Origin of the sequence: Fusicatenibacter sp., from assembly GCF_050872605.1 — a bacterium.
Lineage (GTDB): Bacteria > Bacillota > Clostridia > Lachnospirales > Lachnospiraceae > Fusicatenibacter.
Genome location: NZ_JBNMHD010000014.1, coordinates 1 through 57671 on the forward strand (window position 1 = coordinate 1; position 57671 = coordinate 57671).

A 57671-nucleotide genomic window follows, 5' to 3' on the forward strand; every position below is an offset into this window, starting at 1 on the left:
AAGCGGAATCAGCCGAAAGAGTGTAAGCCGAAAGTTCTGTGATGAACTGCTGATAGAAAAAGTAAAGGATATTTTGTATGAAAAAGGTGGATAGAATATGCTGTATAAAAGGAAAAAGAAATAGGTAAAACGGTTCCAAACTGAAAAGGGGAAATTTTGTGCATAATGGTTCTGTCTGTGAGAAAAAAGGAAAAGTGAATACAGAAAAGGGGCTACTTATAAATATGCGTTACTAAAAGCGAAATCCCTGGCCTGATCCGGTTTTGTTTGTATTTCTAATTTCGATATGCTAAAATAAAAGACATGTCATACGATAAAAAAAGTAAAAGAGGAAATAAGAGTATGTCAGATATGATATTATTTGATCTGGACGGAACCCTGACCGATTCCGGTCCTGGAATTACAAGATGCGTACAGTATGCGCTGGCATCCTTTGGCATCGAAGAGCCGGATCTGGAAAAACTGAACTGTTACGTGGGGCCGCCGCTTCTGGAATCTTTCATGAATTTTGCAGGCCTTGGCTGCGAAGAAGCACAGCAGGCCATCACAAAATACCGGGAGCGGTACGAGGCAGAGGGCATTTTTGAAAATGAAGTATACGAGGGAATCCCGGAGGTTCTGGCGTATCTGAAAGAGCAGGGAAAAATTCTGGCGGTAGCATCGTCCAAACCGGAAAAATACGTGGAGCAGATCCTGGAGCATTTCGAAATCAGAAAGTATTTTACCGTAGTAACCGGTTCAGAAATGAACGAAACCAGAACCGACAAAGGAGAAGTCATCGCAGAGACGCTGCGCCGACTCGGAGCAGAAGACAGCCGTTCCGACGTGGTGATGGTTGGTGACAGAAGCTACGATGTAATCGGGGCAAGAGAAAACGGACTGCTCTGTGTCGGCGTATCGTACGGGTACGGCGGAAGAGAAGAACTCGAGGCAGCAGGTGCCGCAAAGGTGTGTGATACACCGGAAGAACTGAAACTGCTGGCGGAGGATCCGAAAGAAGAGAAGAAAAGACGCGACCGCATCAAAAAAATGAAGCCGGAGCGTATCCCGTGGCTGACAAGAGGAGAAAGTGGAACAGGAATCTTTGCGCCGAAAGAGAAAAAAGCAGAGAATATAAAAGAAAAAAGGACAGCGAAAACAGAGCCAAAAACGGAGGAAATCGTAATTCCTATCCAGCGGAAGCTATGGCGTCTTTTAAAACCGCTTCTGACGTACGAACTGTTTCTGATCGGAGCAACCGTACTTCTGGCGCTGATCCTGATGACGTTTACGACCGGTGGTTATCTGGAAGAGCGTATGCACGCGACATCCGTTCTTGCATCAGCAATCGGCAGTCTGGCGGCGGTCCCGGTTCTCTGGAAACAGTACAAAAAAGATGAAGGTATGTTCCCGAAACCGGAAAAACGGTGGAGTGCGGCAGAGGCAGCCGCCTGTATTCTGCTGGTTATGACCTTCGGCCATCTCCTGAACACTGTCATGAACGTGACCGGCTTTACCAGAATCTTTTCCGGCTATCAGGACATGGCATCAAAGATTTATGAAGGACAGAACCCGCTGCTTCTGATCCTGTCCGTCGGTGTGCTGAGCGCGGCCGCCGAGGAAATTGTTTTCCGCGGCATGATTTACCGCAGGGCAAAAGATTTCTGGGGAACCGGCTGGGGCATCGCAGCATCATGTCTGCTGTTCGGTGCATATCACGGCAATGTGACACAATTTGTCTACGCAGCCATAGTGAGTGTACTTCTGATTCTCATTTATGAGCGTTGCGGGACACTCCTTGCTCCGATTCTGGCACACATGGCAGAAAACATCTGGGGACTTTACCGGAGCCAGTTTATATCCTGGATGACAGAAAAAGCGCCGGCAGGAGCATGGATGTTCATCTTTTTCGAAGCCGTAATCTGCGCCGGAACGTTCTGGTATCTGTTTTTAACACCAGTAGACAAGAAGTCCCCCGCTTCTAAAGTGGTGGGATGAATTGTTAAAAGAAACATAACGGCAGTGGCGGGCGGAGAGAAATCGGTATCCTCCACTGACATGAGGCAGGTCACAGTCGAACTATTTTCGACATGTCAGACTCCGTGAAAATACCGACTGTGAGTTGAAACAAAGGATAAACAGGGAAAAACGCGAAAATAACAGAAAAAAACCACAGAATCCGCGAAAAAAATGCTTGTCATGAAAAAAACTCTGTGATACAATCTTACTGTTGCACAATAAGCACCCATGCGGTACCAAGGATGGTGCCTGTTTTTTGAAAAACAGGTTCCAAGGTGAAAAAACATGGGGAAGAATAAAACCATAAGGAGATAAAACAATGAGCGTAATTTCAATGAAACAGTTACTGGAAGCCGGTGTTCATTTCGGACATCAGACAAGAAGATGGAATCCTAAAATGGCTCCGTACATCTACACAGAGCGTAATGGTATCTACATCATCGACCTGCAGAAATCTGTAGGAATGGTAGATGACGCATACAAAGCTGTTGCAGACATCGCAGCAGACGGCGGCACAATCCTTTTCGTAGGAACCAAAAAACAGGCTCAGGACGCTATCGCTGTTGAGGCAGAGCGCTGCGGAATGTACTATGTAAACGAGAGATGGCTCGGCGGTATGCTGACCAACTTCAAAACCATCCAGAGCCGTATTGCAAGACTGAAAGCAATCGAGACCATGGAGCAGGATGGCACCTTCGAAGTTCTTCCGAAAAAAGAAGTCATTGAGTTAAAGAAAGAGCTTGCAAAACTGCAGAAAAACCTTGGCGGTATCAAAGAAATGAAGAGACTGCCGGACGCTATCTTCGTAGTAGATCCGAAAAAAGAGAGAATCTGCGTACAGGAAGCTCATACACTGGGAATTCCGCTGATCGGTATCTGCGATACCAACTGCGATCCGGAAGAGCTTGACTATGTAATTCCGGGTAATGACGACGCTATCCGTGCCGTAAAACTGATTGTTTCCAAAATGGCAGACGCAGTTATCGAGGCAAAACAGGGCGAGGCTGAGGAAGCTGCATACGAAGAAGCAGCAGAGACAGACGCTGAATAATTTACGCGAAGTAATGAACTGGGGGGAACTTGAAATTCAGGTTCCCTTCGGTGAATCTCACAATAGCAGACCGGCATGAAGATGCAGTCTGCTGAATCACGTATACGGAGGAATAAAACAATGGCTATTACAGCAGCAATGGTAAAAGAGTTAAGAGAAGTAAGCGGCGCTGGTATGATGGACTGCAAGAAAGCTCTTACAGCTACCGAAGGTGATATGGACAAAGCAATGGAGTTCCTGAGAGAAAAAGGACTTGCTACTGCTCAGAAAAAAGCTGGCAGAATCGCAGCTGAAGGTATCGTTATGCTGAACGTATCCGAGGATGGAAAGAAAGCTGTCGCTGTAGAAGTAAACGCTGAGACAGACTTCGTTGCAAAGAACGAGAAATTCCGTGGCTATGTAGCACAGGTTGCAGAGCAGGCTATGGATACAACTGCAGCAGACGTAGAAGGATTCCTGGCTGAGCCTTGGAAATTCGACACCAACGAGACCGTTGGCGAAGAGCTGGCTCATCAGATCGCTACCATCGGCGAGAACATGAACATCCGTCGTTTCCAGCAGGTAAAAGAGGAGAACGGTTTCGTTGCTTCTTATACTCATATGGGCGGTAAAATCGGTGTTCTGGTTGACGTTGAGACAGATGTTGTAAACGACGACCTCAAAGAGATGGCTAAAAACGTTGCAATGCAGATTGCAGCTCTTCGTCCGCAGTACACAAGCCGCGACGAAGTAAGCGCGGACTACATCGCACATGAGAAAGAAATCCTCATGGCTCAGATCCAGAACGACCCGAAAGAGTCCCAGAAACCGGAAAAAGTTATCCAGGGAATGATCCAGGGCCGTATCAACAAAGAGCTCAAAGAGATCTGCCTGCTTGACCAGGTATACGTAAAAGCAGAAGACGGAAAACAGTCCGTAGCTCAGTACGTAGCACAGGTTGCAAAAGCAAACAACGCAACTGTAGCAGTAAAAGGCTTCGTTCGTTTCGAGACCGGTGAAGGAATCGAGAAGAAAGAAGAGAACTTCGCTGAGGAAGTTGCTAAACAGATGAATGCATAATTCAACTGTAAGTTTACAAAAATAATATAAGAATATAGAGCCCTCATAAATAGTGCAGATAATACACGATTTATGAGGGTTTTTAGATTGTCTGAAATTATAATACTGCAATTTTTGCAATACACACAACAATCCTGCCAATTAGGTTTTGAAGGAAGTTACCTTATAATCATGACGAAAGAAACAGCTATATCGTTTGAAACCAGAGGATTCTGGAAAATTTTATGGAATGAGGTAATGGACATGGAATGCAGAAAATATGATCTGCTTACGCTGGGTGAGGTGCTTTTGCGGCTTTCGCCTCTGGCAAATGAAAGAATGATATTGGGCGTCTGGCAAGAAATGAAATTCACGGACAGTTTCCGGAAGAAATGTTTACTTCTGCCAGATGCTTTCACACCTGCGGAATTACATTGGCACTGGATGAAAAAGTGAGAGAAACAGCAGTTACTCTCATGAGAAAATTTAAAGAGCATGGAACGCTGATTTCTTTTGACGTAAAATTCAGAGGAAATTTATGGTCGGTATGAAAACATTGAAGTGGTGGACAGGATTGAAAGCGGAGATGCCTATATTGCAGATGCTTTGTATGGAATTTTGAAATATCCAGAATATCTGTCACAGGCAGTATCTATCGGAAACGCAGTAAGCGCCCTGAAGAATACCGTCCCCGGAGATTTTCCGGCAATGGATCTCTCCGAGATTCGTGAACTGATTCAGGAACATAAAGCGAATGGTCCGGTAATGGAGATGAAACGTCAAAAATTTAGATAAATAAGAATTGTAAAAGGATAACAGCCATTGCAGAGAATAGAGATATTGTCTGCAATGGCTGTTTTTATAGAAACCGAATGAAAAATAAGTTGATTTGGAAAGTGGATTTTTATATAATGAGGAAATGGTGTCGGACCAATATTTTATGGAACGTTAAAAATAAGAAAAGAGGAACAAATTTGAAAAAACAAGACAAAAGAAACTGGCCGAAAGCAGCGATTCAGATTCTTTTTTTCCTGCTGCTCCCGGGCCTGTTTGAGGCGCAGTTTTCTGCGGTTGGGACAATTGTTTCCGCAGTTTATCAGGGAACAGTTTCGTGGGAACGGATCAGGTATTCGGTATGGATGCTGCAGGCGACGGTTCCGGTGGTGATTATTGTGGGAAGGTTTTTTTGCGGATATTTCTGCAGCTTCGGGGCTGTGCAGGATTTTCTGTGGTTTGCAGGGAATAAGCTGAAATCGCAGTTTCGAAAAGCAGGTGCGAAAAACCTGCATTCAAATTCAAAGAAGAGTGGAAGAAATGTTCCAACAGGCTGGATCAAATATGGTGTACTACTGTTCTGGGCAGTCTTTGTATGGAGCGGTATATTAAAATGGAACATCGCAGGGCCGTGGCAGGTGTTTGGGCAGTACAGTTCCATCGGACACTGGCCGGGCGTGAAGCCTCTGTTTTCAATTGGCGGGGCGCTGCTTCTGGTGATTTTCGTTGGATCTGTTTTGATCCAGCGCTTTTTCTGCCGGTATCTCTGTCCCATGGGAGCCATCTACAGCCTGATTTCCAGATGTGCTCTGTTAAAAATTGTAAAACCGTGGAGCAAATGCGGAAACTGCCGTCTCTGTACTGCAAAATGTACCATGGGAATTGATCTGGCAGAGAAAGAGCAGACGGCAGGCGGCGCGTGTATTGGATGCGGAGTATGTGTAAACGGATGTCCGAAGAATAATGCACACTGGAAGTACCGATACAGCGTGTGGATCGGTGCCGGGGTGACCTGCCTTACGATTGCAGCATCGCAGTTTCTGATCCGGAGCGAGAGCAGTTCCATTGGTAAGACAGCAGGTGATGCGGCTGTTGATACGGCAGAACAGAACCCGAGCAGCAGATTCCAGGACGGCACCTATTCCGGAAGCGGAGAAGGCTATCGCGGAACTGTGACCGTTTCCGTGAAAGTAGAACAGGGAGCCATAACCGGACTGACGATAGAAAACGCCGAGGATGATCAGACATATCTGGACAGAGCCAAGTCAGGAATCTTTTCAGAAATTCTGGAAAAACAGAGTGCAGAGGAGATCGATACCGTTTCCGGCGCCACCTACAGCAGCAAAGGGTTGATTGAGGCCGCTCAAAATGCGTTAAAAGAAGCCGACCAGGAAAAAACGGATGAACCAGACGAAAATACGGCGTCCATATCAGCTGCGGGAGACGAGAATTCCAAGAATGAAACACAGGAAAATACAGCATCTGAATCGACGGATACAACGGAAGAAAAACAGGCATTCCTGGACGCCGGCCGTTTCCATGACCTGAAAGACGGCATCTACACGGGTACCGCCGATGCCTTCCGCGGGGATGTCGAAGTGCAGGTAACGGTAGAAAACCAGAAAGTGACCGACATCTCCATCCTTTCCTACTGCGACACCGAGGAATACTTTTTCCGTGCAGCGCCTTATGTGATTGAACAGATGAAAGAAGAACAAAGTCTCAACATCGACGCCTTGAGCGGCGCCACCTACAGCAGCAACGGCATCATCCACGCCACTGCCAATGCCCTCGAAATTCCGGAGGACGAATATGCACCGCGCCCCGGCCGTGATCTGAAAAATAAACAGAAAGACCATGGTCACATTGTACAGCATACCATCGAGAACCGGGAGCAGTATGAAGAAAAAGTAAAAGAATACGAAGACGTACAGAATTAAAAAAATCTCAGAATAAGCACTGTAAATACATCCATCTGTATTTACAGTGCTTTTCTGCTGTAACAGAACCCCGTCTGACTGCATCAAAAATATAAAAAATTTTACAATTATTTGATATAGACCTTATCAGAACAGGATAGCAGTTAAAATACAAATGTGCTACAATCGTGATTGTAGTAAAAAATATTCTGAAAGAAATGGCAGGAACAGCAAAAATACAGCGGTTAGGCTGGAGTCTGGAATGGATGCAGTCAAAAGACTGTAGTCTGAAAAAGAGGAGAACAAACGATTGACATACAAGGAAATTATAAAAAACAAAGAAATTAACGCATATCTGAAAAAAGGAAACGAAAACCTGGGACAGCTGGGATATACGGATCATTCGCAGAAACACTGTATGCAGGTTGCCCATCAGGCAGGAAAAATTCTGAAAAAGCTGGGCTATTCGGAACATGAGATTGAACTCGCTCAAATTGCAGGTTATATGCATGATATTGGAAATGTGATTAACAGATCACATCATGCAGAGTACGGTGCACTTCTTGCAAATGAACTTTTAAAAGAAACGGATATGACGTTGGAAGACAGAGTAACCATCGTTTCTGCAATTGGAAACCACGATGAATCAACGGGAAGTCCGGAGGATGTGATCTCAGCTGCCTTGATCGTCGCAGATAAAACAGATGTCAGAAGAAGCCGTGTAAGACAAAAGGAACAATCTGCTTTCGATATTCATGACAGAGTAAATTATGCGGTTACAGATTCCAAGCTGAAAGTGGATGAGAAAAAATCAGAGATCGCATTGAATCTCCAGATTGATGAAAAAATCTGTTCGATGTATGACTATTTTGAGATCTTTCTCGGAAGAATGATGCTGTGCAGAAAATCGGCAGAAATACTGGGAACTACGTTTAAACTGACGGTCAATGGACGAAAAGTTTTGTGAAAAGAAAAGCGGAATCTTTGAAAGAACGCGCAGAAGAAGGAGAATTAAAATACATGAAAAAGCAGCAGTTAAAACCAGAACCCTATATGATGAATCGTGAATTATCCTGGCTGAAATTCAATGAAAGAGTCTTAAACGAAGCCGGAAACCCGGCCGTCCCGCTTGCCGAGCGTCTGACGTTTGCTTCGATCTACCAGTCAAACCTGGATGAGTTCTACCGTGTCCGGGTCGGCACATTGATGGATCAGATGGAATCCAAAGAAGTGGTCCGGGAAAATAAAACGAATATGACGAGTGAACAGCAGGTAAAAGCGATTCTGCAGGAGACAAGAGACCTGGATCAGAAAAAAGCGGCGATCTATGAGCAGCTGATGGGAGAATTGGAGCCGAAGGGAATCCGCCTCATCAACTTCAATAAGCTGTCCGCTGAAGAGGGAAAACTGCTGGAAACGTATTTTGATAATGAGATCGCGCCGTATCTGTCTGCCAACATTGTGAGCAAACAGCAGCCGTTCCCGTTCCTGAAAAACAAAGATATCTATGCGGTCGCACTCCTTGAGACGAAGGGCGGAAAGACCCGTACTGCGATCATCCCATGCAGCAACAACGTATTCCGCCGTCTGATCGATATCCCGACCAGAAAGGGAACCTTTATGCTCTCCGAGGAGCTGATTCTGCACTTCCTTCCGAAGATGTTCAAAAATTATATTGTAAAAGAAAAATCCCTGATCCGTGTAACGCGGAATGCCGATATCGATACCGAGACGATTTACGATGAGGATCTGGATTATCGTGATGCAATGGAAAACCTGATCAAACAGAGAAAACGTATGAGCCCGGTCCGCATGGAGATGTCCCGTGAGCTGAACAAGAAGCTGACTTCATCGCTCTGTAAGGAAATCAAGGTGGACAAAGACCATGTATTCCTGTCCAGAGTGCCGCTGGATCTGTCATTTGTCTTTGCACTGCAGGGATATCTGCGCAGTCTGGAGCAGAACGGAACGGCCGACACTAAGCAACTGTTCTATCAGCGCCGCGCCCCGCGTATGACACCGCAGCTGGATTCGAAAGCGCCGCTGATTCCGCAGGTTATGAAAAAAGATGTTCTGCTTTCCTATCCATTTGAGAGCATCAAACCGTTTATCAGCCTGCTCGACGAGGCGGCAAAAGATGAGAGCGTTGTTTCGATTAAGATGACACTGTACCGTCTGGCTGACAAGAGCCAGATTGTTGATGCACTGGTCGAAGCAGCAGAAAATGGAAAAGAGGTTGTTGTCCTTGTTGAGCTGCGCGCCCGCTTCGATGAGGAGAGCAATATCGAGTATTCCCGTATCCTGGAGGAGGCCGGCTGCCGCGTGATTTACGGCCTGAACGGCTTTAAAGTCCACTCCAAGCTGTGCCTGATTTCCAGAAAAACAGAGGACGGCGTATCGTATGTGACCCAGATCGGAACCGGAAACTATAACGAAAAAACATCCGCACTCTACACCGACCTGTCTCTGATCACCGGAAACCAGGCGATCGGAAAAGAGGCGGCAGAGGTGTTTGCAGCGCTCTTAAAGGGCGAGACCGTGGAAAAGACTGACCTTCTTCTGGTTGCACCGAAATGTCTGCAGAACCGGGTGATTGAGATGATAGACGAAGAAATTGCACATGCAAAACAGGGCGAAGAGAGCTATATCGGCATCAAGATCAACTCCCTGACAGATAAGGCAATCATCACCAAGCTGGTGGAGGCTTCCCAGGCGGGCGTGAAGATCGAAATGATTGTCCGTGGTATCTGCTGTCTGATTCCGGGAATCGAGGGATACACGGAAAACATCAAGGTTGTCAGCATTGTCGGCCGCTTCCTTGAGCATTCCAGAATTTACCGGTTTGGAACGAAAGAGCGCGAGAAGGTCTATCTTGCATCCGCCGATTTCATGACAAGAAATACCATCCGCCGCGTCGAGGTTGCCGCTCCGGTTCTGGATGAGACCTTAAAAGAGCGTCTGGACTGGATGTTTGAGACGATGATGAAGGACAACGAAAAGGGAAAATGTCTGAATGCCAGCGGAAAATATGTGGACTGGGAATCGAACGGTACGAAACTCAATTCGCAGGAGCTGTTTTACGCGATGGCGTACAGCAATGCGGAGAAAGCGCAGACAAAGGCATAAAAACAGACAGGGATTTTATTCTGTGAAACGGCAAAACCGGAGAACAGCCAGGCAGAAAAGCGGGCGCTCTCCGGTTTTTCATCGGCGCTTGGATGGGAAAAAATCCCGCAATTGTAAAAAATACTTTGAATATCAAGAAATCTATGCTACACTGATACTATACGGCACTGGATGGAATTTTGCTTCTTTTTTACAAAAAGAGGTTATCAGATTTGATCTGTGTCTGCTAGAATTGCCGTATTGTCAAAAAAGAGAAAGCGGGGATATAGTATGGTTGGATTGTTTCGTGTACTCAACAGGACGAAAGTATTCCGGAATCTGACGGAACAGGAGTTTGCATGGGTATTGTATGATGTAGGAAATTCGGCGTTTATTATGATCGCCTGTTCCCTGATTCCGATCTGGTTCAAGAGCCTGGCGATCGGTATGGGGCCGGGGAAGATCAGTTCGGATCAGGCGACGGCGTATTATTCGATTGCGATCGCGATCGTGACAGTGGTTGTAGCGCTGATCGGTCCGGTCTGCGGTGTGCTGGCGGATCATAAGGACAAGAAAAAGATCTTCTTCACCACGACGGCCGGCCTTGGCATCGCGGGCTGTGTGCTGAATGGCTTTGCGACGAGCTGGGTGCTGTTTCTGGTGATTTATATTCTGACGAGAGTCTGCTACAACGCATCGCTGACCATTTATGATTCGATGCTGAACGATGTAACGACCGAGGAGCGCATGGACGAGGTTTCCTCCTATGGTTATGCGTGGGGTTACTTAGGATCCTGCATTCCGTTCCTGATTGCGCTGATTGCCTACGTGCTGGGACCGGACATGGTCGGTTTGCTGCCGGATTCTGTTTCAAAAATTATCGGTTTTGGCGTGACGGCACTCTGGTGGCTGATTGTAACGCTGCCGCTGCTGAAAGGATACAGGCAGAAAAATTACGTGGAGACGAAAGCAGTAACCGTCGGCCAGACGTTTGGGAAAATTTTCGGAACGCTGAAGAAAATTGCCGTTTCCGACCGGAAAGTCTTTTTCTTCCTGATCGGATTCTTCCTCTACATTGACGGCGTCGGAACGATCATCGACAACTGCATCAACATCGGAACCGACCTTAACCTGAATACGGTCGGACAGGTCATCTTCCTTCTGGCGACACAGGTTGTCGCCTTTGGCGGATCGCTGTTTTTCGCGAAGCTGTCGCGGAAGAAAGATACCGTATCACTGATCCTGATCTGTATCGCCGGTTATTTCTGCATCTGCCTCTATGCGCTGACACTGCGGACGCTCGTGCACTTTGCAATTCTGGCGTTCGGCGTTGGATGCTTCCAGGGATCGATTCAGTCGCTGTCGCGGTCGTATTATTCAAAGATTATTCCGGCGGAGAACTCCGGGGAATACTTCGGTATCTACGATATTTTCGCCAAAGGCGCATCGTTCCTCGGTTCTGCAGTTATTGCAGCTGTAAAACTGGCAGGCGGAACAATCAACGTGGCGGTTGCATGCCTGGCGATTTTCTTTGCACTGGGATTTGTTTTCCTGAAAATTGCAGACCGGCAGCCGATGGCTGGGGAGAGATAAAACAGAACATAGCATAAAAAATCTCAAGGCAGGAGAGAAATCCGCTTTGAGATTTTTTGCGTTTCACTCCGGGGTTCCGCAATGAGAGGTTTTGTGGTACAATAAGCAGTGAGCCGGGCCGCAGGGGATGAGGGGGCCTGAAAAATATGAATCATATAGACAGGATGAAACAAAATGGAAAAAACCAAAAAACTGGCGGTCGGCATTCTCGCGCATGTCGATGCGGGAAAAACGACGCTGGCAGAGGGAATTTTATATAAAACAGGCCAGATCCGGAAAGCCGGAAGGGTCGATCACAAGGACGCCTTTCTGGACACGGAGGAGCTGGAAAAAGCAAGGGGCATCACCATCTTTTCCAAACAGGCCGTGCTGAAGCTGAATGAGACGGAGGTCACACTCCTTGACACACCGGGCCATGTGGATTTCTCAGCGGAGATGGAGCGCACCTTACAGGTCATGGACTACGCGGTTCTTCTGATCAGCGGTGCGGACGGCGTGCAGGGTCATGTGGAGACCCTGTGGCGGCTGCTCGCGCGGTATGAGATCCCGGTCTTTCTCTTTATCAACAAGATGGATCAGCCGGGCACGGATGCGGAAAAACTGCTGGAAGAACTGCAGAGCCGCCTCTCGGAGCACTGCCTGAATTTTTCGCAGGATCTCCAGAACGCAGAATTGCTGGAAGAACTCGCCATGTGTGATGAGGACGTGCTGGAGCAGTATCTGGAAACGGGAAGCGTGGAAGAAGACCAGATCCGCACGATGATCGCAGAGCGGAAGGTCTTTCCGTGCTGCTTTGGCTCTGCACTCAAGATGGAGGGTGTGACGGAATTTCTGAAAATTCTGGACCGGTTTACAAAAACGCCGGAGTACGGCGGGGATTTTGGCGCGCGCGTCTTTAAGATTTCAAGGGATACGGCAGGAAACCGTCTGACGCATCTGAAAATCACGGGCGGCGTGCTGAAGGTGAAGCAGATGCTCGGCGAAGAAAAGGCAGACCAGATCCGCATTTATTCCGGTGCGGGCTATACGATGGTACAGGAAGCACCGGCGGGGACGATCTGTGCCGTAACGGGACTGAACAGCACCTTCTCCGGTCAGGGCATCGGCAATGAAACCGAGGCGGAAAAACCGGTGCTGGAGCCGGTGCTGACGTACCGCATCGAGCTTCCGCCGGACTGCGATGTCCATCAGATGCTTGGAAAACTGCGCCAGTTAGAAGAAGAAATCCCGGAGCTCCACATTGTCTGGAATGAGCGCCTCGCGGAAATCCATGCGCAGGTCATGGGTGAGGTGCAGATCGAGATCTTAAAGAGTCTGATCCACGAGCGTTTCGGCGAATGGGTGGAATTCGGAGCCGGAAATATTGTATACAAAGAGACGATCCGCAGTACCGTGGAGGGTGTCGGCCATTTCGAGCCGCTGCGCCACTATGCAGAAGTCCATTTGCTGCTGGAACCGGCAGAACCGGGCAGCGGACTGCAGATTGGAACCGTCTGCAGCGAGGACACCCTGGACCGCAACTGGCAGCGTCTGATCCTCACACATCTGCTGGAGCGGAAGCATCCCGGCGTGCTGACCGGGTCGGAAATTACAGATATGAAAATCACATTGGTCAAGGGTCGTGCGCATATCAAGCACACCGAGGGCGGCGACTTCCGCCAGGCGACGTACCGTGCGGTGCGGCAGGGACTGAAAAAAGCAGAATCCGTTCTGCTGGAGCCGGTCTATGCGTTCCGGCTGGAAATTCCGTCGGAATCGACAGGACGGGCGCTGAACGATATTCAGCGGATGTACGGCAGCTTTGAACCGCCGGAAATGGAAGGCGATATGACGGTGATCACCGGAACCGCACCGGTTGTGACGATGCGGGATTATCAGAAAGAAGTGACTGCTTACAGCCGGGGACGCGGAAGAGTGTTCTGCACCTTAAAAGGATATGAGCCGTGCCACAACGCGGAGGAAGTGATCGCCTCCATCGGCTACGATTCCGAGGCGGATGTGGAAAATCCGACGGGTTCCGTGTTCTGTGCCCACGGGGCAGGCTTTGTCGTTCCATGGAATGAAGTGGAAGACTATATGCATCTGGAATATACACTGGAAAATCCGGAAGCAGAAAGTGATCCGGCGGAAGCAGCGGCAGACCGGAGCGGCGGAACATCCTCTGTGCAGAAAGCAAAAAAAGCATCCGACCGCGTGCCGATGGCAGCTTCCATGCAGGAGGCAAAGGAGCTGGAAGAAATCTTTATGAGGACATACGGCAAAGTGGAGCGGAAACGCGCCGGTTTCGAGCGGCGGACACGTCCGGTCACCTCGTCGTCCGGCATCGGGGATCCCAAATATGCAAAACCAAACCGTCCGAAGGAGCCGCAGGAGGAATATCTGCTGGTGGACGGCTACAACATTATTTTTGCCTGGGATGATTTAAATGAGCTGGCGAAGTACAACATTGAGAGTGCCAGAGGAAAACTGATGGACATTCTGTCGAATTATCAGGGATATAAAAAAATGACGCTGATTCTCGTCTTTGATGCCTACAAAGTAAAAGGCAACCAGGGTGAGGTCGGCATGTACCATAATATTCATGTCGTTTATACGAAAGAGGCGGAGACGGCTGACCAGTACATCGAGAAAACGGTCCACAGAATCGGCCACAACGGTAAAGTAACGGTGGCTTCCTCGGACGGTCTCGAGCAGATCATCATTATGGGAGCGGGCGCGCATCGTCTCTCTGCACGGGATCTGCGCACTGAGATTGAACATACAAACGGCCAGATCCGGGAAAACTATCTGGAAAAAGAACAGAAAACGAAGTCGTACCTGCTGGAGAACGCCTCCGGAGAACTGGGAGACTTTTTGAAAGAGCTGGAAGAAGAGCGAAAAAAAGAGAGTAAAAAGAGCAAAGGAAAGGCTTAAGATGAATTACGCAATCATACTATCGGGGGGAATCGGAACGAGAATGCAGATGGGGGATTTTCCGAAGCAGTATCTGGAAGTGGAAAAGAAACCGATTCTGCTGTATACGCTGGAGCAGTTTCAGAAAAGCAGTGCCGTTGAGAAAATCGTCATCGTGGCGGCAGATGCCTGGAGAGAGAAGATCCGCGGATGGATGGAAGAAGACGGGATTACGAAGTTTCTCGCCTTTGCGGATGCCGGGGATACGCGGCAGGAATCCATTCATAATGGCCTTACCGTCTGCATGGAGGATTCCGTATCGGAGAACGACGGTGTGATCATCCACGATGGCGTGCGGCCTCTGGTGAGTGAACAGCTGATTGGCGACTGCCTTGCGGCGCTCGCCGATCATGAGGGCTGTATGCCGGTGCTGCCGATGAAGGACACGATCTATCAGAGCAGCGACGGAACGAAAATTGACCATCTGCTGGAGCGCAGCACGCTGTTTGCCGGTCAGGCGCCGGAAGCCTTCCGTCTGCATCCGTATGCGAAAATCAACCGGGAAGCATCGAAAGAGGAGCTGTCCCTTACAAGGGGAACGAGTGAAATCGCCTACCGCCATGGGCTGGATGTGGCAATGATCCCGGGGGATGAACGGAACTTTAAGATTACGACGCGGAGCGACCTGGAGCGTTTCTGTACGATTGTGGAAGGAGAAACGAAATGAGAGCATACGAGCTGCACGGAATCAATGATTTAAGAAGGGAAGACATCGAAAAACCGGAAATCCCATCCGGCTGGGTTCTGGTGCAGGTAAAGGCATCGGGAATCTGCAGCTCCGATATTCCGCGGATTTTCACAAACGGAACGTATCATTTTCCAACGATTCCAGGCCATGAATTTTCGGGCGTGGTTGCCGCATGCGGCGAGGGCGTACCGGAGGACCGGATCGGAAAACGGGTCGGCATTTTTCCGCTGATCCCGTGCCGCACCTGCCCGCAGTGCCGGCAGAAAAAATATGAGATGTGCGAACACTACGATTACCTTGGATCGCGCCGGGACGGCGGCTTTGCGGAATACGTGGCCGTGCCGGACTGGAACCTGATGGAGCTGCCGGAAAACGTCAGCTTCCGCGAGGCAGCAATGCTGGAGCCGCTCTCTGTGGCGCTTCATGCGGTGAAACGAAGCGGTGTGAAGCCGGGCGATACCGCAGCAGTGATCGGAACGGGCATGATCGGTTTTGCAGCGGCAGCGTGGGCGAAAGCGCTCGGCGCCGAGACCGTTTTTGTGATTGGACGGGGCGAAGCAAAACGTGCGATCGCAGAACAGATCCCGGGCATCACATATGTGACGGAAGAGGAGAGCAAAGCGATTCAGGCGGATGTTGTAGTAGAAGCGGTCGGAACGCCGCAGGCCGTTTCCAGTGCAGTTCTTCTTGCCAGACCGGGCGGAAGCATCGTGCTGATGGGAAATCCATCGGGCGATCTTGCGATGGAAAAGAACGTGTACTGGCGCATCCTGCGCAAACAGCTGAACCTGACGGGAACGTGGAATTCTTCTTATGAAAAAGATGAAGCCTGCGACTGGACGGAGGCACTCGATGCGCTTTCGAAGAAGAAAATCCCGGCACAGGCGCTGATCACGCACTGTTTCCCGTCCGAAAAGCTGATGGATGGACTGGAACTGATGAAAAATCACAAAGAGCCATACTGCAAAGTAATGGTTTCATGGGAGTAGAAAAATATGAGAAAAAGTCAGATATCGGCATCTATGATGTGCTCAAACCTTGTGGATCTGCAGGCGACGATCGATGTATTTGAAAAAGAAAAAGTCGAATATCTCCATATCGATGTGATGGACGGCGAGTTCGTTCCGAACTTCGGCCTTGGCGTCGACTACATCCGCGGACTGCGGGAACTGACGAGTATTCCGCTCGATCTTCATCTGATGATCAAAGACCCGGAGTACAAGCTGCCGTGGATCGGCATTCACAAAGAGGACATCGTGACGATTCATTATGAGAGCACTTTCCAGGTGCAGCGCGCGCTCGATTACCTCGTGCCGTACGGCTGCAAGCGGTTCCTTGCGATCAACCCGGCGACACCGATCGGGCAGATCGAGGAAGTGCTTGATTATATCGACGGCGTCAATCTTCTGATGGTGAATCCGGGCTTTGCCGGACAGAAAATTGTGCCGAGTACGCTGCGCAAAGCGGAAAAGCTGCAGAAATTTCTGCAGGAGATGCACCGGGAGGATATCATTTTAGAAGTGGACGGAAACATTACGAAGGAGCACGGCGCGACGCTGCGTTCCTGTGGAGCCAGCATTTTTGTGGCGGGAACTTCGAGCATTTTCTGCACCGATGTATCGCACTTCGGAGAAAAAATCCGGGAATTCCGGAAAGCAGTGGAATAAGAAAAAGAACTGCCTTTCCGGGATGCACGGTTTGAAAAACAGACGAATACTGTAAAGTGAGCGAATGACGGAGCGTGTCATATGGTAGAATTATTTCTGCTTGCTGCGGCGCTCTCGGCCGATAACTTTGCAGTAAGCATCGGATATGGAAGCAGCAATACGAGAATTTCACCCGGCATGACGGCGCTGCTGAATCTGTTCTGCAGTGCTGCCCTGGTTGCTTCCGCACAGTTTGGAAAAAGATTTCTGCAGTCCGCAGGACCGGAATGGGGAACCAGGGTGGGGGCGGGCTGCTTTTTTCTTATGGGAACGCTGAAAATTTTCGAAGAACTGAGAAAACGCAGAAGAAAAAAGCAGGGAAAAACAGAAGCAAGACCGGAACATCTGGAAAAACAGCTCCACCCGCTGGAATTTGGCCTGCTGGCGGTTTCGATGTCGGTGGATGGAATTGTCTCCGGCGTCTTTGCCGCGGATCTTCCGGTGACAGGAGGACAGATCTTTTTTGCCTCCTTCGCGGTCGGAATGGCGGCGATGTATGCCGGAACTGCCATCGGAAAAAAGACGGGGCAGAAAAACGGCGGAAACGGAGCATTGTTCGGAGGAATTCTGTTCTATTTACTGGCGTTTTTAAAGCTCACATAGAATTACATGTAAGAAAGAAAAACCAGCAGATCCCGGCGTAAAATTGACAAGCCCGTGCAGATATGCTATAAAAGTAGGAGGTTTGCTGCTGGAAAATTAAAAAAACAGATGCAGCAGACAAAGTAAGAGAGGAAAATACATGATTTCAGTAGTAATCCCTTCGTACAACGGTGCAGAAACACTGTTTCAGGCAATCGACTCAGTCCTTTGTCAGACAACAAAAACCCCGCTGGAAATCCTGGTGATCGACGACAATTCCACGGACGATACGATGGAAAAGATGGGGCGTTACGGAGAAAATGACCGGGTACGGTATATCCGGAATGAGACAAACAAAGGAGCGTCCGCATCCAGAAACCGCGGTGTACAGCTCGCAAAGGGCGATTACATTGCCTTTCTGGACGCGGATGATTACTGGGATCCCGAAAAACTGGAAAAGCAGGAAAAAGCCCTTGCAAAGACCGGTGATGTGCTCTGCTGTACGGGCCGGGAGCTGATTTACGATCAGGAACCGGAAAAGCAGAAGATCTTTTCTGTCCCGGAGCGGATCACCTACAAAATGCTGCTGCGCGGCAACGTGATCGGCTGCTCGTCGGTACTGGCCAAAAGAAGCGTTCTGCTGGAATTCCCGATGGAAAAGGACGAGTGCCACGAGGATTATCTGGACTGGCTGCGGATCCTGAAAAAATACGGGACAGCCTGCGGTGTGGATGAGCCTTTGCTGAAATACCGGCTGTCCAGCACAGGAAAATCGGGGAATAAACTGCATTCTGCAGGAATGACTTACCGTGTTTACCGCGAGATGGGAATGGGAACGTTCCGCTCCCTGTACTGTTTTGCGTGCTATGCCGTAAACGGTGTGCGGAAGTATTACGGTAAGGGCAAAAAGAGAGGAAGAGATTGATGAACTATAAAAACAGGGAACAGTACAAACATCTGATGCGTGTCCTGGCGGTCGCGGCGATTGTGCTTCTGGAATGCGCTGTTTTTTCTGTGTTCTGGGACAGATACTATGCGAGCCACCTGTGGCTGGAGCCGTTCTGGGATAAGGGAAATCAGATTATCGTCGTGATCTACGGCATTTTTCTTCTGGTTTTCATGTACATTTACGGCGGCATGAAGATCGGCTACATGAAGGGAAGCAGCATCATCTATTCCCAGATGATGACGGCATTCTGTGCCAATGCGCTGATGTATCTGCAGATTATCCTGCTGTGGCGCCACCTGCCGTACATTCTGCCGATGGTCGGCATGACACTCGTGGACTTTGCGCTGGCAGGCATTGTATCCTGGCTTTTTGAGAAGACGTTTGCGCGTCTCTTTCCGCCAAGAGAGGTGCTTCTGATTTACGGTGAATACCCGATGGAAAGCCTGGAGCTGAAGATGAACCAGCGGCCGGACAAGTATATTGTAGCACATAAGGTGAGCGCGGAAGTGGGAGAGAAAGAGCTCTGCCGCCAGATTGACGCATACGGCCAGGAGGGCGTGATCCTGGGCGATCTTCATTCGGAGCTGCGCAACCGTCTGCTGAAATATTGCTATGCGAAAGAAATCCGTGTCTATCTGACGCCGAAGCTGTCGGATATTATGGTACGGAAAGCGGAAGCGCTCCATATTTTCGATACACCGCTTCTGCTCGCGCGAAACAGTGGTCTTTCGTTTGATCAGAGATTCTGCAAGCGCCTGCTGGATCTGCTCGTATCGACGATTCTTCTTGTGATCACGTCGCCGATTATGCTGATCGCAGCGCTCTGCATCAAGCTGTATGACCATGGCCCGGTGTTCTTTAAACAGAAACGTCTCACGATCGGCGGAAAAGAATTCTATGTTTACAAATTCCGAAGCATGATTGTGGATGCCGAAAAAGACGGCGTAGCCCGCCTAGCAACGAAGAACGACAGCCGCATTACGCCGGTCGGAAAGGTGATCCGCGCGACGAGAATTGATGAGCTGCCGCAGCTTCTGAACATTTTCAAGGGCGATATGAGCGTCGTCGGACCGCGCCCGGAGCGGCCGGAGATTGCAAAGAAATATGAGGAATCGATTCCGGAATTTGCTTACCGTCTGAAAGTAAAGGCAGGCCTTACCGGCTACGCCCAGATTTACGGAAAGTACAACACGACCGCATACGACAAGTTGAAGCTGGATCTGATGTACATAGAGAGCTATTCGATTTTAGAGGATCTGAAGCTGATTCTTGCAACCTTTAAGATTGTCTTCACAAAGGAGAGCACAGAAGGGCTCGAGGAAGGACAGAAGATCAGCCTGAACGCAAAGGAAGAGGAGAAAAAAGATGTTTAATACCGAGGACGAGGTTTTACGCGGACTGCAGGAGAAAAACCTGGAAATGGCCGTTATGTTTTACCACTGGTGCCAGAAAAACCATCTGACATGCTATCTCTGCGGCGGCGGCTGTATCGGCGCGATCCGCCACGGCGGTTTCATTCCGTGGGACGATGATCTCGACTTTTTCATGCCGCGCAAGGACTATGAGAAGTTTTTAAAGATCTGGGATACGCAGGAGGAGAGTAAAATCTACAAGCTCGAGTACCCGAAAGAGGGCTTCTGCAATGCGCACACGTTTGCGAACATCCGCGACAGCCGCACTACACAGGTGAAAAAGGAGCAGGTCGATATGGATCTCTGCCATGGCGTTGCGCTTGATATTCTCCCGATCGAGGGCTATGCACCGGGAAACCTTGCGCGGAAATGGCAGGTCATCGAGGGGAAGATTTTCCAGCTTTTCTGCACACAGGTCATCCCGACGAAAGAGCGCCACGGTGCATTTATGCATTATCTTGGAACCGTTCTGCTGGCGCTGGCTCCGACGCAGAAGATGCGGTACCGGATCTGGAAGCAGGCAGAGAACTATATTACAAAATTTGATATCGACAGCCCACGGGTGGACGGCATCACCGAGATGTGCGCACCGCAGGCGATTCTCCGGAAATATCCGAAAAAGATTTTTGCATCGGCGATTGAGGTTCCGTTCGAGAACGAGCGCCTGCCGATTCCGGTCGGATACGACACATATCTGCGCATGGCGTTCGGCGATTATATGAAACTGCCGCCGAAGGAACAGCAGAAAGGCCACCACGATGCGGCGTTTCTGGATCTCGATCATCCGTATGAGCAGTATAAGGGGATACACTACTGCTGTAAGAAATAAAGAAAGAGGATAAAACAATGCCGGAAATTTCAATCATTACCCCGGTGTATCAGGCAGAAAAATTTTTAAAAAAATGTGTGGATTCCATTCTCTCCCAGTCTTTTTCGGACTGGGAGCTGCTTCTTGTAGATGATGGAAGCACCGACAAGAGCAGTGAAATCTGCCGGACATACGCAGAACAGGATGCGCGGATCCGTTATCACCAAAAAGAGAACGGCGGCGTCAGTTCGGCGCGGAATGCGGGCGTTGCGCTTGCAGAGGGGCGTTATATCACGTTTGTGGACAGCGACGATTTCGCAGCGGAGGATCTTCTGGAAACACTGTATCGTCTGGCGGAAAAGTATGATGCCGAAATGAGTATCTGCCGCGGATACGATCTCTATGAAGGAAGGCCGGTGCCGGATCTGAAACAGGAGGGAATCGAATCTGTGACCGACAGCGAGGAGGGACTGCGCCGGGTGATGAAGGCGCGCGTGTTCGGCGTGATGCCGTGGGGCAAGCTGTATCGGAGAGAGATTTTCGAGGGCGTTGTCTATCCGGAGAAAACAATCGCCGAGGATGCATACGTCATCGTTCCGTTAATGGAGCACTGCCGGAAGGTGGCCTTTTCCACAGCACAGAAATACTATTACGTGCACCGGCGCGAAAGTCTCACGACAAGCGGTTTTCGCTGGTCAGATCTGGGTTCGGTGGAAGTGTGGGATCATAACCGGAGTGTCGTGGAAGAACGCCACCCGGCGCTGAAAAAAGAAGCAGGTGTGCGCTGCTGCTGGGCGCGGTTTTTCGTGCTGGACAAGCTGATGCTGTTGGAAACCATGGACGCGGAGAAAAAGGCGCTTGCGAAGAGGCTGGCAAAAGAGCTTAAAAAGCATCCGCTTCTGGTACTGGAAGGCGATCACTTCACGAACGGGCGGAAAATCGCCTATCTGACCCTGTTTCTGGGAACCGGAATTTACCGGCAGTGCGTTCGTGCACTGTTCCGGAAAAGAAATTTATAAAAAATGCGGCAGAAACGAATGAGATTTTCGTTTCTGCCGCATTTTTATATGGATTTTTCTAGCTTTCTTTTTTGGAAAGCAGAACACCGTTTTTATCAAACACATACGTTGTTCCGTCAATTTTTTTCGTCCCGGTGACGCATCCGCCCCAGCTCTGGAAATAATATGTTTTTCCGTCAATTTCTGCCCAGCCGGTCTGCATGGAAGCATCATCGTTGAAGTAATACCAGTTGTTTTTATAATAGAACCACTGCGATTTTCTCGCACCGCCCCAGCTGTAGGTAAAGTACCAGACACCGTCCCGGATCACCCATTGGTTTGTCGGCATGACACCGTTTTCATCAACAAAATAAAGATTGTTGTCATACGTAAAGGCTTCATCCGTTTTCCGTGTACAGTCCTCATTAATATAATAGTATTTATTCTGAAGCAGCAGCCAGCCTTCGTGTACGGCACCGCCCCAGCTTCTGAGATAATAATAGTTTCCATTCCATTTCAGCCACTGGTTCTGATACATTTTTCCGCTCTTATTTACAAAGTAGAGATTGTTGTCATACAGGAAACTTTCGTTCTGCTTCAGGGAACCGTCCGCATTCATAAAATACCAGGCGCCATCGATCTGATACCAGCCATTGGTTAGGCAGGAATATTTCTGTACATAATACCAGGCACCGTCATGGTACAGCCAGGTGCTGCCGGAAATACCGCCCCAGGAAAGAAATTTGACGCGGTAACCGTTTAAGGTAAGTGTCGTATTGCGTGCGGCACCTCCCCATGTGTAAAAATAGTACATCGTTTTGGTCTCCGGATCAGCGTGCCATCCGGACGAATACATAATACCGGTATCCTTGGCGAGATAGTACCAGTTGTTGCTGATAAACTGCCATCCGGTCTGCATCTCACCGCTGCCGGAAAAATAATAGTAATCTCCGTCAAGCAGAAGCCAGCCTGTTGCCATAACGCCGTCCGCACCGAGGTAATACGTTTTGTGGTCGAGGGTGAGCCAGCCGGTATACGGTGTTTCATCATCGTTGTAGTAATACCATTTTCCATCCCGTTTTACCCAGCCGATGACGTGGCGTTCGTTTGTGATCACGCCGTTTTCATCAGCGGTATATTCGATGCCCGTTTCTGTGTCGCGCCAGGAAGTGGAGCATACGAGAAAATGGCTGCTGTCTGCATAATATTTCTGTCCGCCGCGGGTGAAAAATCCGCTGTACGGGATGCCGTCATGATAAGCAACGAGCTTGGAAGAACGGCCGCGGTAAATTTCATAGGTATTATCCACGTTGGAAGTGACCGCGGAACCGGAAAAGTCAGCAATGACTGCCGGAAGATCGCCGGAATATTCTGTCGTGGAAAATACGCGCAGCCCCAGAGAGGTCAGGGTCTCGACGGTATCGTTATCCATAATACGGAAGTCACCGGTCTGGATAAAATATTCCGGGTTGACGGCAGCAAGATAGTCTGCATCGACAGCATTCGGATATCCGTGATGATTGGAAGTCATCAGATCAATGCTGTACAGCCCGTAGTTCGAAACAATCCGGCTGGCATCGCCCTCGACGTCGTCGATATCGCTCGTCAGAAAAGCGCGGTGGCCGTTTGCGGAGGCAATTACACCAAGACAGAACTGGTTGGCGTCCTCTTTTGGACTTGTGAGATAATCTTCCTCGTAGTTGACAATCTGGATCTGGAAATTTCCAAAAGCAAAATCAGGAGATCCTTCTTCTGCGGAGGCGGCACCGGGATTCAGATGCTGGATCAGGGTCACGCCTTCAGTCTCTTCTGCAGCAGTAAGAAGCTGGTCGTAGACATAAAGATTGTCCCAGAGACGCGCAGTATTATAGATATAACTGTCATCATACGGGAGCAGATAAACCCGGTCGGGGGAATACAGCCGCACGATGGTATCGCCGGTTCCAATATGGTCGCTGTGCGGATGTGTTGCAACATAAAACTGCAGATTATCGGAGGTGACACCGAGAGAGTCCAGGTAGGAGAGTACCTCATCGTCGTAGCCGGTCGACGTTGTGATGCCGCTGCGCAGCGGATAACGCGGATCAGATCCGTCAGGGTAATCCCAGTCCTCGCCGGAGTCTACCATGCCGAAAATTTTCTGGCCATTATCGTCTACACTTTCCAGAACGATGGCATTGGAGCCGCTGTCGAGTGTCAGAATGTGAATTTTTGCTGTAGTATCAGCCGCATGTGTGTTTTCCGGGGTGAGAAAAAGAAAAGCAGCGGCAAGGGATGCCGCGCCGATGGAAAACACGGATCTGCGGGTATGCCGGGAAAAAGGCATATCAATGGCTCCTTTCGTAACATATATCATTAAAAAAAGTAAAACAGCCGGGCGGAAAATAAGCACCCGACATCACGATTATACAAAATTTCAGGGAAAAGTCAATGTTTATTAGAATTTCGATTACTTGACGCAGACAGGGCATCATGTTAGAATGAGTGGGATTGGGAATGTAAGGAAAAGAAAGGAACCAAACATGATTACCTTATTAAAAATTCCGGCACTGTTTCTGGGAATGCTCGCAGTGTTCTGCTGCCTGGGTTCTTTTTTTATCAGAGAAAACAGGTATGAGAGCGGACATCTGGGGGAAACTGTGCTGTTTGGCTTTATTGCATATTACTTCTTATTTGAACTGATTTCTGTGCCGATGATGGTGCTCGGTGCAAAGCTGCATTTGCTCGCATGGGGATGGGCTGCTGTTGTGGCTGTCCTTGTAATTGCTTCCATCTGTCTTCATCTGGGAATGTGGAGAGAGTGGGGAAAAAGAAGCGGCGGTTTCCGGAGAGGAAAGACGGCGGCTTTTTATGTGATGCTGGTACTGATCGGAATCCAGCTGTATTTTGTGGCTGCACTGCAGGAAAACGGCAGTGCGGATGCAGCGTATTATGTGGGAAGTGTGACAACGAACCTTGCGACAGATTCTATCAGCAGCTTTGACCCATATACAGGAAAAGCACTGGATTTTTTTAACATCCGTTATGTGTTCAGCATGTATCCGGCAGCAAATGCAGTACTGTGCCGTTTAACGGGCCTTCATCCGCTCGTGGTGACGAAGGTGATTCTCTGTATGATGACGGTAGTTTTAAGTTATCTCGTCTATGCACAGATCGGAAAGGCGCTGTTAAAAGAAAAACAGATGGTATGGGTGCTCCTGTGCTTTATCAGCGTTGTGAATCTGAATTTTCATACGATCTTTTCGAATGCGTCGTTCCTGCTGACGAGGGGATACGAGGGAAAGGCCGTATTGTGCAATATCATCCTCCCGTTTCTGTTTTATCTTGGCCTGTGCATGTATCAGGAGAAGAATGGAAAGAGAGTCTGGCTGCTGTTTTTCATGACAGGCGTCGCTGCGATTGACCTTACGATGTCATCCATGATGACCGTACCGGTGGCCATGAGTGCTGTGATTCTGCCGAATCTTGTGCGGAAAAAACGCTGGGGACAGATCGGGCTCTATCTGCTTGCTGTGCTGCCGTGTGTGCTGGTGCTTGGGGTCTATCTCCTTGGTGTGCGCGGTATCCTGCAGATTCCGGTTGTGCGGTAGAAAGGAGAAAATGTGGGCGGAATAAATCTGAATGAGAGCGGCCTCGATTTTGTGAGACAGGTCTTTGTGACGTTTGGAGGAAACACAACCGTACTGACGCTGTTTCTGCTGTCGGTGCTGTATCTCGCTTTAAAAGGAAAAAAGGAAGAGCGGTATGTGTTCGTAACAACCGCTGTTTTTCTGGCCTTTACGGTATACAATCCATTTGCGGTGAAATATATCCTGGGAAAACTTGGAATGGTCAATGTTTATTACCGGTTTTTCTGGATTCTGCCGATGGTACTGACCATCGGATATGCCTGCACGAAAGTTGTGAGCGGGCAGAAAAAAGGCTGGAGACGGTATCTGACCGCGGCTGCGCTGGCAGCGGTCATCTGTTTTGGCGGAAATTCCGTACTGGCTGGCGGACTGCCTCAGGTACCGGATAACCAGTACAAGATGCCGGATGATCTTCTGGCCGTCTGTACGGTGCTGCACGAAGAAGCGGGAGAGGGAACCGTAAGAGTTGTCTTTGAACCGGATTTCAACCTGATCGTGCGGCAGTATGATGCTTCGTTTGAACTGGTTCTGGACCGCGATATGGTTCTGACCTATCAGGGCTCCAATACGGTATCAACCGATGCGCTGACCGAGCAGGAAATTGAAGACGAAACAAAGATCCTTCAGATTATCACACAGACGGATCTGTCGCTGGATCAGAAAGAATTTTACAGAAGTCTTACGGAAATGAATGCAGAGTATATTGTACTTTCGAGCAGTTCAGCGGCAGTATCCTATGTGGAAACAGCGGGGTGCATTCCGGTAAGAGAAGTAGAAGGGCATATTATTTTCCGCGTGGAAGAAAAGTAAGAAGGAGGACTTGTTTTTGAATAAGGCAAAAGATTATATTCAGCTGCACTTAAATATCCTGCTGTTTTCCCTGACGAGTGTATTCTCGAAAGCCGCATCGGTTCAGCTGAATCGCGGAGGAATCAAAAATCCGCTGTTATACGTATTTTTATTTCTCATGGTTGCAAACTGCGGCGTTTACGCCATTGCATGGCAGAAGGTGATTAAGAAATTTTCTCTGTCCACGGCATATGCAAACCGCAGTGTCTATCTGATATGGTCCCAGATCTGGGCAGTGATTATTTTCCATGAGAATCTGACCGTAAAAAATATCATCGGCCTTCTGATTGTGCTGGTGGGAGTGATGGTGGTGCAGCGATATGAATAAATATATGATTTTAATGCTGATCTGTACAATGTTTTCCGCAATATCCCAGATTCTGCTGAAACAGAGCGCCAACGAGGAGCATGCATCTGCACTTCGTGAGTACCTGAACTGGCGCGTTATTACAGCGTATGTGATTTTCGGCAGTGTACTTCTTTTAAATACGTATGCCTATACACAGGTGGATTTAAAATACGGTCCGGTACTGGATACCTTTACGTATGTGTTTGTATTGCTGCTGTCCTTTGGCGTTTTAAAAGAAAAGGTTTCGAAAGGAAAGCTGATCGGAAACCTGATTATTATTTTAGGTGTGCTGGTGTATACATTGCCGTAAAGAAATTTGGATTGTACCACGGAAAAGAATGTGCTATAATCATAGAATGTTCTTGACCATGACATAAGGTCATCCTTTATAATAAAGACAGAAACCCAAAAGAAAAGTTCATAAAAAGAGTTTCAGAAAAAGAAAGAGAGGAACAAAAAATGGGAAAAATTAATGTAGAAACATGCGAAATCGAAGGATTAAAAGTTATCACACCAACCGTATTCGGGGATGAGCGCGGTTATTTTATGGAAACCTACAATTACAATGATTATAAAGCAACAGGAATTGATCAGGAGTTTGTACAGGACAACCAGTCCAGCTCCAAAAAAGGCGTTTTAAGAGGCCTTCATTTCCAGATTAACTATCCGCAGGATAAGCTGGTCCGCGTGGTCAGCGGTGAAGTATTTGACGTGGCTGTAGACCTTCGTCCGGGCTCTGAAACCTACGGAAAATGGTTCGGCGTTCTGCTTTCTGCTGAGAACAAAAAACAGTTCTTTATTCCGAAAAACTTTGCGCATGGCTTTATCGTACTGTCTGATTCCGCAGAGTTCGCTTACAAATGCACCGACTTCTATCATCCAAACGATGAGGGCGGCCTGGCATGGAACGACCCGGAGATTGGTGTAGAATGGCCGATGCCGGAAGGAATGACCGTAGAAGATCTGATCATCTCAGAGAAGGATCAGAAGTGGGGCGGAATCAAAGAGTTAAAGAAGTAAAACAGGAGAAATGACGAATGTCGAAGAAAAAAACAATACTGCTGGCAGTGTGTGCCGTTCTGGTTGTGCTGCTGAATGTGGTAATACTGACGCACAAAGCACCAACGGATGGACCGGTGGAACTTCAGATGAAGGTTCAGTCGGATCTTACCGACCAGATTAAGGTATATTTCACCCCGAACGATTTTTACAACGAAGAGATGACGGATGATTACACGTATGTGAATCAGTATCCGAACGGTACGATGGATGAAGAAAAAGAAGTTTCCCTTACCATCGACAGTTCTGCAAAGAAGCTCCGTATAGACTTCGGCGTGCAGCCGGGAACCTTTATGGTACGCGATGTGAAGCTGAAATACCGCAGCACCGATCTGGAGATCCCGCTGGAAACTCTGATGCAGGCAGAAAACCATGATATGGCTTCCATGAAAATCGAAAAGGATGCGGACGGAAACGAAGTTCTGGTGATGAAAACTGAAAATGCCGATCCGTATCTCGACATGGATCTTGATCAGAGCGTCATCCATGACAGATATGCGGCACATGCGGCAAAGATGAACTGGATTAAAATCCTGACAGCAGTCATTCTTCTGGATGGAGCGTGTCTCGTTCTGTTCCGGTACAGAGAAAAAGTGCTGGCGCTTCCAATCGAGCTTGTTCAGAACAGAAGATTAATCTTTTCTCTTGCGAAAAATGATTTTAAAACGAAATATGCAGGCTCTTACCTCGGTATCGTATGGGCGTTTATTCAGCCGATCGTTACCGTCCTGGTTTACTGGTTCGTATTCCAGGTGGGACTGAAGAGCCCGGGAGCAAATGGATTTCCGTTTGTTCTCTGGATGATTGCAGGTCTGGTTCCGTGGTTTTTCTTTTCGGACGTACTGAATGCCGGCACGAATGCACTGCTGGAATACAGCTATCTGGTAAAGAAGGTTGTATTCAAAATCAGTATTCTGCCGATGGTAAAAGAGATTTCGGCGCTGTTTGTCCATTTATTCTTTGTGGCATTCATGGTTTTCCTGTATAGCTGCTATGGATATTTCCCGGATCTCTACTTCCTGCAGCTTTTGTATTATTCATTCTGCGTATTTGTATTCTCCCTGGGAATCTGCTATGCGACATGCGCGATTGTTATTTTCTTCCGCGATCTGTCGCAGATTATCAGCATTGTTCTGCAGGTCGGCGTCTGGGTTACCCCGATCATGTGGAATATTGACCAGGTAAGTATGCCGTCCTTTTTATTAAAACTGCTGAAGCTGAATCCGTTTTTCTACATTGTACAGGGTTATCGTGACAGTCTGATCAACAAGGTGTGGTTCTTTGAGCATTTTGATCTGACCCTCTATTTCTGGATTGTCACCTTCGTACTGTTCGGAATCGGCACTATTATCTTCAAACGTCTGAAAGTACATTTTGCAGATGTTCTCTAAAAAAACAGGAAAAGTGTGCCGGAAGTTTTTAAATTTCCGGCACATTTTAGAAAAAAAGAAATAAGAGGTACAAAAAAAGAATGAACGATAATGCAATTACCGTGGATCATGTGAGCAAGCTGTATAAGCTGTATGATAAACCGTCTGACCGCTTCAAGGAGGCGATGGGACTGACAAAAAAGAAGCTGTATCGCGAGCATTATGCACTGCGGGATGTGAGCTTTGATGTAAAACGTGGAGAATCCATCGGTATCATTGGTACAAACGGTTCCGGAAAATCCACGATGCTGAAAATTATTACCGGCGTTCTGAATCCGACGGAGGGCCAGGTGAATGTAAACGGAAGAATTTCCGCCCTCCTGGAATTGGGAGCCGGATTTAACGGAGAATATTCAGGAATTGAGAACGTTTATCTGAATGGAACAATGAATGGTTTCTCAAGAGAGGAAATCGATGCAAGAATGGATGATATCCTGCGTTTTGCGGATATCGGTGAATTCGTCAATCAGCCGGTAAAAACGTACTCCAGCGGTATGTTTGTCCGTCTGGCTTTTGCCGTTGCCATTAACATTGAACCGGAGATCCTGATTGTCGATGAGGCACTTTCTGTCGGAGATGTTTTCTTCCAGGCAAAATGCTTCCGCAAATTCGAAGAGTTCCGGGAAATGGGAAAAACACTGCTGATGGTAAGCCATGACCTGAGCAGTATCAGCAAATATTCCGATAAAGTGATTCTGCTGAATCAGGGTACTATGGTCGATAAGGGAGAACCGAAATATATCGTTGATCTCTACAAACGTTTCCTGGTACACCAGGAGGGAGACCCGGAGGCAGAGAAAAAACAGAAGGAAGCAGCTACCGCGGCAGCACTGGGAGAGCAGGAGGCAGCGAAAAAAGCAGCCGAAGAGCAGAAAGAACAGGAAGTTGCAGGACTTGCCTTAGATGGCAAAAGCGGATTCCGGATGAACCCGAACGTACTGGAGTACGGAGAAAAACGGGCAGAAATTACCGGTGTTGCAATTTACGATGAAAAAGGACTCTGCACGAACACGCTGGAAAAAGGAACACGGTTCCGGATTGTCATGCAGGTGAAATTCCACGAGGAAGTACAGGAACCAATCTGTGCGTATACCATCAAGGATGCCCGCGGAACAGAAATCACCGGTACGAACACCATGTATGAGCAGAGTGACATCAAACCGAAAAAGCCGGGCGATGTGATTACCGTCACCTTTGAACAGGAACTGAATCTCCAGGGAGGAGAATATCTGCTGTCCTTTGGCTGTACTGGATACCGGGATGCAGATTTCCACGTATATCACAGACTGTACGATGCCTGCAGCTTAACGGTAGTTTCCACAAAGAATACGGTTGGATTTTTTGATATGAATTCGAAAGTAACGATAGAAGAGTGAGAGGGTACTTATGCAGGAGAGAATCGGTAACATTGAACTGGATTACACGTATTACCCGGGAGAGGACATTTACAGCGACGGACCCATCGAAGACGAACTCCTGGAAATTGCAAAGAGCTGTACAGAGGAAGAACTGAATGCCGAGATTGCCAGAAGAAAGAGCTGGCCGGTGCTGTACCATTTTTCACACATCCGCCAGAATATTCTGGAGTGGGTGCCGTTTCAGAAAACGGACAGAGTTCTGGAGATTGGTTCGGGCTGTGGTGCCATCACGGGTGCCATTGCGCAGAAGGCCGGATCGGTTACCTGTATCGATCTTTCCAAAAAGAGAAGCTATATCAATGCTTACAGAAACCGTGCATATGGCAACATCAATATCCTGGTGGGAAACTTCCAGGATATTGAGGAAAATATGGACGAATGCTACGACTATATCACCCTGATCGGGGTGTTTGAATATTCAAAAGGATATATTGGCACGGATGATCCTTATGTGGAGATGATCCGCAGAATCAAGAGACATCTGAAGCCGGGCGGACAGATCCTGATTGCAATTGAGAACAGGCTGGGACTGAAATATTTTGCAGGATGCACGGAAGACCATACAGGTGTCTTTTTTGACGGCATCGAGGATTATCCGAATCTGCAGGGGGTACGGACGTTCTCGAAAAAAGAGCTGCAGGAAATCATTGACCGGGCAGGAGAGTTTGAGACAAAATTTTATTACCCGTACCCGGATTACAAATTCCCGCTGACGATCTATTCCGATGAATATCTTCCAAAGTGCGGGGAGCTGAAGCTGACCGCCTACAATTATGACCGTGCGAGAATGGAACTGTTTGATGAGACGAGGGTGGCAGATACGTTGATTTCCAATGGACTGTTTCCGGAGTTCTCCAATTCCTTTTTTGTACGGGTGAAATGGGGGGAAGCGTAACATGGGCCGAAAAACAGAAGAAATTCTTTATATCAAATATGCCAATGAAAGAAACCGGGAATTTGCCGCACGGACCGAGATTTTAGAGGATACCGAAGGAAACCGCAGTGTGAGAAAAACACCGCTGTACCCGGAGGGAAAGGCGCATGTGGCAGGTCTTGTGGAAAAATACCACAGACTGGAGCCGGATTATGAAAAAGTCGGACTGTTCTGCAACCGCGCGGAAGCAGACGGCAATGCGGTACGGCTGGAATACCTGACCGGGGAGTCGTTAGAAGAGCATCTTGATACGCTTCTGGATCACAAAAAGACAGAAGAGGCGGAAAAACTGCTGAAACAGTATATCGAAAAGATCCAGGTACTTCCGGGACAGGAAAACTTTCACATGACAGAGGAATTCAGAAAAGTGTTCGGGGAAGCGGAAAGTCTGGAAACCATGGCAGCTGTCTCAAACGCCAACATCGACATGGTATGCCAGAATGTGATGATGGATGCGGACCGCTGGACGATGATTGATTACGAGTGGACTTTTTTCTTCCCGGTTCCGACGGCATTTCTCGTATACCGTGTGCTGCACTACTATCTGGAGACACATGGAAAGCGCAGCGTTCTGGATAAGGAAGCACTGTACACCTGGGCCGGCATTACAAAAGAACAGCGGGAAACCTTCCATGAAATGGAACATCATTTCCAACAGCATCTGACCTCAGGCCATGTTCCGATGCGTGAGATGTACGGGGCAATCAGTCCGGGAACGTATCCGGTGCGCCATCTGGTCACGAAAGAACAGATCCGCAGAGGACAGGAACGCATGCAGATTTTCTTTTCGGATGAAAACGGATTCCGGGAGGAAAGAAGCATTTATTATAAACTGGAAAACGGAGAATTCCATGGAACGATTGAAATTCCGGAGCACACCGATGAGATCCGCCTGGATCCGTGCGACGGAATGGGACTCTGCCAGATTGAGGAGCTTTCCTTTGATGTGGGAACGATAGGTGAGATCATCACTTCAGATGGAATCACGGAAGACGGGGAAATTTACCTGATGAATGCAGTGGATCCGCAGCTTTATCTCGGCAGGGTTCCAGAAGGAGCAAAAACTCTGACCGTTCATCTGCATGTGACAGTAACGGAAGCAGATTCCGTGAAAATCAATGAAGCGGCCGGAAAACTGCTGAAAAACAGAGGAAAGAGACTGCGGAAAGAGAAAGAAAAACGGAAACAGGCAGAGGCACAGCTTGCAGAGAAGGCAGAAGAACTTTCCCGTCTCCAGGCAGAACTGGCACAGAAAACAGCGAAAATCGAAGAGATGGAACAGACGAAGGTCTGGAAGCTATACAGAAAGTATCGCACGATACGCGAAAGGAATTAAGAAATTCATGGGAGTTATTTATTCATCAGTTGATGCACAAGACTATACAACGGAACAGAATGGTACCCTGACTTTAAGCGGATGGAGAGGCTCAGAGAATGCCGGAGAGATTACGATGACCTGTCTGGCAGACGAAACAGAGGTTTCCACGGCAGAATTTTCCACCCATAAAAGAGAAGATGTATTTCAGATCTGCAAAACACTTTCGAAAGAAGACAGCAATGTGGGTTTTGAACTGACGATTACAGGGTTAAATCCGCTGATGGAACAGTATCAGAACATTCGTATCATCTGCCGTCAGGGGAAAAATGAAAAGACAGTCTGGGAAAAGCCGATGGCGGAGCTGAAAAAGGAAGTCGGAGCGCGCACGCTGATCCGAAGAATCGATGATATCCGAAGACGGGGAAGCCAGATGGTGGTATCCGGCTGGATCATCGACTATCTGCAGGAAAACCGGATCAAAGTACAGGATGGTCACGGAAAACCGGTGCCGTACGAGATGAAACAGATGGCAAGACCGGACGTCTGCGAAGCGTACAAATTGAAAGACATCAAGGCGTTTGGATTTGAAGTATCTGTTGCGTGCAAGGATCTGAAAAATCAAATGTTTACCGTTTGCTTTGAGAATGAAATGACGGTAAAAGAGGCAACCGTTGATGTGAAAAAATACGACTTTGAGAACTCTCCGCGCGGCCGGATGATGCAGACCTTAAGCCTGTCCAGAAGAAAAGAAAACAGGAAGATCATTCGTGAAAAAGGGCTTTCTTATTTTATCAAATTTGTGCAGGATCAGATGGACGTAGAGCAGGAAGATTATGAGGCATGGTTAAGAGCGCATCAGCCAAATCCAAAAGAGCTGAAAAAGCAGCGAAAAACAAAATTTGCGTATGAGCCGAAGATCAGCATCGTTATTCCGCTTTTTAATACACCGATCCGCTATCTGGATGAGCTGCTGGTGTCCATCACATCCCAGACGTATGCAAACTGGGAGCTCTGCCTGGCAGATGGAAGTACGAAAAAAGAAGTTGGTGACTTTATCCGCCAGAAATATGGAAAAGAGAAGAGAATCAGATACCAGAAGCTGGAAGAGAACAAGGGAATTGCCGGAAACACGAATGCGGCAGTTGCCATGGCAGACGGCGATTATGTGATGCTGTGCGACCATGATGACCTGGTTGCTGTCAACGCACTGTACGAGATGGTATCCGTCCTGAATGAGGATCCATCCACCGATATCGTCTACACCGATGAGGATCTGGTAAACAGCGACACGACCATGTATTTTTCCCCGCGATTTAAACCGGACTTTAACTTTGACTTTCTCCGTTCGATCAATTATATCTGCCATATTTTTATGGTGCGTAAGACAATTCTCGATGAGGTTGGATGCTTCCGTGAAAACTTCGACGGAGCGCAGGACTTCGATTTTATTCTGCGGTGCTGTGAGAAAACGACAAAGATTGCCCATATCCCGAAGATTTTGTATCACTGGAGAAGCCATGAAAATTCTACAGCAGGAAACCCGGACAGCAAGCAGTATGCGATCGACGCCGGAAAACGTGCGCTCGAGGAGCATTATGCCCGTCTCGGCATTGATGCCGAGGTGCGCTACACCGGCATTTTCATCATGTTTGAGTCTGTGCTGAAGGTCAAAGACAATCCGAAGGTATCGATTCTGATCCCGAGTAAGGATCATGTGGAGGATCTGGACAAATGTATCACATCGATCGAGGAAAAATCGACCTGGAAGAATTTTGAGATCATTGTCATTGAGAACAACAGTACTGAGCAGGATACCTTTGCTTATTATGACCAGATCCAGCTCCGCTATCCAAATGTACAGGTGGTTTACTGGAAGAAGGGCTTCAACTATTCTGCAATCAACAATTACGGTGCATCATTTGCAACGGGTGACTACTACGTTCTGATGAATAACGATATCGAAGTAATCACACCGCAGTGGATGGAGTACATGCTGGGTTACTGCCAGAGAGAGAATACCGGAATGGTCGGCGCCAAGCTGTATTATCCGGACGACACGGTGCAGCATTGCGGTGTTGTTATCGGTGTGGGCGGTTTTGCCGGTCATATCCTGACGAGAACGGGAAGAGAAGACAGCGGCTACTTTGGACGGCTGAAGGCTATTCAGGATATCAGTGCGGTAACGGCTGCCTGCCTGATGATCAAAAAAACAACGTTTGATGCGATTGACGGACTCGATGAAGAGTTCCAGGTAGCACTGAACGACGTGGATCTCTGCCTGAAGGTACGGGCACACGGAGAACTGGTGGTACAGAACCCGATGGTGGAAATGTATCATTACGAGTCAAAGTCCCGCGGAATGGAAGACAGCAAAGAAAAACATGAGCGCTTCAAACGGGAGATCGCCAGATTCCGCACAAAATGGGCAGATATTCTGGAAAAGGGAGACCCGTATTATAATCCGAATCTGACTCTGATGTACGATGACTGCAGAATCCGTGGAAAACACGAACATTTTGACATCATTGATGAGATTGAAGGAGGACACTGATGGCCGAGGATATTTTTGAGGTAAAAAGAGAACGGTTTGATCTGCTGCGTCCAGAAATTTATTTATTACAGGGAACGTGGCCTGAGGGCTATCGCGTGGAAGCATATCTGAAAAAACAGCAGATTCCAGGGGAGATAATGCCGTGGGATTATGTGAGCGTGCTCGACCGCGCTGCAACACATGAGGGGACCAAAAGAGTAACGGTAAGCCTTACCATGCCGGAGAAAATTGAGCCGTCTGGAAAGCTGGTCATCTATGCAGCACGCGGTGACAAGAAGATCAAATGGTTTGAGATCGGGGCGAAAGAACTGGCCCGCCGTCAGAACAGACCGTATTTTTTCATTGATGAGCAGAAAACACTTCGGGACGAAGAAATCTGCAGAATCCGCGGCTGGGTTGTTTCTGATCAGCCGGTCAGAATCGCAGTTTACGATGAAAAGAAAAAGAAAATCTCCTGTGAGATCAAACGGAACAAGCGCCTGGATGTTGCGGAGATGATCACAGAGACCCAGATAGAGCCGGAATGCGGCTTTTATATGGAGGTTCCGATCCGGGGAAGAAAAGTGATTTATCTGGTGTTTCATGACGGTAAGGAAAAAGCAGTTTATCCGATCGACCAGCGTTCCGTGATGATTGCGGCAGAAAAAGTGAGAATGTACACCAGAAAAGGCCGGCGTTATCTGCAGAACCATGGCACAGCCGAACTGATGGAAAAAGCGCTTCATAAAATTAAGAGCATGCGTCATGCGCCGGTGGATTACGGAAAATGGCTTCCGAAGCATCTGCCGGACAAAACAGAGCTGGAACGCCAGAGGAAAACAAAATTTGCAAAAGAGCCGAAATTCAGCATCGTTGTGCCGCTGTATAAGACCCCGGTGGAATATCTGGAGCAGATGGTACAGTCGGTGAAGCAGCAGACCTATCCGAACTGGGAGTTGGTTCTCTCCGACGGAAGCGGAAAGGATTCCCCGTTAAAAGCAGTGCTGGCGCGCATGGCAGCTGAGGAGCCGCGCATCCGCGTGGTGGAAAATGAGAAAGCGCTGCAGATTTCCGAGAATACGAACGCGGCGATGGAACAGGCAGCCGGTGATTACTTCGTCTTTATGGATCACGACGATATGCTGACGGAGCATGCCCTGTATGAGTGTGCTGCCGTTATCAACAAGACACCGGAAGCGGATGTGATTTATTCCGACGAGGATAAGATGTCAATGGACGGACATAAGTTCTTCCAGCCGCATTTCAAACCGGATTTCAATCTGGATCTGCTCTGCACGGTCAACTATATCTGCCATCTGTTTGTGGCAAAAAGAGAGCTGGTGGAAAAGGTCGGCATGCTCCGCAGTGAATTTGACGGTGCCCAGGACTACGATTTTATCTTCCGGTGTACCGAAGAAGCGGAGAAGATCTGTCATATTCCAAAGATTTTATATCACTGGAGATGCCATGAGGATTCCACTGCAGAAAATCCGGAGAGCAAGCAGTATGCATTTGAAGCCGGAAGAAGAGCGATTGAAGCGCATTATCAGAGAAAAGGCATCCATGCAACGGTAGAGAACGGTGAGTTCCTCGGCCTGTACCGGACGAAATACATTCTCGATGAAAAGCCGCTGATTTCGATTATTATTCCAAATAAGGATCACATCGATGATCTGGACCGCTGCGTGCAGTCGATTTTGAAAAAATCCAGCTATCCAAATCTGGAGTTTATTATTGTGGAGAACAACAGCACGGGGGAGAAGACCTTTGCGTACTATGAGAAACTGCAGAAAGAGTGCGGCAAGGCTCATGTGTGCTATTACAAAGGAAACTTCAACTATTCCAAAATCAACAATTTCGGTGTACAGTACGCAAAAGGAGAGTATCTGCTGCTGCTGAACAACGATACCGAGATGATTAATGATGACTGCATCGAAGAGCTGCTTGGCTACTGCACCCGCAGTGATGTCGGAATTGTCGGTGCAAGACTGTACTATGAGGATGATACGATTCAGCACGCCGGTGTTGTCATTGGCTTCGGCGGAATTGCCGGCCACTGCTTTGTACAGCAGCCAAGAGGAAACACGGGATACTGTCACAGGATCATCTGTGCACAGGATTACAGTGCCGTAACGGCAGCGTGCATGATGGTGAAACGAAGCGTCTTTGATGAGGTCGGCGGACTGACCGAAGAGCTTGCAGTGGCGTTTAATGATATCGACTTCTGCATGAAAGTACGGCAGAAGGGATACCTTGTCGTTTACAATCCGTATGCGGAGCTGTATCATTATGAGTCAAAATCAAGAGGACTTGAGGATACGCCGGAGAAACTGGAACGTTTCCACAAGGAAATCCGTACTTTCGAGACGAGATGGCCGGAGATTATGAAAAACGGAGATCCGTATTATAATCCGAACTTATCTCTGGAGACGCAGGATTTCTCATTGAAACGCCTGTAATACCAGAATAGTATTCGAAAAGGAAAAAAGAGAATGGAACAAAATACAAAGAAACAGGAAAGACGGTTGGAAATGGTTTTTCTTCTGGCAGTTTTTCTTACCATCCTGATGTGGGCGATGGTGCAGCCTTTTAATGCATCGCCGGATGAAGCCATGCGCTATCAGATTGTAGATTACATCATGCGCCACGGAAAACTTCCCGTGGGTTATGATGCAGAGATCCGCGATCCGAACTGGGGAATTTCTTATGCGTTTTATCCGATTACAACGTATATTGCAGGAGCCGTATTTGGAAAAATTGCAACATTGTTTTCTAGTTCCGGCATGGTGCCGATTTACGGTGCCCGGCTGGTCAATGTGATTTTGGGGACAATTACCGCAGGGCTGAATCTTAAGATCGGAAAAATGCTGTTCGAGAAGCGGATGGCATGGTTTTATACCATTCTGATCTGCTTTCTGCCTGGTACGATTTTCTTTAACTCGTATGTCAACATGGATGCACTGGGACTGTGCGCTTCTTCGTGGATCGTCCTCTGCTGGTGCAAGGCAGTTAAGAACGACTGGAGTGTGAAACTCTGCGTGGAACTGGGGGCGGCGATTTCGTTCTGTGCACTGTCGTACTTTAATGCCTACGGCTATATTCTGTGCAGTATCCTGTTCTTTTGCGCAACGATTTTACTTTGCGGAAGAAAAAAATGGGATGTAAAACGGATGATTCAGCTTGGACTTGTCGTGACGGCCGTTGTTGCTGTGCTGGCCGGCTGGTGGTTTATCCGGAATGCGATTCTGTACGACGGAGACTTTATCGGACGGAGCGCCTGTGCAAAATACGGTGCCATGTATGCGGCGCCGGGCTTCACGGAGGATACCAAGATTCTTCCGAAAAGGATGGACATGACGATATGGGATATGTACATGTGGATTCCGGGAAAATGGCAGTACAACTGGCTGGTTACGGTACTGGTCAGCTTTATCGGCGTTTTCGGTTATATGAATGTATTTCTGGCCAAAATCTGGTACAAGATCTATATTCTTGGATTCGGAATCGGCATTCTGGCCTCTGTTCCACTCTGGAAAAAGATGCTGTGGCTCAGAAAGAAAGAAGAAACTGTGGTTCGTACAGAGGAAACAGAAGAGGAAACGATCACATATCTGGTAGTGAAAGAAGAAAAAAGGTGGAGCCGGGAAGCACTGTTCCACTTTTCTATGGCAATCGCAATGGTGATTCCGTTTATTCTGCTGACCATTTATGCCTATTCTTCTGACTTTCAGGCACAGGGACGCTACATTTTGCCGATGATTCTTCCGTTTATGTATCTGATTACAAAAGGAATGGATGCACTGCTAAAGTGTCTGGTCAGGAAAGAAGCGATACGGAAATGGATCGTGCGGATCGTGGAAGGACTTTATATTGCCTCCGCATATGCTGTTTATTTCTTTGTTTTCCTGCCATTATATCATTAGAAGAAACGAAAAAAGACAGACTTTTGGAAATGATTTCCGGGGTCTGCCTTTTTTTGCTAAAGAAAAGCCTGGAAAATGTAAGAAAAATGTAAAAAAATATTGCAATGCAGGGGAAATCTGTGCTATCGTAGGAAAGAACGTGTAAATCGAACAGAAAAACAGAAAGGAAGCGTGAGAATAAGGCAACATGGAAACACAAGAAGAAAAGAAACCGAAGAAAGCGATTCAGGTACTGAAAAAAACGGGAATTGTAGTACAGTATGTCATCGTATTTCTGGCCATCCTGATCACATCCAGTATTCGGTGGATGTTTCGGACGTGGACAAGCCTGAATATGAATGAGCTGATGTTTCACCTGCAGTCACCGGTAGAAGGAACCGACACGGGAATCATCAAAAGCTATATCGTGTCCTGTCTGCTGGTTTCGGTTGTCCTGACCGCAGTTCTGGTATTACTTTACATAAAAATCAAAAACAGACGGCGCATTGTTCTGGGAATCAGCCTTGGCTGCATGATCTGTATTGCAGCTGTTACGATCGGATATATGTGGGAACGTCTTGGAATCACAGCCTATGCAAAAAACCAGACAACAAGCTCCAGCTTTATCGAGGATCATTACGTAGATCCCAATTCAGTTTCGTTGACTTTTCCGGAAAAAAAGAGAAATCTGATCTATATTTTTCTGGAGTCGATGGAAAATACGTATTCCTCGGAGGAATACGGAGGAGCTTTTCCGGAAAATGTGATTCCGGAGCTGACAGAGCTTTCCATGGAGAACGAAAACTTTTCCGGAGATCAGGAAACCTTAAACGGCGGAGTTCCGCTGACGGGAGCAACCTGGACGGTAGGGGCGATGTTTGCACAGACTTCCGGCCTTCCGTTAAAAATTCCGATTGAGGGAAATTCCATGGATACCCAGAAAGAATTTTTCCCGGGACTTACAACGCTTGGAGATATCCTAGATGATGCCGGATACGACCAGACGCTTCTGATCGGATCTGATGGCACATTCGGCGGAAGAAAGCTGTACTTTGAAGAACATGGAAATTATGACGTAATGGATTATAATTACTGTGAACAAAACGGGCTGATTCCGGAGGGATACCGTGTGTTCTGGGGATTTGAGGATAAAAAGCTGTTTGATATTGCAAAAGATACCCTGAAAGAGAAAGCAGCATCCGATGAACCGTTCAACCTTACGATGCTGACGGTCGATACCCATTTTGAGGATGGCTATGTGTGTGATGAATGTGACGACACATTCGGAGACAATCAGTATGCCAATGTCATGGCATGCTCAAGCAGGCGCGTGGCAGAATTTGTGAAGTGGGTGCAGAAGCAGGATTTCTATGAAAATACAACGATTGTAATTTCCGGAGATCATCTGACGATGGACAGTGATTTCTGTGAGGATGTGCCGGATACGTATGAGAGAAAAGTCTTTACGACGTATATCAATGCGCCGGTGCAGCCGACCGACACCGCGAAATACCGGGAATATTCTACTTTTGATCAGTTCCCGACAACGCTGGCAGCACTTGGCGTTTCTATCGAAGGAAACCATCTGGGCCTTGGAACAAATCTGTTTTCGAGTGAAATTACGCTGATTGAAAAATATGACAAAAATGTAGTAGATGATGAGCTGGAAAAACAGTCTGACTTTATGGATGAGATGACGAAGAACATCAAACAGGTAAAGAAAGAAGAACCATCGGATAACGATGATACGACAGAGGAAACAGAACAGACAGAAACGCAGGATCAGCCACTGGCTGAGATTGAGGTAACGCCATACGATTACCACAAAGGCTATTATACAATTACAGTACAGAATATTGTGCCGGATGATGTTCATACAGTACGGTGTGCAATCTGGAAGGAAGAGGATCAGAGTGACCTGATCTGGTATGAAGCAGAACACGAGGCAGACGGTTCTTACGTTGTAAACAGCATGGCGAGAGATTTCGGCTATCGGCCGGGCGAGTATCAGATTCATGTTTATGGTGTTACGGATGATGGAGATCCAGTTCTGCTTGGAAACTCTATTGGAGAAATTGTAAAATAGAAAAGCATAAAAAAATATCCCGTCCTGCCGGCGGGATATTTTTTTATGGAAAAATTAGAGGGAACACCGTTCTTTCCGGTAATAGAAGACGATGAACAGAAGAAAAATGAGAAACAGGATAGCGTCCGAACACGTATAGGCCAGTGCGGCACCCATCAGTCCCATGCTTTTTACGAGAACCGGAGAAAGCACAGTGGCGAAGAGACTGGCAAGACCAAAGCCCCAGAGCATGGCGTACTGATGACGCATGATGGTAAGAATCACCTGGTCGATGACGGCAAGGGCAAAGAAACCGCCGCCGATCAGAAGGACATCCAGGACGGCAGAATACGAATTCAGGTTCACGCCGAACACGATGGAGAGAACCGGACAGCCAAGGAACGCGCCGCCAAGAAGAATCACAAGAGAGATTCCAAGAGCGGCAAGGTGCATCAGAAAACAGTATTTCAAAAAAGCCTGATTCTTTTGTTTTTCCCACAGAACCGTGAGCTTTACCAGCACCGGCTGAAGAACGAATCCCACAAGCAGGTTGATGACAAAGCACGGCATGAACAGATACGTGTAATATGCCTGCATTGTACTGCTCAGATACGAGTCGATGGCATATTTCGGTGCATTTCCAAGGTAGATCAGCAGAAAAGCGCCGAGGCAGAGCGGAAAACATTCCACCAGAAGGCGGCCGATCGAAGCCAGGGAAAAAGACCGGACGGAAAAAGAAAAAGCACCTTTGGTAAGGAACAGAAGAAGGATCAGCACAAGTGCGGAAACAAGAATGGAAGCGAGGATAGCTGCCATAACACTTCCGGAAACCAGCAGAGTGACAAGAAATGCAGTGCAGTACGCAAAAACACGCAGAAAAAGAATCTTTCCGCTGATGTCGAGACGCCCATTCCGCTGGAAGAAACCGCCGTACAGATCATCCACAGCATCGGTCACCTTCAGAAGACATAAGAAGACAACGATCAGTGCCTTTTCCATATAATAGCCTTTGGCAGCGACAAACAGAATCGTGATCACCATCATGGCAGTGCTCGTCAGAATACGGGAGCCGAGATAGGTGCCGAACTGGTACTTGTCTTTGATGTCGGTTGACTGAAAATTACGCATGCCGTAGTTTCCGATACACAGCATCATCTGCGCGGTTGAAAAGCCGAGCGAAAAAATACCGGCGTCCTCTGTGCCGGCGATTCTTGTGACAAACAGTAAAAGAATAATGGAGACGACAGAGTTCAGACCGCTGGCCATCAGATTCCAGAAGACAGCAGCTTTTTCTGTTCCGCTCTTGGGATATAGTAGAAAGTTTTTCATAAAGAAATCTCCTGTGAGTTTGTTTTTTGATGTCATCTGGCATTTTATCATATCCATTGTGCAAAGTAAATACAGGAAAGTTGTAAGGGAACGTTATTGACTACTTTGCATGAGCATGGTATGCTAAAAAGCAACTATACGATTAAGGAAAGGAAGGCAGATGAACAGGTGAAGGTTCAAAAAGGAAGGCTGATAAAAGAAATTATTATTGTACTGTTATGTATGGTTCTTGGAAGTACATTAATAGAACTGGGGGCTAATATCAGGTCCATTGGCAAGGGAAAACAAAGTACGGTAGTTCCAGATGAAAGTATAACATTAGAAGGATTTGTCAGAGAGGGAGGCGGATATTATTTACAAAGTGGTGAGGGAGTATTAAGATGTGAGTTAAATGGTGAATATCTTAAAAAGTTTATCTATGATTTCGATACCAAAGATTTAGTTGATGCCAAGATTACGGTCGGATACGATAATTCGATGGGAAAGGAAGAAACCGTAACAATAGAGGACAGAAATCCGATTTTGCTGACCAGATCTGTTGTGAATGTTGGAAAAAAGGCAAAGTGGCTTCAGATCTCTTTGTCAAATATTGGAAGCGGAATCCTTATCAGAAACATAGAAGCAGGCAATCCGTTTGAGATGAATAAATATAGAATTTTCAGCAGTAATATTCTGATTCTGGGAATCTGTCTGCTCGTTATTTTCAGAAAAAAAATAGGAAAAGAAATAGAGTATGGATTTGCTGTTATAGCATTAGCTCTTGGAATTGTTTTTGTGATTTCTATCCCGACAAATAAAATTGGATGGGACGAAGAAACACATTTCAAACGGGCGTATGAGATGTCTTTATATCCGGGGGAAGAAAAGGTTTCAAGCGAAATAGCAGGTCAGTTCCGTGTAGATACTTTTTATAACTACCCATATTTTCAGCCGCAGTCTTATGAGGAAAAGCAGAATCTGAATGGACTTATGAATTATTATTATAAAGATGGCGATCATGCTGTAACAGTAAAAGGCAAACTCTGTGGAGTATACACGCCGGGACTGGTGCCGCAGGCGCTGGCAATGAAAATTGCACGGGCGATGGGAATGCCGTTTGACTGCATTTTTCTGGCTGGAAGATTTGCAGAATTGCTGGTTTATGTTTTCGTTATGTTTTTTGCGATCAGAATCATTCCGATGGGAAAAAGAATATTAACTTTTATTTCGCTTACCCCAACATCGCTTTTTCTGGCTGTGACTTACACGTATGATACGGTTGTTTTCTGCTTTATTTCGCTGGCATTTGCGATTATGATGAGGGAATGGCTGGATGAAGAAGAAAATGTAAATATGAAACGGATGCTTCTTGCGAACGCATTTCTGATCATTGGATGTCTGCCGAAAGCGATTTATGCACCGGTAGCTCTGATCCAGACATTAATTCCGGCAAAACGATATGAAAATAAGAAAAAGAGAAATCAGATGATGGTAGTGGCAGGTATTGTGTTCCTGCTTTTGCTGGCATCGTTTGTTATCCCGCAGATGTTAAACCCGAGTGCGATGGAAGACGTAAGAGGAGGAGCAAATGTGGATTCCGGACAGCAAATGAGTCTGATTTTGACACATCCGTTTGCATATGCAGGGGTTGTATTAAAGAATATTTGGACCAATTTGACGGATTTTGCTTTTGCAGAAGCATGTTACAGACTCTTAGGCCATCTGGAGCCGGCACCGTTTCAGTATCTTATTCCAATTCTGGTGGTATTTCTGATTGCAACAGACTATACAGAAAAACTGAACAAGAAGATAAACTGGAAACAGAAAACGGGAATCTTAATTTTCCTTGGAATGTCAGTGGTGCTTATCTGGACGGCGCTGTACGTTGCGTTTAATGCGCCGGGAAGTACCAGCATAGGCGGAGTTCAGGGAAGATACTACAGACCATTACTGTGGATGCTGTATCTGGTTTGCAGCAATAATTTTGTTGAAGTAAAGGCATCGAACAGACAGTATAATCGGTTTGTGTTAGGAGCAGGCATGCTGGTTTCGGGTGTTACGATCTGGCAGATTTTTCGTATGTTCTGCATCTGAGAGAGCATAAATCAGGAGGGAGGAAAATAGGAAACCTCCCTCCATTTCTATTGTTTGGAAATACGGGGATTCTTGACAAAAACAGAAAAATACGTTAAAGTATGCAAAGAGTCAATATGAGAAAAATAATGTGAGGGTAGTTTTTATGCAGTATAAAGGATCAGATCATACATTTGTTATTTGTGCCTACAAGGAAAGTCCGTTTCTTGAGGAGTGCATCATGTCTCTGAAAAAACAAAGCATACGGTCTAATATTATTCTTGTTACATCAACACCGAATTCGCTGATACAATCTCTGGCAGATAAATATGAAATCCCGTTTTACATCAACACAAAAGAAAAAGGAATTACGCAGGACTGGAATTTTGGCATGGAATGTGCCAAGACAAGCCTTGTCACAATTGCACACCAGGATGATACGTATGAGCCGCAGTATGTAGAGACGATGCTGCGCGAGGTCAACCGGGCAAAGCAGCCGCTTATTTTTTTCTCTAATTATGGAGAACTGCGCGAAGGAAAAAAGGTAGATGAAAACAAACTTCTGAAAGTAAAGCGCCTGATGCTGAAACCGCTGGAACTGTCAGGACTTTGGAATAGCATTTTTGTCCGCAGAAGAATTTTATCCCTGGGAGCACCGATCTGCTGTCCGTCCGTAACGTATGCGAAGAACAACCTGAAGCTTCCGGTTTTCCAGGCAGGATTTCGAAGCTGCGAAGACTGGGAGGCGTGGGAAAAACTCTCCAGAGAAAAAGGTTCGTTTGTATACAGCAAGGAAATTCTGATGCATCACCGGATTCATGCAGGATCAGAAACCTCCATTATTCTCGGGGATTCTGCTCGAAAAGCAGAGGATTATCAGATGTTCTGTAAATTTTGGCCGAAATTTCTGGCGAAGATCCTGGTCAGAATCTATTCCACAAGTGAAAAATCAAACGAATTGGAGAAAAAATGAAAAATCTGATTATTATTCCTGCATACAATGAGCAGGAGAGTATTGAAAAGACGGTAGAAGACATCAAAGCAAATGCGCCGAGTTTTGATTATATTGTGGTCAATGACTGCTCAAAAGATAATACCGGAAAGATCTGTAAAGAAAAGAAATACAACGTCATCAATCTGCCGGTTAATCTTGGAATTGGAGGGGCGGTCCAGACGGGATACCGGTATGCATGGAAGAATGGTTATGAAACAGCTGTGCAGGTGGACGGCGACGGACAGCATGATCCGAAGTTTCTGGAAATGATGCTGACGTATCTGGAAAAAGAAAATGCCGATATGGTCATCGGATCCCGCTTTATCACGAAAGAGGGCTTTCAGTCATCAGGACTCCGCCGTGTAGGAATCCGGTATTTTACCTGGTTGATTCACCTTCTGACGGGAAAAACGATTACGGACCCGACATCTGGTCTTCGTATGGTAAATCGTTCCGTAATCCAGCAGTATGCGTCCTGTTACCCAAAAGACTATCCAGAACCAGAGAGTGTTGTGACAATCCTGAAGGAACGGAAAAGAGTAGAGGAAGTGCCTGTTATCATGCGGGAGAGAGCCGGAGGTGTTTCGTCGATTTCTCCGATGAAATCGGTTTATTACATGATTAAAGTTACACTTGCGATTCTGATGGAAAAAATACGATAAACGTACGATGAAAAAGAAAAAGACAACAAGGAGGAAACTATGCAAGTTCGGTTACAGATTGTATTCGGAATTGTCCTGCTGCTGTTTATGATTGCAGTTGTTCATATGATCCGAAAAAGATACCTGGAAATTAAATATGCGCTTTCCTGGTTCCTGACATTGGTGTTTTTGATGGTTGTAGATGTCTTTCCTGGTATTCTTTCCCATGTAACAGCATGGGTTGGCGTGGAACTGCCATCGAATATGCTGTTTATTTTAGGATTTTGCTTTTTGATGGGAATTGTGCTGAATCTGACGGTGGCATTATCAAAACTTTCCGTTCAGAATAAGACTTTGATACAGGAAGTGGGAATTCTGGAAAAAAGAATTCGTCAGTTAGAAGAAAAAGAAAGATAAATTGAAAAATTCAGGCTGAATTATAAAACCCCGGATTCGTGTGGAATCCGGGGTTTTATAATTCAAGATCTTTATTTTCTGCGTTTTTTTCTGCGTCTCCGTCTCTTTTTGTTTCGCTGGATTACTGCAATGATCAGAATCAGAATAGCAACGGCATTCAGACCGATCAGAATGTAAAGCGGAGAGGAGAGGGAGCCTGTGGAGAAACCATCGCTGCTGTCCGCTTCCGGTGTTACAATTCCGGTTGGATCTTCTTCAGAAGAAGAGGAAACAGAAGAGGAGGAACTGTCAGCGGAGGAGCCGCTTTTTACAGAAACCTCTGCGGTTCCGATCGGGTGGCCGTCGTAAAGATACTGGCGGGTAAAGGTTTCCTGATCGGCAGCATCATCCGGGTCTGTGTAGGTGGCACTTTTGAGTTTGGCATCCTTCGGAAGCGATATGGTTCCGGAAAGAGATTCCTTTTTGGTGTCTTTTAAGGTATAGTGTGTAAAATTGTTAAAACCGTAATCAAACAGAGAACGGGTGTCGGTAATATAATCAAGGTTGTCGCAGGTCAGAACGACGCAGATCAAAGTAACGTTATTTCTTTTTGCGGCGGTAACCAGCGTATTGTGCGCTTCATCGGTATAACCGGTCTTTCCGGCGAAAGCACCCTGATAGCCATAGGTAGGATCATCCTGAAACAGCATCACATGATGATTCTGAAGCTGACGCGGGGATGCAGTCATATTGGTCGGCTGAATGGTATAGGACAGGTCAGATTCAACGCGGAGGAAGGTCTCGTTTTTGATCGCTTCCTGCATAATCAGTGCCATGTCGTGGGCAGTGGTATAATGATTCGGATCCGGCAGACCGTTTGGATTGGTAAAATGCGTGTTCGTGCAGCCAAGTGCAGCGGCGCGTTCATTCATCATATCAGCAAACGCCTCCACGCTGCCGGCGATGTCGATGGCAAGCTGTGTGCAGACCTCGTTGGCAGAGGCAAGAAGAACGGCATGGAGCGCATCCTCCACCGTGATGGTTTCGCCGAGCTGAACATCAATCCGGGCATTTCCCGGGATCGATTCGCTGACGGCCTGCTCTCCGAAGGTAACCGTATCGGTCGGCTGTCTGTTTTCGGCGACAAGCAGTGCGGTCATGACTTTTGTGATGCTCGCAGGATAGCGCTGCTCGTCCATGTTGGCATCGAAAAGAATCGCACCAGTGTCGGCATCCATCAGACAGGCTGCACCGGAATTGGTAAGGGGGGCCTCCGGCCAGGCAACGGAAGTTTTTTGATCCGAAGCGGCGAGAAGCGGTTGCGTTGAAAAGACAGTAACAAAAACAAACGTGAGCAGCAGACACAGGAACGTGCGCACTGCATGGGATTTTCTGTACATAATCACTCCTTCTGATCCGGCAGGCCAGTGCTGTTATCCGGCGGGCGGATCTTTCTAAAACATATAAGACACACTTTCTTTATTATAGCATAAACCCGATGGGGAAGAAATACATAAATTCTTAATATTTTCAGTCGGTATTTGCAAATTACATTAAAATAGGGTATAATGCGATCAAGTTCACACGGAAAAAATGGAAAAACCGCAAGGAGTTAAAAAAGTGTCAAATATGAAATGGCTCCGTTTTATACGGAAATTGAAACCTTACAACATACAGAAGGGACTGCGTTACCTGAAACATTATGGCCCAAAGGAATTCCTGATCCGTCTTTCGGAGCGGATGGAGCCGGAGGAGGTTCCGTACGGACCGTGGCGGGAGCAGTACTGCGCAAAAGAGGAGGACCTGGCGCGTCAGAAAAATCATAAATTTTCTTATTGTCCAAAGATCAGCGTTGTTGTTCCGGCTTACCGTACACCGGAAATTTTTCTGCGTCAGATGATCGAGTCCCTGGAAAAACAGAGTTATGAAAACTGGGAGCTGGTGATCGGAAATGCCAGCCCGGAGGATGAGACGATGGCGCGCATCCTGGAAGAGTATACCGGAAAAGACCCGCGCGTAAAGAACGTTCCGATTCCGGAAAATATCGGCATTGCAGAGAATACAAATGCAGCGCTTGCCGCAGCAGCGGGAGATTTCGTCGGTTTTATGGATCACGACGATCTGCTTGCGCCGGATGCGCTCTTTGAAATTGCCATCCGTCTGGAAAAAGATCCGTCCATCGATGTTTTCTATACCGATGAGGATAAGGTGCGGACCGATCTGTCCGAATATTTCCAGCCGCATTTCAAACCAGATTTCAATCTGGATCTGCTGCGGTCAAACAATTATATCTGCCATTTCTTCGTTGTACGGCGGGAGATTGCGGAGAAAACCGGCGGCCTTCGTCCGGAATACAATGGGGCGCAGGATTATGATTATATCTTCCGCTGCACGGAAATGGCGGGAAAAATTGTACACATTCCGAGAGTTTTATATCACTGGAGGGTCCACAGCGCTTCCACCGCAGACAATCCGGCAAGCAAGCTGTACGCGTATGAGGCCGGAAAAAAGGCAATTGAGGGAAACCTTGCGCGCTGCGGCGAAGAGGGAACCGTCACACTGCGTTCGGATTATGGTTTCTATGATGTGGATTATAAACTGCGGGGAACGCCTCTGGTTTCGATTCTGATCCCGAACAAGGATCAGGCCGATACGTTACACACCTGTCTGGAATCCATTAAGAAGAAGTGCATGTATCCATCCTATGAGATTCTGATTATTGAGAACAACAGCACTGAGGAAGCAACGTTTTCCTATTACAAAGAACTCGAAGCACAGGGCATCCGTGTCCTGAAGTATCCAAAACAGGGCTTTAACTATTCTGCGATCAATAATTTCGGCGTCAAAGAGGCAAAGGGAGAGTATCTCCTGTTTCTCAATAACGATATGGAAATCATCACACCCGATTTTATGGAAAAGATGGTGTCCAATCTGCAGAGACCGCAGATCGGGGCGGTCGGCGCGAAGCTGTATTACCCGGACAACACGGTGCAGCATGCCGGTATCATCATCGGTATCGGCGGCATTGCGGGCCACGCCTTTTTAGGACTGGCGCGCGGAAGAAGCGGCTACCTGCATAAGGCATCGCTCCAGATGAATGTGAGTGCGGTGACAGCAGCGTGCATGATGATGAAAAAAGAGGTCTTTGAGGAGGTCGGAGGCTTTGAAGAAGAACTGTCCGTCGCTTTCAATGATGTTGATCTGTGCCTGCGCATTGGAAAAGCAGGTTATAAAATTGTATACAATCCGCACGTGGAGCTGTACCATTATGAATCGAAATCCAGGGGAGCAGAGGATGACGAGAAGAAGGTGCGCCGCTTCCAGTCGGAAATCGAATTTATGCGCAGCCGCTGGATTGGGCTGTTAAAGGCAGGAGATCCCTGCTACAATCCAAATTTAACGCTGGCATCGTGGAACTATGGACTGCGTGCCGACGGCAGGGGAGTAAAACCATGGACAAAGTAGCAGTTGTAATACCAAATTATAATGGATACCGGTATCTGGAGACGTGCTTTGCAGCGCTTGCAAAGCAGACCTTTACGGAATTTACCACATATTTCGTGGACAATGGTTCACAGGATGAGAGCTGTGCGTTTCTGCGGGAACACTACCCGGAGACGAAAATCATCCAGCTCGATGATAACTATGGCTTCAGCCGTGCGGTCAACGAAGGCATCCGCCGATCGAAGGAGCCGTATGTGATCCTTTTAAACAACGACACCGAAGTGTTCCCGGACTTTGTCGAGCGCCTTTATGAGGGAATCTGTAAAAGAAAGAATGCGTTTGCATGCAGTGCAAAGCTGATTTCCTATCAGGAGCGTGATAAAATCGACGATGCGGGAAATTACTATAATATGCTGGGATGGGCATTCGCAAGAGGAAAAGGAAAACCGGTCAGTGAATTTGAAACGTCCGACCGGATTTTTGCGGCCTGCGCCGGAGCAGCGATCTACCGCCGGGAATTTCTGGAAAAGACCGGACTTTTTGACGAAGAACATTTCGCTTATCTGGAAGATACCGACATCGGCTATCGTGCGCGGCTTTTGGGCTACGAGAACTGGTATGAGCCGTCCGCGAAGGTTTACCACGTCGGAAGCGGAACGAGCGGCTCCCGGTATAACCTCTTTAAAATCCGTTATTCTTCCAGGAACAATATTTATCTGATCTATAAAAATATGCCGGTTTTACAGATTTTGCTTAACCTGCCGGCCTTTATCCTCGGTTTTTCGGCAAAACTGGTCTTTTTTGCATCGAAGGGATACGGAAAAGAATATCTGGCAGGAATCAAGAATGGTTTTTCCATCTGCCGGAAGCCGGAAAACAGAGCAAAAAAGATCCGTTTCGAGTGGAAGCGCCTCGGCACGTATTTTGTCATCGAAGGGGAGCTTTTTATCAATGTGTTCCGGAGATTTCTGGAGAGGGCATAAGGATTCTTTCAAAAAATTACGAAAAAGTTAAAAAGTTTACGGAAATAAGAAGAATGTTAGAAAAATATGATTGCTCTTTTTTGGAACTTATTGTATAGTTAGGGGTAGGGAATTTTTAAATCCCGAAAAAAACAGATAAGGTGAACGAATTTGATTAACGATAATCAGAAATATTTTGACCGGATGCACGTTCTGATCGATGCCCTGGTGCTTGCACTTTCCTACGTACTGTCCTGGTACTGCTATGTGCGGCTCGGCGTTATGAACAATCATCCTGAGAGGGGAATTCTGCCGCCGGCGACGTATATGATGGCATTGCTCTATATCGTACCCGGCTATCTGCTGCTCTACTATGCATTCAATCTCTATGCATCCAAGCGTTTTCAGGGAAGACGCCTGGAATTTGCCAATATTTTAAAAGCGAATACGGTCGGATTTCTGGTCTGGCTGGCAAGTCTTTACATGGTGCGCCAGATCCATTTTTCCCGTGGTATGCTCTGCATCTTCTTTGTGCTGAATGTAACGCTGGAAACCATCGTAAGAAATCTGATCCACTATATCTTAAGTAATATGTGGAAGCATGGCCGCAACCAGAAACAGATTCTGATGGTCGGCTACAGCCGTGCGACCGAGGAATACATCGACCGGATCATTGCAAACCCGGAGTGGGGGTATCTGGTCCGCGGAATCCTCGACGACCATGTCAAAGCGGGAACGATGTACCGCGGCGTCAAGGTCCTTGGAAGAATCAATAATCTTTCGGTCATTCTGCCGGAAAACAAACTGGATGAAATTGCCATTACCCTTGGGCTGAACGAATACTTCCGCCTGGAAGAGATCGTTGCCATGTGTGAAAAATCCGGTGTACATACCCAGTTTGTACCGGATTACCACAACATCATTCCGACAAAGCCGTATACCGAAGACCTGCAGGGACTTCCGGTTGTTAATATCCGCTATGTTCCGCTTTCCAATACGTTCAACGCGATGCTGAAACGGATTGTGGATATTTTCGGCGCACTCGTGGCGATTGTTCTGTTCTCGCCGGTGATGCTGTTTTCGTGCCTTATGATCAAACTGACCTCACCGGGTCCGCTGATCTACCGGCAGACACGTGTCGGGCTGCACAACAAACCGTTTGAAATGTACAAGTTCCGTTCGATGGAAGTTCAGACGGAGGAGAAAGAAAAGAAGGCATGGACTGTGAAAAATGACCCGCGTGTAACGGGATTTGGAAAATTCATGCGTCATACCAGTATCGACGAGCTTCCGCAGCTCTTCAACATCTTAAAAGGTGATATGAGCCTGGTCGGACCGCGGCCGGAGCGACCTTTCTTTGTGGAAAAATTCCGGGAGGAGATCCCGCGTTATATGGTAAAACATCAAGTGCGTCCCGGTCTTACGGGATGGGCACAGGTGAATGGATACCGGGGGGATACTTCCATCCGAAAGCGTATTGACTGTGACCTGTATTATATTGAAAACTGGACACTGGGACTTGACTTTAAAATCCTGTTTCTGACCTTTTTCAAAGGATTTGTGAACAAAAACGCTTACTAAAAGATAAGGGGAAAAAAGATGTCGAAGAAGAATTACAAAAAGAGCAGAAAATATAAAAAGATGCGCCGGAGAAAAATTATTTTTGGAGTGGAGATCGCGGTATTGCTGATCCTTTCCGGGATTCTTTTTGTTTATGCGTGGATCAACCGTTCTATGGATCAGATGAACCAGGACACGCTGGATACCTCTCAGATTCAGATCAACAGTGAGGTCGAGGCAAATACCGATCTTTCGCAGATGTCCGGTACACAGGTCATTGCGCTGGTCGGCGTGGATGCCAGAGGTGTGAAAGGCTCCGAGCTGGCAGAGAGTATGAACAGTGACACCATTATCCTGTGCTGCATTGATCACGACAAACAGGAAATCCGTATGGTGTCGATTATGCGTGACACCTGGATGAATATGGCGAAATATACCGACGAATATTATGAGTTTGACAAAGCCAATTCCGCCTATAACCGCGACGGCCCGGAGAGTATGCTTTCCATGCTGAATACCAATCTGGATCTTGCACTGACGGATTATGTCACCGTAAACTTCAAGGCACTTGCCGATGCGATTGATGTCCTGGGCGGTCTCGACATCGAGATGACAAATGCAGAGTGTGTTCACGCAAACAACTACAACAGAGAAGTGTCGGAAGCACAGGGCGTAGAGTATGAAGCGATTCCGTATGATGAGGACCTCTGGGATGATTACAGCGAAGTCCGTCATGTCAGCGGTGCGCTTGCTACCTCCTATGCGCGGATCCGTTACGGCGGCGGTGACGATGCAAAACGTACCAGCCGTCAGCGAATCGTCATCAATCTTATGGTACAGAAGATTAAACAGAATCCGACCAAGATTCCGGAAATTCTGGATAAGGTGATGGGAAATGTCAGCACCAGCCTTACCAAAAGCGAGATTCTGGAGCTTGGCATGCATGCGGTGACGTACAAAATGGGAACATCTTATGCATATCCGTTCCAGCTGTGTTATGGAGAAAATGTAGAAAACGCACTTGGCGTTGATGTTGTAATTCCGGTTACACTGGAACACAATGTAAAGGAACTGCACGCTTATCTGTATCCGACAATGAGCTATGATCCATCTGCAGCCGTTATAGAGTACAGTGACTATATTGCAAGAAAGAGCGGCTACGATGATGATATGATTGAGTATGTACTGAATCAGGGACCGGGCGCTGCAACAGATTCTGTGGTAGCAGGAGATTAAAATACAGGGAGAATACGACAAGATGAGTCAATATACCGTTGATGTCATGATACCAACGTATAAACCAGGGCAGGAGTTCGCAGAACTTCTGCCCCGCCTTTTAAAACAGACTTACCCGATCCGTTCGATCCGGGTCGTGAATACGGGGAAAAAGTTCTGGAATCCGGCGTGGGAGCAGCTTTCAGACAAGATTATGGTGGAGCATATTCAGCCGAGTGAGTTCGACCACGGCGGAACGAGAAGGGCAATGGCGGAGAGCTCCGATGCGGACCTTCTGCTTTTTATGACCCAGGATGCCATGCCGTACGATAACGAGTGCGTGGAACATCTGGTGGAAAAATTTTCGCTGCCGCATGTGAAAGCGGCGTATGCACGGCAGCTTCCGCGCGAGGACTGCCGTACGCTTGAGCGGTTTACGAGAGGGTTTAATTATCCGGAAGAGAGCGATATCAAGGATGCGGGCGATCTTCCGAAACTCGGCGTCAAAACATTTTTCTGTTCCAACGTCTGCGCAATGTATGACCGCGAAACGTATGAGGAACTGGGCGGCTTCGTGAAGAGCACGCTGTTCAATGAGGATATGATCTATGCGGGCCATCTCGTGCAGGCAGGCTATGCAATTGCCTATGCGGCGGATGCAAAAGTGGTGCATTCCCACAATTACGGCTGCATGGCGCAGCTTCACCGCAATTTTGATCTCGGCGTGTCCCAGGCACAGCACCCGGAGATTTTCGATGCGTATCCGTCGGAGGGAGAGGGCATCCGCATGGTGAAAAAATCGGCGGCTTATGTCTGCAGGATTCATAAACCATGGCTGCTTGTGACACTGTTTTTTCAGAGCGGGTTCAAGTATGTGGGATATTTCCTTGGAAAACGCTATCAGAGTCTTCCAGACGGCGTGATCCGCTGGTGTACGTCCAACAGGATGTGGTGGGAGTATCACGGAAAGAGAAGAAAAAAGCACAAACAAAAATAAATGAAAGTAAAAAACAAAATTGGAAAGTTTTTGTAAGTAAATACGAAATGCTCCATAAGGTTGACAAGGAACGGGGCAGCGTGGTAAAAGTGTAAAGAACAAGAAGCGAAGAGGCGGCATAACTTGAAAATAGAACAAGGGTGCCGCCTTTTACTGTTAGGAGGACAAAATCTATGTGTGGAATTGTTGGATATATTGGAACTCACCAGGCTGCCCCGGTACTGCTGGACGGACTGGCAAAGCTGGAATACCGCGGATACGACTCGGCCGGAATTGCTGTCTATGACGGAGAAAAAATCCGGATGGAAAAAGCGGTAGGACGCCTGAAAGTACTTGAGGAGCTGACACAGGACGGCGCAACCCTTCCGGGAACCGTCGGCATCGGCCACACCAGATGGGCAACCCACGGTGTTCCGTCCGATCTGAACGCGCATCCGCACTTTAACCACGATCATTCGATCGTTGTTGTACACAACGGCATCATTGAGAACTATCTGAAACTGAAGAAAAAACTCGCCGGAAAGGGATACGAATTTTTGTCTGAGACCGACACCGAGGTCATTGCCCATATGCTGGATTACTATTATAAAGGCGATCCGCTCGATGCTATTTCAAAAGTCATGCACCGCATGGAGGGATCCTATGGTCTTGGCATCATGTTCCGCGATCACCCGGATGAGGTTTATGCGGTCCGCAAAGACAGCCCGCTGATTGTCGGAACGAGCCCGGAGGGCAATCTGATCGCATCGGATGTCCCAGCTGTCCTGAAATATACAAGAGATGTCTATTACCTGGAAAATGAGGAGATCGTGAAACTGACCCGCGATGGCCTTCATTTCTACAACATCGACGAGGAGGAGCTGGAGAAAGAGGCAACCCACATCGACTGGGATATGAATGCGGCAGAAAAAGGCGGCTATGAGCATTTCATGCTGAAAGAGATGCATGAGCAGCCAAAAGCCGTAAAAGATACGCTGACTCCGCGCATTAAAAATGGTGACGTTGTGATCGAAGAACTCGGCATGACCGAGGAGGAAATCCGGGCGATCAGCAAAATCTTTATCGTTGCCTGCGGTTCCGCATACCACACCGGTGTGACAGCAAAATACGTCTTCGAAAAGCTGGCAAGAATCCCGGTTGAAGTAGATCTGGCAAGCGAGTTCCGCTACCGTGATCCGATTCTGCCGGAAAATACGCTTGTGGTCATCGTCAGCCAGTCTGGTGAGACGGCTGATACTCTTGCGGCTCTCCGCCTTGCAAAAGAAAAGGGCGTGCGTACCCTTGGTATTGTAAACGTAGTCGGAAGCTCGATTGCACGTGAGGCAGACAATGTCATGTACACCTGGGCCGGTCCGGAGATCGCTGTTGCGACAACGAAAGCGTACAGCACACAGCTTATCGCGCAGTATCTTCTGGCGATGAAGTTTGCCAAAGTACGCGGAACCGTTTCGCAGAATGACTTCGATGCGATGATCCAGAGTCTCGAGCGCCTGCCGGAGCAGATTTCGCTGCTGCTGTCCCACAAGGAGAACGTACAGCGTTTTGCCAACCGTTATCTTGCGGCAGAACACGTCTTTTTCATCGGACGCGGTATCGACTATGCGATCTCGATGGAGGGCTCCCTGAAGCTGAAAGAGATTTCCTATATCCATTCTGAGGCGTATGCAGCCGGTGAACTGAAACACGGAACCATTTCCCTGATTGAGGACGGACGCCTTGTCGTAGCCGTGCTGACCCAGCCGGAGCTCTACAAGAAAACGATCAGCAATATTCAGGAAGTGAAGACACGAGGCGCGTTTGTCATGGCGGTAACGACCGTCGGCAATACAGAAGTGGAAAAAGCAGCCGATTACGTAGTTTACCTGCCGGAGACAAATTCGATTTTTGCAAACTCCCTGGCGATCATTCCGCTGCAGCTCTTTGGCTACTACGTATCGATCGGCAGAGGCCTCGATGTGGATAAACCGAGAAACCTGGCGAAGTCGGTTACGGTAGAATAAAAAACCGCAGCATAAAATTCCTCTTTTTTCAAAATTATCACAGTTTCAACACAATTCTAACGTACAATAAGCAGTAGAAAATGAAGAAAGAAATAAAAGCACTGTGTATCGGTGCCTGAGATAGAAAAGAGAAAGAGGGATCAGCCATGAGTGAAGAGTTCAAAAAAGAAGAAATAAATGGTGAGGCAGCAGAGGAAACCAAAGCTGCAGAGCATACAGAAGAAGGAAAAGCAGAAACGACAGCAGAGCAGAGCACGGCAGAGACGGAAAAACCGCAGGAAACCGCAGAAGCGCCGAAGGCGGAAGAAAAGAAAACGACAACCTACAGCTGGGTGAATCCGAAAATCAGTGGAAAGACCGGCGAGGAGAATAACAGCGCTTCCTACACCGGAAAACCGGACCCGTCGGAGGCAAAGGCAGAGCAGACATCTTCTGCAAAGACAGAGCATTATCAGTATCAGTCACAGCCACAGAGTGCTCCGAAGCAGGAAAAACCGCAGTTTTCTGCCGTTCCGCAGCCGCAGGATCACAAAAAGAAAGCGAAAAAACCAATGTCAGCCGCAAAAAAATGGGGCATGACACTTGCCATGGCAGCGTGCTTCGGACTCGTGGCAGGCGGTGTTTTCATTGGGACTGCAGCAGTCGGTACGAAAGTGATCGGTACAGCGACAGAGCAGAAGCAGGAAGTTACAATTCCGACGACCACCACAACAACGGCAGCGGACAGCAGTGATACCTCCGATACCGTAAAAGCAACCGGCGAGATGTCCGTGAAAGATGTTGCATCGAGTGCGATGCCGTCACTGGTAGCCATCTCAACGACAACAGTGGAAGAAGTTGAGACGTTCTTCGGAACCACAAGCCAGGAAGTCCCTGCAAGCGGAACCGGCGTCATTGTCGGACAGAATGACGATGAGCTTCTGATTGCGACAAACAACCACGTTGTCAGCGGTGCAACCTCTCTTTCCGTCAGCTTCATCGATGATGAGACCGTAGAGGGCCAGATCAAAGGTACCGATGCGGAC

General features: G+C 47.6%; 45 protein-coding genes (1 of these 45 running past the window's edge). 42 read left to right on the forward strand and 3 right to left on the reverse strand.

Features of this window, described 5'->3' with window-relative positions; genetic code table 11:
• The first annotated feature begins 342 nt into the window (after window positions 1–342).
• From ACY2VT_RS06085 to ACY2VT_RS06170, 18 genes are all read left to right on the forward strand, one after another.
• Entirely contained in the window at window positions 343–1977 is a 1635-nt protein-coding gene (locus tag ACY2VT_RS06085) for an HAD hydrolase-like protein (RefSeq protein ID WP_461879261.1), read from the forward strand.
• Window positions 1978–2317: 340 nt separating this feature from the next.
• Window positions 2318–3049 (forward strand): 30S ribosomal protein S2, encoded by a 732-nt coding sequence (gene rpsB, locus ACY2VT_RS06090; RefSeq protein WP_022461152.1) that lies wholly within the window; start codon window positions 2318–2320, stop codon window positions 3047–3049.
• Between the two features lie 120 nt (window positions 3050–3169).
• Window positions 3170–4108, forward strand: a complete 939-nt coding sequence (gene tsf / locus ACY2VT_RS06095; RefSeq protein ID WP_055227593.1) for a translation elongation factor Ts — start codon at window positions 3170–3172, stop codon at window positions 4106–4108.
• Window positions 4109–4279: 171 nt separating this feature from the next.
• Complete coding sequence (locus ACY2VT_RS06100) at window positions 4280–4543, forward strand: hypothetical protein (RefSeq protein ID WP_461879262.1); 264 nt, start codon at window positions 4280–4282, stop codon at window positions 4541–4543.
• A 108-nt stretch (window positions 4544–4651) separates the two neighbouring features.
• Window positions 4652–4882, forward strand: coding sequence for a hypothetical protein (locus ACY2VT_RS06105; RefSeq protein WP_461879263.1), 231 nt, complete (start codon window positions 4652–4654; stop codon window positions 4880–4882).
• Window positions 4883–5061: 179 nt separating this feature from the next.
• Window positions 5062–6801, forward strand: a complete 1740-nt coding sequence (locus ACY2VT_RS06110; RefSeq protein WP_461879264.1) for an FMN-binding protein — start codon at window positions 5062–5064, stop codon at window positions 6799–6801.
• 289 nt (window positions 6802–7090) lie between these two features.
• Window positions 7091–7747, forward strand: a complete 657-nt coding sequence (locus tag ACY2VT_RS06115) for an HD domain-containing protein (RefSeq protein WP_461873232.1) — start codon at window positions 7091–7093, stop codon at window positions 7745–7747.
• A gap of 53 nt (window positions 7748–7800) precedes the next feature.
• The gene (ppk1, locus tag ACY2VT_RS06120; protein ID WP_461879265.1) at window positions 7801–9906 is read left to right on the forward strand and encodes a polyphosphate kinase 1; all 2106 of its coding nucleotides are present in this window, start codon (window positions 7801–7803) and stop codon (window positions 9904–9906) included.
• 270 nt (window positions 9907–10176) lie between these two features.
• Window positions 10177–11478, forward strand: coding sequence for an MFS transporter (locus ACY2VT_RS06125; protein WP_461879266.1), 1302 nt, complete (start codon window positions 10177–10179; stop codon window positions 11476–11478).
• A 174-nt stretch (window positions 11479–11652) separates the two neighbouring features.
• Window positions 11653–14391: an NYN domain-containing protein gene (locus ACY2VT_RS06130; protein WP_461879267.1), complete on the forward strand. Its 2739-nt coding sequence runs from the start codon at window positions 11653–11655 to the stop codon at window positions 14389–14391.
• Between the two features lies 1 nt (window position 14392).
• Entirely contained in the window at window positions 14393–15097 is a 705-nt protein-coding gene (locus tag ACY2VT_RS06135; protein ID WP_461879268.1) for an IspD/TarI family cytidylyltransferase, read from the forward strand.
• Window positions 15094–16107: a galactitol-1-phosphate 5-dehydrogenase gene (locus tag ACY2VT_RS06140; protein WP_461879269.1), complete on the forward strand. Its 1014-nt coding sequence runs from the start codon at window positions 15094–15096 to the stop codon at window positions 16105–16107. Before ACY2VT_RS06135 ends, ACY2VT_RS06140 begins: the two co-directional genes overlap by 4 nt.
• A 33-nt stretch (window positions 16108–16140) precedes the next feature.
• Window positions 16141–16785, forward strand: a complete 645-nt coding sequence (locus tag ACY2VT_RS06145; RefSeq protein ID WP_461879270.1) for a ribulose-phosphate 3-epimerase — start codon at window positions 16141–16143, stop codon at window positions 16783–16785.
• 81 nt (window positions 16786–16866) lie between these two features.
• Entirely contained in the window at window positions 16867–17427 is a 561-nt protein-coding gene (locus ACY2VT_RS06150) for a manganese efflux pump (protein WP_461877749.1), read from the forward strand.
• A 139-nt stretch (window positions 17428–17566) separates the two neighbouring features.
• The gene (locus tag ACY2VT_RS06155) at window positions 17567–18331 is read left to right on the forward strand and encodes a glycosyltransferase family 2 protein (protein ID WP_461879271.1); all 765 of its coding nucleotides are present in this window, start codon (window positions 17567–17569) and stop codon (window positions 18329–18331) included.
• A complete protein-coding gene (locus tag ACY2VT_RS06160) occupies window positions 18331–19728 on the forward strand; it encodes a sugar transferase (RefSeq protein ID WP_461879272.1) in 1398 nt (465 codons plus the stop codon). The genes ACY2VT_RS06155 and ACY2VT_RS06160 overlap by 1 nt, the downstream gene beginning before the upstream one ends.
• Entirely contained in the window at window positions 19721–20596 is an 876-nt protein-coding gene (locus ACY2VT_RS06165; protein ID WP_461879273.1) for a LicD family protein, read from the forward strand. Before ACY2VT_RS06160 ends, ACY2VT_RS06165 begins: the two co-directional genes overlap by 8 nt.
• A 17-nt stretch (window positions 20597–20613) precedes the next feature.
• Entirely contained in the window at window positions 20614–21594 is a 981-nt protein-coding gene (locus ACY2VT_RS06170) for a glycosyltransferase family 2 protein (protein ID WP_461879274.1), read from the forward strand.
• Window positions 21595–21652: 58 nt separating this feature from the next.
• On the opposite strand, the gene ACY2VT_RS06175 is transcribed toward ACY2VT_RS06170, so the two are convergent.
• Window positions 21653–23899 (reverse strand): ComEC/Rec2 family competence protein, encoded by a 2247-nt coding sequence (locus ACY2VT_RS06175; RefSeq protein ID WP_461879275.1) that lies wholly within the window; start codon window positions 23897–23899, stop codon window positions 21653–21655.
• Window positions 23900–24095: 196 nt separating this feature from the next.
• On the opposite strand from ACY2VT_RS06175, the gene ACY2VT_RS06180 reads away from it, so the two are divergent.
• The 13 genes from ACY2VT_RS06180 to ACY2VT_RS06240 all read left to right on the forward strand — a co-directional run bounded on the left by ACY2VT_RS06180 (window position 24096) and on the right by ACY2VT_RS06240 (window position 41077).
• Window positions 24096–25163 carry a DUF6077 domain-containing protein gene (locus ACY2VT_RS06180; RefSeq protein WP_461879276.1) on the forward strand — a complete coding sequence of 356 codons (1068 nt, stop codon included), beginning with the start codon at window positions 24096–24098 and terminating at the stop codon, window positions 25161–25163.
• Between the two features lie 12 nt (window positions 25164–25175).
• Entirely contained in the window at window positions 25176–26012 is an 837-nt protein-coding gene (locus tag ACY2VT_RS06185) for a hypothetical protein (RefSeq protein WP_461879277.1), read from the forward strand.
• Window positions 26013–26028: 16 nt separating this feature from the next.
• Window positions 26029–26379 carry an EamA family transporter gene (locus ACY2VT_RS06190; RefSeq protein WP_461878428.1) on the forward strand — a complete coding sequence of 117 codons (351 nt, stop codon included), beginning with the start codon at window positions 26029–26031 and terminating at the stop codon, window positions 26377–26379.
• Window positions 26372–26710: an EamA family transporter gene (locus ACY2VT_RS06195; protein ID WP_461879278.1), complete on the forward strand. Its 339-nt coding sequence runs from the start codon at window positions 26372–26374 to the stop codon at window positions 26708–26710. The genes ACY2VT_RS06190 and ACY2VT_RS06195 overlap by 8 nt, the downstream gene beginning before the upstream one ends.
• Before the next feature lie 149 nt (window positions 26711–26859).
• Entirely contained in the window at window positions 26860–27420 is a 561-nt protein-coding gene (gene rfbC / locus ACY2VT_RS06200; protein ID WP_461879279.1) for a dTDP-4-dehydrorhamnose 3,5-epimerase, read from the forward strand.
• Between the two features lie 17 nt (window positions 27421–27437).
• Complete coding sequence (locus ACY2VT_RS06205) at window positions 27438–28850, forward strand: ABC transporter permease (RefSeq protein ID WP_461879280.1); 1413 nt, start codon at window positions 27438–27440, stop codon at window positions 28848–28850.
• A gap of 80 nt (window positions 28851–28930) precedes the next feature.
• Entirely contained in the window at window positions 28931–30265 is a 1335-nt protein-coding gene (locus tag ACY2VT_RS06210) for a Wzt carbohydrate-binding domain-containing protein (protein WP_461879281.1), read from the forward strand.
• A 10-nt stretch (window positions 30266–30275) separates the two neighbouring features.
• Window positions 30276–31202, forward strand: coding sequence for an SAM-dependent methyltransferase (locus ACY2VT_RS06215; RefSeq protein WP_461879282.1), 927 nt, complete (start codon window positions 30276–30278; stop codon window positions 31200–31202).
• Between the two features lies 1 nt (window position 31203).
• Window positions 31204–32577 (forward strand): hypothetical protein, encoded by a 1374-nt coding sequence (locus ACY2VT_RS06220; RefSeq protein ID WP_461879283.1) that lies wholly within the window; start codon window positions 31204–31206, stop codon window positions 32575–32577.
• A 7-nt stretch (window positions 32578–32584) separates the two neighbouring features.
• Window positions 32585–35110, forward strand: a complete 2526-nt coding sequence (locus ACY2VT_RS06225) for a glycosyltransferase family 2 protein (RefSeq protein ID WP_461879284.1) — start codon at window positions 32585–32587, stop codon at window positions 35108–35110.
• Window positions 35110–37548 (forward strand): glycosyltransferase family 2 protein, encoded by a 2439-nt coding sequence (locus ACY2VT_RS06230; RefSeq protein WP_461879285.1) that lies wholly within the window; start codon window positions 35110–35112, stop codon window positions 37546–37548. The genes ACY2VT_RS06225 and ACY2VT_RS06230 overlap by 1 nt, the downstream gene beginning before the upstream one ends.
• Before the next feature lie 33 nt (window positions 37549–37581).
• Window positions 37582–39012 (forward strand): hypothetical protein, encoded by a 1431-nt coding sequence (locus ACY2VT_RS06235; RefSeq protein WP_461879286.1) that lies wholly within the window; start codon window positions 37582–37584, stop codon window positions 39010–39012.
• 187 nt (window positions 39013–39199) lie between these two features.
• Window positions 39200–41077 carry a GBS Bsp-like repeat-containing protein gene (locus ACY2VT_RS06240; RefSeq protein ID WP_461879287.1) on the forward strand — a complete coding sequence of 626 codons (1878 nt, stop codon included), beginning with the start codon at window positions 39200–39202 and terminating at the stop codon, window positions 41075–41077.
• Between the two features lie 54 nt (window positions 41078–41131).
• Here ACY2VT_RS06240 and ACY2VT_RS06245 read toward each other — a convergent pair whose 3' ends face one another.
• A complete protein-coding gene (locus ACY2VT_RS06245) occupies window positions 41132–42385 on the reverse strand; it encodes a lipopolysaccharide biosynthesis protein (RefSeq protein WP_461879288.1) in 1254 nt (417 codons plus the stop codon).
• Window positions 42386–43024: 639 nt separating this feature from the next.
• On the opposite strand from ACY2VT_RS06245, the gene ACY2VT_RS06250 reads away from it, so the two are divergent.
• The 4 genes from ACY2VT_RS06250 to ACY2VT_RS06265 all read left to right on the forward strand — a co-directional run bounded on the left by ACY2VT_RS06250 (window position 43025) and on the right by ACY2VT_RS06265 (window position 46489).
• Window positions 43025–44458 carry a DUF2142 domain-containing protein gene (locus ACY2VT_RS06250; protein WP_461879289.1) on the forward strand — a complete coding sequence of 478 codons (1434 nt, stop codon included), beginning with the start codon at window positions 43025–43027 and terminating at the stop codon, window positions 44456–44458.
• Window positions 44459–44603: 145 nt separating this feature from the next.
• Window positions 44604–45410 (forward strand): glycosyltransferase family 2 protein, encoded by an 807-nt coding sequence (locus ACY2VT_RS06255; protein WP_461879290.1) that lies wholly within the window; start codon window positions 44604–44606, stop codon window positions 45408–45410.
• Entirely contained in the window at window positions 45407–46093 is a 687-nt protein-coding gene (locus ACY2VT_RS06260) for a glycosyltransferase family 2 protein (RefSeq protein WP_461873259.1), read from the forward strand. The genes ACY2VT_RS06255 and ACY2VT_RS06260 overlap by 4 nt, the downstream gene beginning before the upstream one ends.
• Window positions 46094–46132: 39 nt before the next feature.
• Entirely contained in the window at window positions 46133–46489 is a 357-nt protein-coding gene (locus ACY2VT_RS06265) for a DUF2304 domain-containing protein (RefSeq protein ID WP_461879291.1), read from the forward strand.
• 71 nt (window positions 46490–46560) lie between these two features.
• Here ACY2VT_RS06265 and ACY2VT_RS06270 read toward each other — a convergent pair whose 3' ends face one another.
• Complete coding sequence (locus ACY2VT_RS06270; protein WP_461879292.1) at window positions 46561–47868, reverse strand: D-alanyl-D-alanine carboxypeptidase family protein; 1308 nt, start codon at window positions 47866–47868, stop codon at window positions 46561–46563.
• A 193-nt stretch (window positions 47869–48061) separates the two neighbouring features.
• On the opposite strand from ACY2VT_RS06270, the gene ACY2VT_RS06275 reads away from it, so the two are divergent.
• From ACY2VT_RS06275 to ACY2VT_RS06305, 7 genes are all read left to right on the forward strand, one after another.
• Window positions 48062–49933, forward strand: coding sequence for a glycosyltransferase family 2 protein (locus tag ACY2VT_RS06275; RefSeq protein WP_461879293.1), 1872 nt, complete (start codon window positions 48062–48064; stop codon window positions 49931–49933).
• Window positions 49921–50895, forward strand: coding sequence for a glycosyltransferase family 2 protein (locus ACY2VT_RS06280; protein WP_461879294.1), 975 nt, complete (start codon window positions 49921–49923; stop codon window positions 50893–50895). Before ACY2VT_RS06275 ends, ACY2VT_RS06280 begins: the two co-directional genes overlap by 13 nt.
• 150 nt (window positions 50896–51045) lie before the next feature.
• A complete protein-coding gene (locus ACY2VT_RS06285) occupies window positions 51046–52455 on the forward strand; it encodes an undecaprenyl-phosphate glucose phosphotransferase (protein WP_461879295.1) in 1410 nt (469 codons plus the stop codon).
• 18 nt (window positions 52456–52473) lie between these two features.
• Window positions 52474–53670, forward strand: a complete 1197-nt coding sequence (locus ACY2VT_RS06290; RefSeq protein WP_461879296.1) for an LCP family protein — start codon at window positions 52474–52476, stop codon at window positions 53668–53670.
• A 22-nt stretch (window positions 53671–53692) separates the two neighbouring features.
• The gene (locus ACY2VT_RS06295; RefSeq protein WP_461879297.1) at window positions 53693–54646 is read left to right on the forward strand and encodes a glycosyltransferase family 2 protein; all 954 of its coding nucleotides are present in this window, start codon (window positions 53693–53695) and stop codon (window positions 54644–54646) included.
• Window positions 54647–54819: 173 nt separating this feature from the next.
• Window positions 54820–56646 (forward strand): glutamine--fructose-6-phosphate transaminase (isomerizing), encoded by a 1827-nt coding sequence (gene glmS / locus ACY2VT_RS06300; protein WP_461879298.1) that lies wholly within the window; start codon window positions 54820–54822, stop codon window positions 56644–56646.
• Window positions 56647–56792: 146 nt separating this feature from the next.
• Window positions 56793–57671, forward strand: partial view of a S1C family serine protease gene (locus tag ACY2VT_RS06305; RefSeq protein ID WP_461879299.1) — the 5' portion only. 843 nt of this gene lie beyond the right edge of the window; only the first 879 of its 1722 coding nucleotides appear in the window; the start codon lies at window positions 56793–56795; its stop codon lies off the right edge, out of view.

Bases quoted from the DNA above. Each gene is read 5' to 3' on its own strand.
- ACY2VT_RS06085 (WP_461879261.1), top strand. From the start codon at position 343: ATGTCAGATATGATATTATTTGATCTGGACGGAACCCTGACCGATTCC.
- rpsB (WP_022461152.1), top strand. From the start codon at position 2,318: ATGAGCGTAATTTCAATGAAACAGTTACTGGAAGCCGGTGTTCATTTC.
- tsf (WP_055227593.1), top strand. From the start codon at position 3,170: ATGGCTATTACAGCAGCAATGGTAAAAGAGTTAAGAGAAGTAAGCGGC.
- ACY2VT_RS06100 (WP_461879262.1), top strand. From the start codon at position 4,280: ATGACGAAAGAAACAGCTATATCGTTTGAAACCAGAGGATTCTGGAAA.
- ppk1 (WP_461879265.1), top strand. From the start codon at position 7,801: ATGAAAAAGCAGCAGTTAAAACCAGAACCCTATATGATGAATCGTGAA.
- ACY2VT_RS06125 (WP_461879266.1), top strand. From the start codon at position 10,177: ATGGTTGGATTGTTTCGTGTACTCAACAGGACGAAAGTATTCCGGAAT.
- ACY2VT_RS06130 (WP_461879267.1), top strand. From the start codon at position 11,653: ATGGAAAAAACCAAAAAACTGGCGGTCGGCATTCTCGCGCATGTCGAT.
- ACY2VT_RS06135 (WP_461879268.1), top strand. From the start codon at position 14,393: ATGAATTACGCAATCATACTATCGGGGGGAATCGGAACGAGAATGCAG.
- ACY2VT_RS06140 (WP_461879269.1), top strand. From the start codon at position 15,094: ATGAGAGCATACGAGCTGCACGGAATCAATGATTTAAGAAGGGAAGAC.
- ACY2VT_RS06145 (WP_461879270.1), top strand. From the start codon at position 16,141: ATGATGTGCTCAAACCTTGTGGATCTGCAGGCGACGATCGATGTATTT.
- ACY2VT_RS06150 (WP_461877749.1), top strand. From the start codon at position 16,867: ATGGTAGAATTATTTCTGCTTGCTGCGGCGCTCTCGGCCGATAACTTT.
- ACY2VT_RS06155 (WP_461879271.1), top strand. From the start codon at position 17,567: ATGATTTCAGTAGTAATCCCTTCGTACAACGGTGCAGAAACACTGTTT.
- ACY2VT_RS06160 (WP_461879272.1), top strand. From the start codon at position 18,331: ATGAACTATAAAAACAGGGAACAGTACAAACATCTGATGCGTGTCCTG.
- ACY2VT_RS06165 (WP_461879273.1), top strand. From the start codon at position 19,721: ATGTTTAATACCGAGGACGAGGTTTTACGCGGACTGCAGGAGAAAAAC.
- ACY2VT_RS06170 (WP_461879274.1), top strand. From the start codon at position 20,614: ATGCCGGAAATTTCAATCATTACCCCGGTGTATCAGGCAGAAAAATTT.
- ACY2VT_RS06175 (WP_461879275.1), bottom strand. From the start codon at position 23,899: ATGCCTTTTTCCCGGCATACCCGCAGATCCGTGTTTTCCATCGGCGCG.
- ACY2VT_RS06180 (WP_461879276.1), top strand. From the start codon at position 24,096: ATGATTACCTTATTAAAAATTCCGGCACTGTTTCTGGGAATGCTCGCA.
- ACY2VT_RS06195 (WP_461879278.1), top strand. From the start codon at position 26,372: ATGAATAAATATATGATTTTAATGCTGATCTGTACAATGTTTTCCGCA.
- rfbC (WP_461879279.1), top strand. From the start codon at position 26,860: ATGGGAAAAATTAATGTAGAAACATGCGAAATCGAAGGATTAAAAGTT.
- ACY2VT_RS06205 (WP_461879280.1), top strand. From the start codon at position 27,438: ATGTCGAAGAAAAAAACAATACTGCTGGCAGTGTGTGCCGTTCTGGTT.
- ACY2VT_RS06210 (WP_461879281.1), top strand. From the start codon at position 28,931: ATGAACGATAATGCAATTACCGTGGATCATGTGAGCAAGCTGTATAAG.
- ACY2VT_RS06215 (WP_461879282.1), top strand. From the start codon at position 30,276: ATGCAGGAGAGAATCGGTAACATTGAACTGGATTACACGTATTACCCG.
- ACY2VT_RS06220 (WP_461879283.1), top strand. From the start codon at position 31,204: ATGGGCCGAAAAACAGAAGAAATTCTTTATATCAAATATGCCAATGAA.
- ACY2VT_RS06225 (WP_461879284.1), top strand. From the start codon at position 32,585: ATGGGAGTTATTTATTCATCAGTTGATGCACAAGACTATACAACGGAA.
- ACY2VT_RS06230 (WP_461879285.1), top strand. From the start codon at position 35,110: ATGGCCGAGGATATTTTTGAGGTAAAAAGAGAACGGTTTGATCTGCTG.
- ACY2VT_RS06235 (WP_461879286.1), top strand. From the start codon at position 37,582: ATGGAACAAAATACAAAGAAACAGGAAAGACGGTTGGAAATGGTTTTT.
- ACY2VT_RS06240 (WP_461879287.1), top strand. From the start codon at position 39,200: ATGGAAACACAAGAAGAAAAGAAACCGAAGAAAGCGATTCAGGTACTG.
- ACY2VT_RS06245 (WP_461879288.1), bottom strand. From the start codon at position 42,385: ATGAAAAACTTTCTACTATATCCCAAGAGCGGAACAGAAAAAGCTGCT.
- ACY2VT_RS06250 (WP_461879289.1), top strand. From the start codon at position 43,025: ATGAATAAATATAGAATTTTCAGCAGTAATATTCTGATTCTGGGAATC.
- ACY2VT_RS06255 (WP_461879290.1), top strand. From the start codon at position 44,604: ATGCAGTATAAAGGATCAGATCATACATTTGTTATTTGTGCCTACAAG.
- ACY2VT_RS06260 (WP_461873259.1), top strand. From the start codon at position 45,407: ATGAAAAATCTGATTATTATTCCTGCATACAATGAGCAGGAGAGTATT.
- ACY2VT_RS06265 (WP_461879291.1), top strand. From the start codon at position 46,133: ATGCAAGTTCGGTTACAGATTGTATTCGGAATTGTCCTGCTGCTGTTT.
- ACY2VT_RS06270 (WP_461879292.1), bottom strand. From the start codon at position 47,868: ATGTACAGAAAATCCCATGCAGTGCGCACGTTCCTGTGTCTGCTGCTC.
- ACY2VT_RS06275 (WP_461879293.1), top strand. From the start codon at position 48,062: ATGGAAAAACCGCAAGGAGTTAAAAAAGTGTCAAATATGAAATGGCTC.
- ACY2VT_RS06280 (WP_461879294.1), top strand. From the start codon at position 49,921: ATGGACAAAGTAGCAGTTGTAATACCAAATTATAATGGATACCGGTAT.
- ACY2VT_RS06290 (WP_461879296.1), top strand. From the start codon at position 52,474: ATGTCGAAGAAGAATTACAAAAAGAGCAGAAAATATAAAAAGATGCGC.
- ACY2VT_RS06295 (WP_461879297.1), top strand. From the start codon at position 53,693: ATGAGTCAATATACCGTTGATGTCATGATACCAACGTATAAACCAGGG.
- glmS (WP_461879298.1), top strand. From the start codon at position 54,820: ATGTGTGGAATTGTTGGATATATTGGAACTCACCAGGCTGCCCCGGTA.